53 protein-coding genes, 3 tRNA genes, 1 pseudogene and 1 riboswitch (1 of these 58 running past the window's edge) are annotated in these 57,671 nt (G+C 33.4%); of the genes and pseudogenes, 39 read left to right on the top strand and 18 right to left on the bottom strand.

Annotated elements, in window-relative coordinates; all coding sequences use genetic code 11:
• The 7 genes from D1606_RS09080 to D1606_RS09050 form a co-directional block, all read left to right on the top strand.
• A protein-coding gene (locus tag D1606_RS09080) for an amino acid ABC transporter permease (protein ID WP_119415692.1) crosses the window boundary here: on the top strand, nt 1-233 show its final stretch. 409 nt of this gene lie to the left of the window's left edge; 233 of the gene's 642 nt are visible here — the last part of the coding sequence; the start codon falls outside the window, past its left edge; the stop codon is at nt 231-233.
• Nucleotides 234-245: 12 nt separating this feature from the next.
• The gene (locus D1606_RS09075; protein WP_119415691.1) at nt 246-992 is read left to right on the top strand and encodes an amino acid ABC transporter ATP-binding protein; all 747 of its coding nucleotides are present in this window, start codon (nt 246-248) and stop codon (nt 990-992) included.
• A gap of 12 nt (nt 993-1,004) precedes the next feature.
• Nucleotides 1,005-1,427 carry an OsmC family protein gene (locus D1606_RS09070; RefSeq protein ID WP_119415690.1) on the top strand — a complete coding sequence of 141 codons (423 nt, stop codon included), beginning with the start codon at nt 1,005-1,007 and terminating at the stop codon, nt 1,425-1,427.
• A gap of 300 nt (nt 1,428-1,727) precedes the next feature.
• Entirely contained in the window at nt 1,728-3,197 is a 1,470-nt protein-coding gene (locus D1606_RS09065) for an alanine/glycine:cation symporter family protein (protein ID WP_119415689.1), read from the top strand.
• A 179-nt stretch (nt 3,198-3,376) separates the two neighbouring features.
• Entirely contained in the window at nt 3,377-4,198 is an 822-nt protein-coding gene (locus D1606_RS09060; RefSeq protein ID WP_119415688.1) for a MerR family transcriptional regulator, read from the top strand.
• 298 nt (nt 4,199-4,496) lie between these two features.
• Complete coding sequence (locus D1606_RS09055) at nt 4,497-6,026, top strand: AbgT family transporter (RefSeq protein ID WP_119415687.1); 1,530 nt, start codon at nt 4,497-4,499, stop codon at nt 6,024-6,026.
• Nucleotides 6,027-6,037: 11 nt separating this feature from the next.
• Complete coding sequence (locus D1606_RS09050; RefSeq protein WP_119415686.1) at nt 6,038-7,213, top strand: amidohydrolase; 1,176 nt, start codon at nt 6,038-6,040, stop codon at nt 7,211-7,213.
• A gap of 198 nt (nt 7,214-7,411) precedes the next feature.
• Here the strand turns inward: D1606_RS09050 and D1606_RS09045 are convergent, their stop codons facing one another.
• On the bottom strand, nt 7,412-8,233 hold the full coding sequence (locus tag D1606_RS09045; RefSeq protein WP_119415685.1) for an exonuclease domain-containing protein: 822 nt from the start codon (nt 8,231-8,233) through the stop codon (nt 7,412-7,414).
• A gap of 226 nt (nt 8,234-8,459) precedes the next feature.
• Here D1606_RS09045 and D1606_RS09040 point away from each other — a divergent pair, with 226 nt between their 5' ends.
• The 12 genes from D1606_RS09040 (at nt 8,460) to D1606_RS08985 (ending at nt 16,974) form a co-directional block, all read left to right on the top strand.
• Entirely contained in the window at nt 8,460-8,966 is a 507-nt protein-coding gene (locus tag D1606_RS09040) for a GNAT family N-acetyltransferase (protein WP_119415684.1), read from the top strand.
• A 78-nt stretch (nt 8,967-9,044) separates the two neighbouring features.
• Nucleotides 9,045-10,019, top strand: a complete 975-nt coding sequence (locus D1606_RS09035; RefSeq protein WP_119415697.1) for an NAD(P)H-dependent flavin oxidoreductase — start codon at nt 9,045-9,047, stop codon at nt 10,017-10,019.
• 179 nt (nt 10,020-10,198) lie between these two features.
• Complete coding sequence (locus tag D1606_RS09030) at nt 10,199-10,825, top strand: class I SAM-dependent methyltransferase (protein WP_119415683.1); 627 nt, start codon at nt 10,199-10,201, stop codon at nt 10,823-10,825.
• A 160-nt stretch (nt 10,826-10,985) separates the two neighbouring features.
• Nucleotides 10,986-11,654, top strand: a complete 669-nt coding sequence (locus D1606_RS09025) for a reverse transcriptase-like protein (protein WP_119415682.1) — start codon at nt 10,986-10,988, stop codon at nt 11,652-11,654.
• 140 nt (nt 11,655-11,794) lie between these two features.
• Nucleotides 11,795-12,406: a YdhK family protein gene (locus tag D1606_RS09020; RefSeq protein ID WP_119415681.1), complete on the top strand. Its 612-nt coding sequence runs from the start codon at nt 11,795-11,797 to the stop codon at nt 12,404-12,406.
• 104 nt (nt 12,407-12,510) lie between these two features.
• A riboswitch (cobalamin riboswitch) is annotated at nt 12,511-12,692 on the top strand.
• A 201-nt stretch (nt 12,693-12,893) separates the two neighbouring features.
• Nucleotides 12,894-13,082 carry a hypothetical protein gene (locus tag D1606_RS09015; protein ID WP_119415680.1) on the top strand — a complete coding sequence of 63 codons (189 nt, stop codon included), beginning with the start codon at nt 12,894-12,896 and terminating at the stop codon, nt 13,080-13,082.
• A 320-nt stretch (nt 13,083-13,402) separates the two neighbouring features.
• Nucleotides 13,403-15,010 (top strand): M20/M25/M40 family metallo-hydrolase, encoded by a 1,608-nt coding sequence (locus D1606_RS09010; RefSeq protein ID WP_369973780.1) that lies wholly within the window; start codon nt 13,403-13,405, stop codon nt 15,008-15,010.
• A gap of 105 nt (nt 15,011-15,115) precedes the next feature.
• Nucleotides 15,116-15,496 (top strand): PH domain-containing protein, encoded by a 381-nt coding sequence (locus D1606_RS09005; RefSeq protein WP_119415679.1) that lies wholly within the window; start codon nt 15,116-15,118, stop codon nt 15,494-15,496.
• Between the two features lie 179 nt (nt 15,497-15,675).
• Nucleotides 15,676-15,750 (top strand) — tRNA-Gly (locus D1606_RS09000).
• 4 nt (nt 15,751-15,754) lie between these two features.
• Nucleotides 15,755-15,847 (top strand) — tRNA-Ser (locus D1606_RS08995).
• Nucleotides 15,848-15,851: 4 nt separating this feature from the next.
• Nucleotides 15,852-15,924: transfer RNA gene (locus D1606_RS08990), tRNA-Phe, on the top strand.
• A 111-nt stretch (nt 15,925-16,035) separates the two neighbouring features.
• Nucleotides 16,036-16,974 carry a DMT family transporter gene (locus D1606_RS08985; protein ID WP_119415678.1) on the top strand — a complete coding sequence of 313 codons (939 nt, stop codon included), beginning with the start codon at nt 16,036-16,038 and terminating at the stop codon, nt 16,972-16,974.
• A gap of 347 nt (nt 16,975-17,321) precedes the next feature.
• Here the strand turns inward: D1606_RS08985 and D1606_RS08980 are convergent, their stop codons facing one another.
• The 3 genes from D1606_RS08980 to D1606_RS08970 all read right to left on the bottom strand — a co-directional run bounded on the left by D1606_RS08980 (nt 17,322) and on the right by D1606_RS08970 (nt 19,373).
• Nucleotides 17,322-17,525: a twin-arginine translocase TatA/TatE family subunit gene (locus D1606_RS08980; RefSeq protein ID WP_119415677.1), complete on the bottom strand. Its 204-nt coding sequence runs from the start codon at nt 17,523-17,525 to the stop codon at nt 17,322-17,324.
• A gap of 98 nt (nt 17,526-17,623) precedes the next feature.
• Entirely contained in the window at nt 17,624-18,145 is a 522-nt protein-coding gene (locus D1606_RS08975; RefSeq protein WP_119415676.1) for a hypothetical protein, read from the bottom strand.
• Nucleotides 18,146-18,338: 193 nt separating this feature from the next.
• On the bottom strand, nt 18,339-19,373 hold the full coding sequence (locus tag D1606_RS08970) for a PTS sugar transporter subunit IIC (RefSeq protein ID WP_119415675.1): 1,035 nt from the start codon (nt 19,371-19,373) through the stop codon (nt 18,339-18,341).
• Between the two features lie 143 nt (nt 19,374-19,516).
• Here D1606_RS08970 and D1606_RS08965 point away from each other — a divergent pair, with 143 nt between their 5' ends.
• Together D1606_RS08965 and D1606_RS08960 are read left to right on the top strand one after the other, a co-directional pair.
• Nucleotides 19,517-19,924, top strand: a complete 408-nt coding sequence (locus D1606_RS08965) for a hypothetical protein (RefSeq protein ID WP_119415674.1) — start codon at nt 19,517-19,519, stop codon at nt 19,922-19,924.
• A gap of 277 nt (nt 19,925-20,201) precedes the next feature.
• Nucleotides 20,202-20,630: a hypothetical protein gene (locus D1606_RS08960; protein ID WP_119415673.1), complete on the top strand. Its 429-nt coding sequence runs from the start codon at nt 20,202-20,204 to the stop codon at nt 20,628-20,630.
• A gap of 53 nt (nt 20,631-20,683) precedes the next feature.
• On the opposite strand, the gene D1606_RS08955 is transcribed toward D1606_RS08960, so the two are convergent.
• Nucleotides 20,684-21,592 carry an EamA family transporter gene (locus D1606_RS08955; protein ID WP_119415672.1) on the bottom strand — a complete coding sequence of 303 codons (909 nt, stop codon included), beginning with the start codon at nt 21,590-21,592 and terminating at the stop codon, nt 20,684-20,686.
• A 223-nt stretch (nt 21,593-21,815) separates the two neighbouring features.
• On the opposite strand from D1606_RS08955, the gene recQ reads away from it, so the two are divergent.
• Together recQ and D1606_RS08945 are read left to right on the top strand one after the other, a co-directional pair.
• On the top strand, nt 21,816-23,585 hold the full coding sequence (recQ, locus tag D1606_RS08950; RefSeq protein WP_119415695.1) for a DNA helicase RecQ: 1,770 nt from the start codon (nt 21,816-21,818) through the stop codon (nt 23,583-23,585).
• A gap of 16 nt (nt 23,586-23,601) precedes the next feature.
• A complete protein-coding gene (locus D1606_RS08945) occupies nt 23,602-24,381 on the top strand; it encodes a serine hydrolase (protein ID WP_119415671.1) in 780 nt (259 codons plus the stop codon).
• Nucleotides 24,382-24,501: 120 nt separating this feature from the next.
• Here the strand turns inward: D1606_RS08945 and D1606_RS08940 are convergent, their stop codons facing one another.
• Nucleotides 24,502-24,795, bottom strand: a complete 294-nt coding sequence (locus D1606_RS08940; RefSeq protein WP_119415670.1) for a hypothetical protein — start codon at nt 24,793-24,795, stop codon at nt 24,502-24,504.
• A 635-nt stretch (nt 24,796-25,430) separates the two neighbouring features.
• On the opposite strand from D1606_RS08940, the gene D1606_RS08935 reads away from it, so the two are divergent.
• The 3 genes from D1606_RS08935 (at nt 25,431) to D1606_RS08925 (ending at nt 28,573) form a co-directional block, all read left to right on the top strand.
• A complete protein-coding gene (locus D1606_RS08935; RefSeq protein ID WP_119415669.1) occupies nt 25,431-25,628 on the top strand; it encodes a DUF6501 family protein in 198 nt (65 codons plus the stop codon).
• Between the two features lie 170 nt (nt 25,629-25,798).
• The gene (locus tag D1606_RS08930; RefSeq protein WP_119415668.1) at nt 25,799-26,662 is read left to right on the top strand and encodes an ATP-binding protein; all 864 of its coding nucleotides are present in this window, start codon (nt 25,799-25,801) and stop codon (nt 26,660-26,662) included.
• Nucleotides 26,663-26,671: 9 nt separating this feature from the next.
• Nucleotides 26,672-28,573, top strand: a complete 1,902-nt coding sequence (locus D1606_RS08925; RefSeq protein ID WP_119415667.1) for a vWA domain-containing protein — start codon at nt 26,672-26,674, stop codon at nt 28,571-28,573.
• Nucleotides 28,574-28,635: 62 nt separating this feature from the next.
• Here the strand turns inward: D1606_RS08925 and D1606_RS08920 are convergent, their stop codons facing one another.
• The 3 genes from D1606_RS08920 to D1606_RS08910 form a co-directional block, all read right to left on the bottom strand.
• The gene (locus D1606_RS08920; protein WP_119415666.1) at nt 28,636-29,826 is read right to left on the bottom strand and encodes a toxic anion resistance protein; all 1,191 of its coding nucleotides are present in this window, start codon (nt 29,824-29,826) and stop codon (nt 28,636-28,638) included.
• Nucleotides 29,823-30,473: a 5-bromo-4-chloroindolyl phosphate hydrolysis family protein gene (locus D1606_RS08915; RefSeq protein WP_158582348.1), complete on the bottom strand. Its 651-nt coding sequence runs from the start codon at nt 30,471-30,473 to the stop codon at nt 29,823-29,825. Before D1606_RS08915 ends, D1606_RS08920 begins: the two co-directional genes overlap by 4 nt.
• 270 nt (nt 30,474-30,743) lie before the next feature.
• Complete coding sequence (locus tag D1606_RS08910) at nt 30,744-32,474, bottom strand: globin-coupled sensor protein (protein ID WP_119415664.1); 1,731 nt, start codon at nt 32,472-32,474, stop codon at nt 30,744-30,746.
• A gap of 141 nt (nt 32,475-32,615) precedes the next feature.
• Here D1606_RS08910 and D1606_RS08905 point away from each other — a divergent pair, with 141 nt between their 5' ends.
• The 4 genes from D1606_RS08905 to D1606_RS08890 all read left to right on the top strand — a co-directional run bounded on the left by D1606_RS08905 (nt 32,616) and on the right by D1606_RS08890 (nt 35,264).
• The gene (locus D1606_RS08905; protein ID WP_119415663.1) at nt 32,616-32,894 is read left to right on the top strand and encodes a DUF1033 family protein; all 279 of its coding nucleotides are present in this window, start codon (nt 32,616-32,618) and stop codon (nt 32,892-32,894) included.
• 219 nt (nt 32,895-33,113) lie between these two features.
• Nucleotides 33,114-33,314, top strand: coding sequence for a cold-shock protein (locus D1606_RS08900; RefSeq protein WP_102692015.1), 201 nt, complete (start codon nt 33,114-33,116; stop codon nt 33,312-33,314).
• Nucleotides 33,315-33,498: 184 nt separating this feature from the next.
• A complete protein-coding gene (locus D1606_RS08895; protein WP_119415662.1) occupies nt 33,499-33,699 on the top strand; it encodes a cold-shock protein in 201 nt (66 codons plus the stop codon).
• A 242-nt stretch (nt 33,700-33,941) separates the two neighbouring features.
• Complete coding sequence (locus D1606_RS08890) at nt 33,942-35,264, top strand: short-chain fatty acid transporter (protein ID WP_119415661.1); 1,323 nt, start codon at nt 33,942-33,944, stop codon at nt 35,262-35,264.
• An 83-nt stretch (nt 35,265-35,347) separates the two neighbouring features.
• Here D1606_RS08890 and D1606_RS08885 read toward each other — a convergent pair whose 3' ends face one another.
• The 4 genes and pseudogenes from D1606_RS08885 to D1606_RS08870 all read right to left on the bottom strand — a co-directional run bounded on the left by D1606_RS08885 (nt 35,348) and on the right by D1606_RS08870 (nt 40,841).
• A complete protein-coding gene (locus D1606_RS08885; protein WP_119415660.1) occupies nt 35,348-36,952 on the bottom strand; it encodes an ABC-F family ATP-binding cassette domain-containing protein in 1,605 nt (534 codons plus the stop codon).
• 467 nt (nt 36,953-37,419) lie between these two features.
• The gene (locus D1606_RS08880) at nt 37,420-38,925 is read right to left on the bottom strand and encodes a succinyl-CoA:acetate CoA-transferase ScpC (RefSeq protein WP_119415659.1); all 1,506 of its coding nucleotides are present in this window, start codon (nt 38,923-38,925) and stop codon (nt 37,420-37,422) included.
• Nucleotides 38,926-39,252: 327 nt separating this feature from the next.
• Nucleotides 39,253-39,571 (bottom strand): annotated as a pseudogene (locus D1606_RS19390) (IS30 family transposase); the annotation flags it as partial.
• Nucleotides 39,572-39,779: 208 nt separating this feature from the next.
• Nucleotides 39,780-40,841 carry a DHH family phosphoesterase gene (locus tag D1606_RS08870; RefSeq protein WP_119415657.1) on the bottom strand — a complete coding sequence of 354 codons (1,062 nt, stop codon included), beginning with the start codon at nt 40,839-40,841 and terminating at the stop codon, nt 39,780-39,782.
• 350 nt (nt 40,842-41,191) lie between these two features.
• On the opposite strand from D1606_RS08870, the gene D1606_RS08865 reads away from it, so the two are divergent.
• On the top strand, nt 41,192-42,331 hold the full coding sequence (locus D1606_RS08865) for an IS110 family RNA-guided transposase (protein ID WP_119415656.1): 1,140 nt from the start codon (nt 41,192-41,194) through the stop codon (nt 42,329-42,331).
• A gap of 244 nt (nt 42,332-42,575) precedes the next feature.
• Here the strand turns inward: D1606_RS08865 and D1606_RS08860 are convergent, their stop codons facing one another.
• The 4 genes from D1606_RS08860 to msrA form a co-directional block, all read right to left on the bottom strand.
• Entirely contained in the window at nt 42,576-43,409 is an 834-nt protein-coding gene (locus D1606_RS08860) for an SH3 domain-containing protein (protein ID WP_119415655.1), read from the bottom strand.
• Nucleotides 43,410-44,009: 600 nt separating this feature from the next.
• The gene (locus tag D1606_RS08855) at nt 44,010-44,909 is read right to left on the bottom strand and encodes a DMT family transporter (protein WP_119415654.1); all 900 of its coding nucleotides are present in this window, start codon (nt 44,907-44,909) and stop codon (nt 44,010-44,012) included.
• 95 nt (nt 44,910-45,004) lie between these two features.
• Nucleotides 45,005-45,919 (bottom strand): AEC family transporter, encoded by a 915-nt coding sequence (locus D1606_RS08850; protein ID WP_367269472.1) that lies wholly within the window; start codon nt 45,917-45,919, stop codon nt 45,005-45,007.
• Nucleotides 45,920-46,135: 216 nt separating this feature from the next.
• Nucleotides 46,136-46,666, bottom strand: coding sequence for a peptide-methionine (S)-S-oxide reductase MsrA (msrA, locus tag D1606_RS08845; RefSeq protein WP_119415652.1), 531 nt, complete (start codon nt 46,664-46,666; stop codon nt 46,136-46,138).
• A 119-nt stretch (nt 46,667-46,785) separates the two neighbouring features.
• On the opposite strand from msrA, the gene D1606_RS08840 reads away from it, so the two are divergent.
• The 8 genes from D1606_RS08840 (at nt 46,786) to D1606_RS08800 (ending at nt 56,168) form a co-directional block, all read left to right on the top strand.
• Nucleotides 46,786-47,730, top strand: a complete 945-nt coding sequence (locus tag D1606_RS08840) for an LCP family protein (protein WP_119415651.1) — start codon at nt 46,786-46,788, stop codon at nt 47,728-47,730.
• A gap of 68 nt (nt 47,731-47,798) precedes the next feature.
• Nucleotides 47,799-49,007 (top strand): AI-2E family transporter, encoded by a 1,209-nt coding sequence (locus D1606_RS08835; protein ID WP_199670705.1) that lies wholly within the window; start codon nt 47,799-47,801, stop codon nt 49,005-49,007.
• A 491-nt stretch (nt 49,008-49,498) separates the two neighbouring features.
• On the top strand, nt 49,499-50,533 hold the full coding sequence (gene argC / locus D1606_RS08830) for an N-acetyl-gamma-glutamyl-phosphate reductase (RefSeq protein WP_199670703.1): 1,035 nt from the start codon (nt 49,499-49,501) through the stop codon (nt 50,531-50,533).
• A gap of 14 nt (nt 50,534-50,547) precedes the next feature.
• On the top strand, nt 50,548-51,771 hold the full coding sequence (gene argJ, locus D1606_RS08825; RefSeq protein WP_119415648.1) for a bifunctional glutamate N-acetyltransferase/amino-acid acetyltransferase ArgJ: 1,224 nt from the start codon (nt 50,548-50,550) through the stop codon (nt 51,769-51,771).
• Complete coding sequence (gene argB / locus D1606_RS08820) at nt 51,734-52,513, top strand: acetylglutamate kinase (protein ID WP_119415647.1); 780 nt, start codon at nt 51,734-51,736, stop codon at nt 52,511-52,513. The genes argJ and argB overlap by 38 nt, the downstream gene beginning before the upstream one ends.
• Nucleotides 52,510-53,652, top strand: a complete 1,143-nt coding sequence (locus D1606_RS08815; RefSeq protein ID WP_119415646.1) for an acetylornithine transaminase — start codon at nt 52,510-52,512, stop codon at nt 53,650-53,652. The genes argB and D1606_RS08815 overlap by 4 nt, the downstream gene beginning before the upstream one ends.
• Before the next feature lie 520 nt (nt 53,653-54,172).
• Nucleotides 54,173-54,475, top strand: a complete 303-nt coding sequence (locus D1606_RS08805; RefSeq protein WP_119415644.1) for a DUF4212 domain-containing protein — start codon at nt 54,173-54,175, stop codon at nt 54,473-54,475.
• Nucleotides 54,476-54,491: 16 nt separating this feature from the next.
• A complete protein-coding gene (locus D1606_RS08800) occupies nt 54,492-56,168 on the top strand; it encodes a sodium:solute symporter family protein (RefSeq protein WP_119415643.1) in 1,677 nt (558 codons plus the stop codon).
• Between the two features lie 145 nt (nt 56,169-56,313).
• Here D1606_RS08800 and D1606_RS08795 read toward each other — a convergent pair whose 3' ends face one another.
• Entirely contained in the window at nt 56,314-57,495 is a 1,182-nt protein-coding gene (locus tag D1606_RS08795; protein WP_119415642.1) for an aminotransferase class I/II-fold pyridoxal phosphate-dependent enzyme, read from the bottom strand.
• Between the last annotated feature and the right edge of the window lie 176 nt (nt 57,496-57,671).

Here is a 57,671-nt window from a genome sequence, read left to right as displayed (position 1 = left end):
CGATTCGATATGCAATCCCTCCACTTGGAAATACATTTGTTGGAATGTTAAAAGAAACATCTTTAGTTTCTGTCATTGCAGTAACAGAACTAATGCGTTCTGCTCAATTATTAGTTGCTCAATATTATGTTTACATGCCATTCTATCTTTCAATTGGAATTATGTATTGGGGAATGAGTACATTCTTTACTTTTATATTAAATAAAGTAGAAAAACGCTTATCGGTCTACTAGGAGGTGCAGAAGATGATAGAAATTGAACAATTATACAAAAATTATGATAGTCATGAAGTATTAAAGAATTTAACTTTATCCATTCCTGCACATCAAGTAGTAGCCGTTATCGGTCCAAGTGGATCAGGTAAAAGTACATTCTTAAGATGTATTAATGGGTTGGAGAAAATTACGCAAGGTAAAATATCAGTAAATGGCCATGTAATTGATGCAAAAGCATCGAAAAAGGAATTACAAAAAACTATATATGCCATTAGACAAGAAACGGGTATGGTGTTCCAACAATTTAATTTATACCCACATAAAACTGTTATAGAAAATGTTATGGAAGCGCTAATAGTTGTAAAGAAATTGCCAAAAGCGAAAGCTCACAAGATAGCTTCAGATTTACTAGAAAGAGTTGGATTATCAGATAAAGAAAATAGCTATCCTTCTCAAATTTCAGGAGGACAACAACAACGTGTAGCTATTGCAAGAGCTTTAGCAATGGAACCACAGCTTATGTTATTTGATGAACCTACTTCAGCACTTGATCCTGAACTAGTAGGTGAAGTATTAAAAGTGATGAAAGATCTAGCAGAAGAAGGGATGACAATGATCATTGTCACGCATGAAATGAACTTCGCAAAGAATGTGGCGAATCGTATTTTGTTTATGGCAGATGGTGTAATTGTTGAAGATGCAGAACCAAAAGCATTTTTTGAACACCCACAAACTGCAAGAGCACAACAATTTTTACATCAGGTTAGTGAATTCTAAGGAGGAGAAAATATGCAAATTACAGCAAAATGGCAGGGGGGACGTGCTTTTGAAGCAGTAGGAGCATCTGGATATAAAATGGCTATGGATGCTACCTCAAACTATGGTGGGAATGGGCAGGCTCCAACCCCAACAGAAATGCTTTTAAGTGCATTAGCAGGTTGTATAGGTATTGACGTTACAATGATACTAAAACCTCATTTAGAAAAGATCACAAAATTAGATATTGTAGTAGATGGAACAAGACGTGAAGAAATGCCAACAGCTTTTACAGCTGCACATCTAACTTTTAAAGTCGATGGTGATATCGATGCTCATAAAGTATGGAGAGCCATCAAATTAGGTGAAGAAAAATATTGTGCAGTTTCTGCCTCATTAAAAGCAGATATTACGCATTCATTAATATTAAATGGAAAAAACATACCGTTTGAATAAAGAAATATTAAAAAAGAGTAAAGAGATAAATTGTCTCTTACTCTTTTTTAATCTATAAAAATGATTTTAAGAATAATAAGTGATTTAAGAAGAATTATATATAAAAAAGAATTCTAAAGAAGGAAAGTAAAATTGGATGAAGAATCGAAATAAAAAAAGCAATGGCATTAATTCTAACAATAATAATCTCATTTTGATATAATTTCTGTGAATTATATCATTTTTTTAAAAGAATTATATTGAATATTTAAAATCATCAGAATATAATTATTTTTATAGTAAAAAGAAGGGGTGTAGTTTATGGAGGAAATAGTTTCAAAGATTAATGATTGGTTATGGAGTCCAGTGCTAATTTATGGAATTTTAGTAGCTGGGCTAATTTTTACATTTAGAACAAAGTTTATGCAAGTACGATTCTTTAAGGACATGTTTGTTCAATTAGTAAAAGGTGAGAAATCGTCATCTGGTGTATCTTCATTTGAAGCATTATCAATGGCGCTAGCCGGACGTATTGGTGTGGGGAACATCGCAGGTACGGCAACTGCAATTGGCTATGGTGGGCCAGGCTCGATCTTCTGGATGTGGGTTTTAGGGTTTATAGGTGCTGCAACATCTTATGTCGAATCAACGCTAGCTCAAATTTATAAGGATGAGAAAGATGGAGTCTATCGAGGAGGTCCCGCTTACTATCTTTATAAATTTACGCAAAAAAAATGGATAGGAATGATTTTTGCTGTTGTAGGCGTAATAGCTATGGCTGCATTAATGCCTTCTGTTCAAGCAAACTCAATTGCAGGAGCAATGGATAATGCTTTCCATATCCCAGCATGGGTGACGGGTGCATTTTTAGTCGTATTAATAGGTGTTATTATTATTGGAGGACTTAAACGTATTGCGGCAGCTGCATCAATCATTGTCCCATTCATGGCGGCGGCGTATATTATAATGGCTATTATAATCATTATTTTAAATTTTGATAAAATTCCAGAAGTGTTTGGTTTAATCTTCTCAAGTGCATTTGGTCAAAACGAAATGTATGGAGGTATTATAGGTGCAGCAATTGCCTGGGGAGTTAAACGTGGTATTTATGCCAATGAAGCTGGACAAGGTACAGGTTCACATCATGCAGCTGCAGCAGAAGTATCACATCCGGTTAAGCAAGGATTCGTTCAAGCTTTCTCAATTTACTTTGATACTTTCCTAATATGTACAGCAACCGCATTTATCGTATTATTTACGGGTGCTTATAACGTTCAAGATGAAAAAACAGGGAAATTTTTAGAAGAAAATATTCCGAATATTCAACCAGGCGAAGCGTTTACACAATCAGCAATTGAACAAGCATTCCCACTTGCTGGTTTTGGTTCAGGTTTTATCGCTATAGCATTATTGTTCTTTGCTTTTACTACTATTATGGCATATTACTATATAGCTGAAACAAACTTAGCCTTTATGTTAGAAGGAGCTAAACTAAAAATCTCAATTCGTGTCATGCAAGTAGTGTTCTTAGCTTTATTATTCTACGGATCAGTAAAAACGGCAGCTATAGCTTGGGCGCTTGGTGATGTTGGTCTCGGCTTAATGGTGTATGTAAATGTTATTGGGCTGTTGTTCTTAGTAAAACCAACGCTAATTGCATTGAAAGACTATGAGGAGCAGAAAAAACAAGGTTTAGATCCTGTATTTGACCCTCGTAAATTAGGCATTGAAAATGCAGATTATTGGGAAAAGCGTTTAGAAGAGAAGGAAGAAATGAAAGGCGCTGTGTAAGAGAAATTTTATCAAAAATATGGATCTGCTCCTCTTTTGAGAGGGGCAGATTTTTTGATTCTAATAGTATAAATCTCTTTATTAATGTTACACTTTTATTAAAAAGAAAGAAAATATTGTAAAAATATTGTGTGAGAATTTATAATAGGATTAAGAGAAATGTAGAAAGAGGATAATTCATGAAAAACAAACTATCTATTGGTCAGATGGCGCGGTTGAATAATGTTTCTATAAAAACACTTCATTATTATGATGAGATTGGATTGTTTAAACCGATTGAAAAGGATGTAGGAACTGGATATCGGTATTATTCAGTCGAACAATTCAAGCAACTCGATATAATATTGTGTATGAAAATGATTGGTGTACCTTTAAATGATATAAAAAAGCAATTAGAAAATCGCAGTTTAGATGATTTTATATCGGTGTTAGAAAATGTTCGGAATATTACGCGTGAAAAAGTTAATGTATTAAAACGAATTGAAAAAGGATTGTATTCACGAGTAAGGGAGTTTGAAAGTACTATAAATGAAAAAAACATAGGAAGACCCTACTTTCAGCGTATTAGTTCACATAATATTCTACGCGTAAACAAAAAAATGGACTCATTTAAGGAGATAGAAGTAGAGTTACGTCATCTAAAATCGCATTATGAACATATTGTGCCTATTGTTATAGGGAATGTTGGTTATTTAAAAAATATTGAGGATTGTCATGACAAACTAAAAAATTCCTATGAAGGATTTTTTATAATAGTTGAACAACCATTACATATGAAAATGGATTTGTTAACAGAGATAGAAGAAGGGGATTTTGCGATTATAAGGTGGAGAGATGAATCTGGGGACGATCAAAAGCATATAGAAAAGCTTTTACGATATATAAAAGTTCATAATTATCAACCAGAAGGTCCTTTATACATTCGAAAAAATGTAGATGGTATCATTTCCAACCGAACAAAAGAAATACGAGTAAAAATCACACCATTAACTATATGCTAAAGAAAAGTTTATCCTCTACTCTTCCGATTCTAAAATCTCCATCAGCTTTCTTATACTATAAAAGTAAAAGATTAATAGATTCAATTTAAAACTATAACAACTCTTAACGATGGAGTTTGGTTATAGTTTTTTTATTAGAATAATACTTTTATTTTCGACATAACCTTATAAAATCAATCAAATAATAAAGATATTTTGTTAAATGTTACAAAAAAATCTTATTTTGATGAAATTTAACTATATTAATATTTTTAAATATTCAGTATAATAATAATATCCAGACAAAAGGAGGGACCTTATGCAAGATATTGTTAATGTACGAAAGAAAAAAACGATGATTGAACGATTTTTAGATGGAGTTGAAAAGGCAGGAAACAAATTACCAGATCCAGTCACCCTTTTTGTAATAATGGCATTCATCGTATTAGGGTCGTCTTGGATATTATCAAAGTTTAATGTTTCAGCAGTGAAACCCGGTACAAATGAAAAAATTGCAGTTGTCAATTTACTCGATCAAGAAGGTTTAATAAAGATAATTAATGAAATGCTTACAAATTTTACATCCTTTCCGCCATTAGGAATGGTAATTGTGACGATGTTAGGGATTGGATTAGCCGAACAAACGGGCTTAATCGCTGCATTAATGAAGAAATCAGTTATGAGTGCACCACAAAAATTAATCATACCATTTTTAATCTTAACAGGATTGGTTGGGAATTTAGCAGCAGATGCAGCATTTATTGTTTTACCTCCGATTGCTGCTTTAATATTTATGAGTATTGGGAAAAATCCACTTGTTGGTTTAATCGTTACATATGCAGCTATTGCTGGAGGGTTTAGTGCAAATCTTTTAATAAGTTCACTTGACGTTTTACTTCTTGGGATAACGGAATCTGCTGCTCGACTAGTAGAAACAGGTTATACGGGTAGAGCAACGATGAACTATTATTTTTTAATTGCATCTACATTTGTATTAGTTGCATTGGGTACATTTGTTGCACATAAATTTACAATACCAAGATTTGGTGATTATAAAGGGAATGTTGAAAAACTTGAACCTATTTCTTCTCTAGAAATGAAGGGGCTTAAATGGGCAGGCATTATAACAGCAATTTATGTTCTAATAATTTTAATCGCTGTTGTACCATCAAATGGTATTTTAAGAAATCCAGAAACAGGTGGCTTTTTATCATCACCTTTTATGACAGGAATCGTCCCAATTATGCTATTCCTGTTTTTATTGCCAGCTTTGGCATATGGAATTGTCACCAAAGTGATTAAAAGTGATAAAGATGTAGCAGATAAAATGTTCAAATCAATAGCAGATATGTCTTCCTTTATTGTACTGGCATTTGTAGCTGCGCAGATGATTGCATATTTCGGTTGGAGCAATATAGGTCCAATTATGGCGATAAAAGGTGCAGAAGCATTACAGGCTATGAATTTTACTGGATTGCCAATGATTATTGGTTTCATCATTATCTGTGCAGGTATTAATTTATTAATTGCTAGTGCATCTGCAAAATGGGCTTTATTAGCACCTATTTTTGTTCCAATGTTTATGTATTTAAACTATAGTCCTGCTCTAACACAAGCCGTTTATCGTGTAGGAGATTCTATCACAAATCCAATTACACCGATGTTAGCTTATTTTGCAATCTTATTAGCCTTTGCGAAAAGATATGATAAAAATATTGGAATCGGTACACTTATTTCTGCATTACTTCCTTATTCAGTTATTTTTGCTATTGGATGGATTATATTATTTAGTATTTGGTTTTTACTAGGACTTCCTTTAGGACCTGGGGATTCAATTTATTTAAAGTGAGGCGAGGATGAATGGAAAAGCTATTTAGAATATTAGAAGATGCTTTTGGCGAAATGGTTGAAATACGTAGGTATCTTCATGAAAATCCTGAATTATCTTATCATGAAGTGCATACGCCAAAATACATCGCTGACTATCATCGTGCATTAGGTCATGAAGTTAGAGAAGGTGTTGGGGGCCGCGGAGTAGTTGCAAAATTACAGGGTGCTAAACCAGGAAAAACAGTTGCCCTTAGAGCTGATTTCGATGCGTTAGCTATTCAGGAGCAAAACGATCTACCCTATAAATCAAAAGTGGATGGCGTTATGCATGCTTGTGGTCATGATGGGCATACTGCAACGCTTCTAGTCTTAGCAAAAGCTTTAAATAAGTTACAAAGTGAGATAGAAGGTACAATTGTTTTTATCCATCAGTTTGCAGAGGAAATTGCTCCAGGTGGGGCAATTGCGATGATAGAAGACGGCTGTTTAGAAGGTGTTGACGTCATTTTTGGTACACATCTTTGGGCTACTGAGCCTTTAGGAAGGATTTCGATAAAAGATGGACCAATAATGGCGGCTGCCGATGCTATTGATATAACTGTTAAAGGCAAGGGTGGACATGGTTCAAATCCGAGCGATACTAAAGATTCAATAGTTATTGCGGCACAATTTATAACAAATCTTCAGCAATTGGTTTCAAGACGAGTAAAACCAATAGAACCTGCAGTTGTATCTATTGGGCATATCGAAGCATTAAATCCATTTAACGTAATTGCAGATTCAGTCAAGATGAAGGGGACAGTTCGAACATTTGATGAATATACAAGAACATTACTTGAAGAAGAGATTGAAGAAGTTCTAAAAGCATCTTGCTATTTAACAAAAGCAGAGTATGATTATCGTTATTCCAGGGGTTATCCAGCTGTGATGAATCACGAAGCAGAAACTAATTTTCTAGTTGAAATCGCTCCAAAAGTAAACGGAGTAGAAGAACTAAAAATATGCGAACCGTATATGGGTGGAGAAGATTTTGCATACTATTTGCAACATGTTCCAGGTACTTTCTTTTTTACAGGCGCCCAAAATCCAGAGTGGGATGAAACCTATCCTCATCATCATCCGAGATTTAATATTGACGAAAGAGCATTATTAATCGCTGCTAATGTCTTAGGAGCAGCTACTTTAAACTATTTGAAAGAAAAATAGATTATTTAGGAACCACAAGGTCGATTCAAGCCTTGTGGTTTATTTAAGTTCATGCAATGTATGTATAGGTTTGAAGAGAAAAGGGTGTCTTTTGACAGCCCTTTTATTCGTGTAAAATTATTAATCGTGTAGAAAAGAGGGAGAACATCTATTGTTTTAATATAAAGAGGGAATTTCATAATAATTTAACAGATTTATTTACTTAAAATAGGTGCGAACTTTTTCTTCAGGAATAATTTTAATAGCAAAACCATCTGCTTGCAATTGCTCGGCTTTTTGAAGTTTTGAGCTTTTTTGACCTGATTGTGCTTTTGGCCAGCTACTGTTACTAACAATAAGCATATCAGTTTGTTTTGTAACAGTATTGCTAAATATGCCACCATAAGATCGTATTTTCTTTGCAGCCATTGATCTAGTTAAACCTTCCAATCCACCTGTAAAAACAATTGTTTTTCCTTGGAAGTCGGTAGGAGAACTAAATGAGGAGTTTTGAACGGATAATTGTGATTGGTTATTTGTCAGTTTGCTAAGGGCAAAATCATTAAAATACTGTTCAAAACGTAAAATAAGTTCTGCAATTATTTCAGCTCTTTCTTTGTCTAATGAAATATTAAACTGTGATGCAATACTTTGTAGTGTATAAAATTGAAGATGCTTTAAGTTCTGTTTTGAAAATGAAAGAATATCGCCAAAATGACAGTATGGCATTAGCTTATTTATAGAAGTACACGCTTCTTCAATGACAGATTCATCAAAATCACGGTAATATGCTATCACAATTTGATTCGTTAACCAATGATTTAAAATGGGATAAAAATCCTCAAATGCAGATGAAAATCGCACCATATCTTCTGTAATACCATGATGAGAAGTATGGTATTCATCAAATGGTTGATCGGGATTAATATATGTAAATAGGGTATCTACTACCTGATTATCAACTATTTTTACAAGACCAATCGAGCAAATGCTATCTCTCCATAGATTGGCCGTCTCTATTTCAATTGCGATAAAATCCAATTAACTTCCTCCAGTAAATCTATAATGCAAACATTATACCAATAAGTTAAAAGAATGGGCTAAGAAATGTTCGAATTGGTGGTTACTTTTATTTTCAAAGAAAAAATGTTAAACAGCAAAAGACTAATTTATATTTTCATGTTCCTTTCTATCAAATTTATGTATATAATTCGATTAAATATTGAGAAAATATATATTAATCGAAATTATTTGTGAGGTTGATAGAATGGTAGAAATAAGGTTAGCAGAGGCAAGAGATGCTGAAAAAATGCTTTATATTCAAAAGAAAGTTATATCGGAAGGAAAATATTTAATAACAGAAATAGAAGAGTTTTTTCAAACAGTAGAAGGGCAATCTAAGTGGATTGAAGCTAAACAATTAAATAAAAGAGAAGTTATTTTTGTAGCAGAAATTCAAGATGAGGTGGTTGGATGGATTGTATTCCAATCACCATCACGAATAAGGGTAGCGCATACTGGAAGTTTTGGAATGATGGTTTTGAAAGATTATCGTCAAAGAGGCGTTGGGAAAGCATTACTAAAAGCATTATTAGAATGGGCAAAAGAAAATCCTTTAATCGAGAAGGTTTGTTTAGGTGTGTTCTCAACAAATGAAAATGCTATTAAATTATATAAAAATATGGGATTTAAAGAAGAAGGGAGAAAAGTAAGGGAAATAAAATTAAACAGAAACGAGTATATTGATGACATTTTAATGTACAAGTTTGTATAAAGTATTAATATAGGTTTTTTTATACTATAAACTGGTGGAAATGAATGAAGTTCTAAATGAGAGGGAGGCTGTTTGATGATGAAAACACGTGTAACTGAGATATTAGGTATTAAATATCCAATTATTCAAGGGGGGCTTGCATATTTAGCTTATGGAGAGTTAGCTGCGGCTGTTTCGAATGCAGGTGGATTAGGGCAAATTACTGCTGCAACATTAAAAACAGCGGAAAGACTTCGAGAAGAAATAAAAAAAACACGTTCATTAACAGATGAACCATTTGGTGTGAACTTTGCTATTTCACGCCATGATGGAAAATATGAAGAATTGTTAGAAGTTGCAATTGAAGAAAAAGTAGCTGCTATTTCAATTACAGGAGGAAATCCTAAACCAGTTTTAGAGAGATTAAAAGATGAACCAATTCGTAAACTTGTCCTTGTTTCAGGCGTTAGACAAGCACAAAAAGCTGAAGAGCTAGGAGCGGATATCGTGATGGCAGTTGGACAAGAAGGGGGAGGACATCTTGGTCGAGAAGATATTGGAACCATGGTACTTGTACCAAGAGTTGTTGATTCTGTATCTATACCCGTATTAGCGAGTGGTGGTATTGGAGATGGAAGAGGGTTACTTGCAGCACTTGCATTAGGAGCGGAAGGAATTGAGATGGGAACACGATTTATTGCAACAAAAGAATGTATTCATGCAAGCGATGTATATAAAGAAGCACTAGTTAAAGGAAAAGAAACAGATACTGTTGTCATTAAAAAATCTCTAGGAGCGCCTGCACGTACTATTAAATCACCTTTTACAGAAGAGATTATTCGTAAAGAGCATAACGGAGCTACGTATGAAGATTTAAAAGATTACATTAGCGGAAAAGCAAATTGTAATTATATTTATGATGGTAATTTAGAAACTGGTTTTGGGTGGGCCGGTCAAGTAATGGGGTTAATCAATGATGTACCGACAGTGCAAGAACTGATTGATGGAATGATTCAAACAGCTAATATTAAAAGAAAGAATCTTAAAGAAATATTTGAACAACCTAATATTTGAAAATCATTGCTTCCAGAAAACAGGTCATTATGGTAAAATCCAATTATTACATAAAAGGGGAGATTAATATGGAAAATACACTAATTTGTAACGATATCAATACTTTAGAAGGTAATATTAGCGAATAATCTTTAAAAATAAATACTCGATTATTCGCTTGAATAATTGGAGGAAATTGAATGTTAAACAAATTAGATTTTGATTTATGGGCAAACGAGTATGATCAAACAGTTAAAGTTAGTGAAGAAAATGATCAGTATCCATTTGCCGGATACAAAGAGATTTTAAATACCATCTACAACGAAATCATGCAGAAAGAACAATCCAATGTGTTAGATATAGGTTTTGGTACGGCTGTTATAACATCAAAGCTATATGAAAATGGTCATCAAATAGATGGAATTGATTTCTCAACAAAAATGATTGAAATAGCTAAACAAAAGATGCCACAAGCCAATTTAATGGAATGGGATATCTCGAATGGGGTCCCACATTTCTTAAGAGAAAATACGTATGATTCAATTTTAAGCACATACACATTACATCATTTAACGGATGACGAAAAAGTAATGTTCATCAAGAATTTACTATCGCTATTAAAAGATAAAGGAAAGCTATTCATTGGAGATGTTGCTTTTCAAACAAGAGAACAACTTAATACATGTAGAATTGAAAGTATAGATTATTGGGATGAGGACGAATTTTATTTCGTATTTGAAGAAATAGCTTCTAAGTTAAGAGATTTTTGTACATGTGAATTTCATCCAATTTCCCAGTGCGGTGGAATTTTCGTTATTTCTAACTAAGTAATATCATATTAATCCTTTAAACTGTTGGTTAACTAGATTACTAGCTAATCAACAGTTTTTTATATACGAAAATTTAACTGAAACATTTATAAATTATGTTTACAATGGAGAAAATAAGTTAAAATATATTGAAAATATTTTAGTTGGAGGATATCATATGAACCTCATCATTGAATGGATTTACAAAACATCTAGAGGAGTAGAAACGGTATTTCGCTCAGAAGAAATATCGGCAGAGAAAGCATATAAAATAGCTTTAGATATAGAGAAAACAGGAAGAGTGAAGAACATAACATTTATAGATCAATTTGATAGTTCATGGACTATGAAAGAGCTAAAACGTTATTTAACGGAAGTGGAAGGAGAACCACATAATATTACAGTCTATTTTGACGGTGGTTATGATAGGGAAACGACTATATCAGGTTTAGGTTGTGCCATCTATTTTGAGCAAAATGGCAAGCCGTTTCGGGTTAGAAAAAATGCACAAACAGTAGGGTTGAAATCGAATAACGAATCCGAATATGCAGCACTTCAACTAAGTATTACAGAATTAGAATTATTAAATGTTAAAAACACAAATATTCGATTTATCGGTGATTCTCAAGTCGTGATCAACCAAATGAGTGGTGAATGGGCAGTACTAGAACCAGAGTTAATGAGTTGGGCTGACAAAATTGATAACAAGTTAAAAGAATTAGGCATTCAAGCAGAATATGAACATGTATCTCGAAAATTGAATGTAGAAGCTGATCGACTGGCAACTCAAGCAATACATGGTATAGAAATTATTGCACAAATAGAATTAATATTGGAACATGATTGATAGAAATTAGAATTTTTTCTCTATAAATTTTTTTATTGCGTTCTTCTATTGTTTAAAGAATGGAATATCGGGAATACTTTTCTCAAAGAGTATAAGTCCGATATTGCGTGAACATATAAGTGAAACTTGGAGGAAACAGCATGAAAAACAAAATGAAAATAATCATCTTTGTATTCACAGCGTTAATCACATTATCTGGCTGTGGCAATGTTTTAAAGGGAGAAAATATTGATGTAAACAAAAATGTGGATATAGCTCCTGATGATAATTTAAATTTAGATGACAAACAAACTGTAACAGAAGAAAATAATCATATGAATCATAACAATTCTGGTGTAGTTTTAGGAGATATTAAAAAAGCTAAAAATCCAACGTATCCAGTAGGAAGTCAAGTAATCGTTCAAGCCAATCATATGGTTGGCATGAATGGAGCAAAAGGAACGATTGTTGGTGCATATGAGACTAATGCCTACTCAGTCAGTTATAAACCAACTACTGGTGGAAAAGAAGTCAAAAATCACAAATGGGTGATTCAAGAAGAAATAAAAAAAGCAGCCGGTAAAATTCTACAACCAGGAGCGAAAGTGACCCTTGATGCAGACCATTTGCCAGGTATGAAGGGTGCTATTGCTACAATTGAATCTGGAATTCACACAACAGTTTACATGGTCAACTATAAGCCAACTACTGGTGGGAATGAAGTGAAAAATCATAAATGGTTGATTGAAAGTGAACTAGTAGCAAATATATAAAAAATTAAAAGAAATTTCTATGAGATTTTAAATAGAAGTTTCTTTTTTTGTGATAAAGATAGATTATATAATCTACTAATAACAATATGTTATAATGAGAGAAACGGAATAAGAAGAAAAAGGGTACAAATCATTTTTTGATTTGTTTAAAAGGGAAGATCGGTGAGAATCCGACGCTGTCCCGCAACTGTAATTCAGAGCAAATCGCAAAAACCACTGTCAAAACGGGAAGGTGCGATGAGCAGAGAAGATAAGCCAGGAGACCTGCCTTTTTTCGAGTACAGCCATATAACCTACGAGGATAGGAGGTGTAGAGTGTGACAGAATATCTTCTGCATGCTCATTGTACGACAAAACCGCAAAGTTCTCCCTTTTTTAGAGGGCTTATTTTGCTATGGTCGAAGTCGTATAAGAGAGCAAGTTTTTCATAACACATCCTTCTAAATGTTGACGGATGTGCTTTTTTATGAGAAAAGGAGAGAAAACGATGAATCATGAAATTGTCACCATGTATGAACAAAAGATGAAGCAGCAACTAATGATATCTGTTGGGACTTCTAAATCAATGTCTTTGAAAGAGATTACACGAGAATTGATAGAAGAAAATTGTGAACAGTATTTAAATATTAACTACGCTTATTTAAATGTTAAACATGAAATAATAGGAAGTTATTAATTTGAGTACTTTTTGAAATTTTAAATTTTATAGGCTTTTTTAGAAATAATAATATAGTTAAGCGCATGAAAACATAGAAGATTGTTTCCATGCGCTTTTTAGTTTTATATTCCGATTTATGTTATTTTACCTGACATTTAAATAAAAAATAAATGCGCTTTTTATATTATTTTGTTTGATTGATAATTTTGTTAAAGGAATTTTTTAATATGTTAGGTTTTAATACATTGACTATATATAAAAACTTACGTATATTCAAAATATAAGATTACCTATTTATAGGAGATGCTATTTAATAATGCCAAAGGATGGTGGGAAGAATGATGTGGAATACACCAGAGAAATTACGTTCGCTCCTTTGTGAGCTTGTCAGTTGGGAAAGTCAGACAATGACAAAAGGGGAACAACTATTTTCAAGTAAACTAAAAGCAAAATTACAGCAACTTCAATACTTTAAGGAAAACCCATCTTATCTAAAACTTTGTGATGTTGACCGCGGGAGACAAGTTGTTTCAGCATTATACAAAAATTCACATGTAAATGAAACTGTAGTTTTAATTAGTCATTTTGATACAGTACAAATTGAAGAGTACGGTTCATTTATTCCTATAGCAACTATGCCTGAAGTGTTAACGAATGCTTTTAAGGCAGATCCAAGTATGCTAAACGAATCTGCCAAAAAAGATTTAGTAAGTGGGGATTACTTATTTGGCCGAGGGGTAATGGATATGAAAATCGGCTTAGCACTACATATGCAAATCATTGAAAGAGCTATTGCGGAAAAATGGCCTATTAATCTACTAATTGTTACTGTACCTGATGAAGAAGTCAATTCAGCAGGCATGCGACAAGCAGTGAAACTTATATCAGAATTACAAGAAAAAGAAAATTTGAAGATTAAATTATTTTTAAATAGTGAACCTTCTTTTTCTCAAGGTCCAACTGATTTAAAAGAATATGTTTACTCTGGTTCAATTGGAAAGATTATGCCTGCAGCACTTTTCTATGGGAAAGAGACGCATGTAGGAGAACCTTTAAAAGGGATGACTGCACCTTTTATGAGTGCTTTTCTAACAGCAGAAATGGAATGGAATGAAAAATTTCTAGAAGAAGACTTTGGTGAACAAACCCCTCTTCCAGTTTCGCTGAAGTTAACCGATCTAAAAGAACAATATTCTACACAGACACCCTATCGTGCCATTTCGATGTTCAATGTTTTCCTCATGAAGCGGAGTGCCGGAGAAATCATGAACTTATTCGAAGAAGTAGCGAAAGAGGCTATGAGAAAGTGTCAAACACGTTACGAGGTAATCTGTAAGAAACAAGGCGTTTCAACAATTGGCAAGATTCGTGTAGTTCGATTTGAAGAATTATATACGTATGCAGTTAATAAAATGGGTATAAAGCAGGTAAAAGAATTAAAGGAATCTATATTATCGAATGACACATTTGACGATCGTGAAAAGTCATTACGAATTGCAGATCAATTGATGATACGCTGCCAAGAATTAGCGCCAGCTGTAGTATTACTGTTTGCACCACCATATTATCCACCTGTAAATTCATCAGAAGATTCCCTGATACAAGGCGCGGTTTCCTTACTCCTTGAAGAAGCAAAAAAGTTCAATATTCCTCTTGAACAAATCCATTATTTTAATGGGATTTGTGATTTGAGTTACTGTCAATTTCAAGCTGTTAAGGATTGGAAGACATATGAAAAAAATTCACCAGTTTGGGGAGAAACGTATGATATTCCATTTGAAGAAATGTCGAAGTTTTCAGCTCCAGTCCTTAATGTGGGGCCGTTTGGGAAAGATGCACATCAAATTTCGGAACGTTTACATGTTAAAAGTGCATTTGAGGAAATGCCGGTATTACTCTATGAATTGCTGAAGTATGTAAGTAAAAATTCACAAGTTGTAGAATAATGAAATTTCAGCATATATTATTGTACAGATATCTAATCTGCATATATTTTTTCTCGCATTAACCGATTATAGAAGTTTCATTTTATATGAACAGGAGGAGCTATACTGGGATTATTTGATAATTTGATGGGGAATGCGACAGAAGTAAGCAAAGAAATTATTCATTCTGAGATAAAAGATCTAATTGCGAAAAATGAAAAAGTTGAGCAAGCATATAAGTTAATTAGAGACCTCTTTGTTTTTACAGATAAACGATTAATATTGATTGATAAACAAGGGGTAACAGGAAAGAAAATAGAATATCACTCTATTCCTTATAGAAGCGTAGTACACTTCTCCATTGAGACAGCTGGTACTTTTGATTTTGAAGCAGAACTAAAAATTTGGTTGTCTAATAGTGGTGAACCAATCGAGAAGAGGTTCACTAAACAATCAGATATTTATAAAATTCAAAGTGTATTAGCAGCTTATGTTTTAAAAGAATAAGTCAAATTAATATATTTTTCTATAATAGAGGAAGCTTTCTGCTGTGAATGGTAAGCTTCCTTGCTATTACTACAAGCTCTTACTATTGTGGTTTAAACATTACTTAGAAAGAGAGTGAGATAGAAAATTAGCATGAATTTAATAATAGTGTTACAATAACTATTGTAAAAAAATTTTTTGCGGAAGTAGTTTAGTGGTAGAACATCACCTTCCCAAGGTGAGGGTCGCGGGTTCGATCCCCGTCTTCCGCTCCAAAATGGAGGAATACCCAAGTCTGGCTGAAGGGATCGGTCTTGAAAACCGACAGGCGGGTCAAACCGCGCGGGGGTTCGAATCCCTCTTCCTCCTCCATACTGGGTCGGTAGCTCAGTTGGTAGAGCATTAGATTGAAGCTCTAAGTGTCGGCAGTTCGATTCTGTCCCGACCCATAAAGAGATATTCAGAAAGTAAACTGGATATCTCTTTTTCTATTGTCAAAAGAATTATAGATGATACAATAATCATTAATGATTTTGATAATGGTTTTCGGGGGTAATTAGATGACTGAAAAAGACAGTCAGTTTAAAGGCATTGTTTTGGTTCTGTTGGCAGCGATCTTTTGGGCTGGAGCTGGAACTTTAGCTCAATTTTTAGTTCAGGAGAATGGATTTAGTATAGAGTGGTTAGTTGATCAAAGATTGCTATTAGCTGGTCTATTATTGTTAGTTCTTAATTATCGTAAAGAACATAAACGTATCTGGTCTATATGGAAAAGTAAACATGATGTGATTAGTATCCTTTTATTTAGTATAGCGGGCATGGTCGCAGTACAATATACATATTTTGCAGCAATTAAATACGGCAATGCTGCAACTGCAACAGTTTTACAATACTTATCGCCAGTAATAATTGTTGTTTATATCGTTGGTAGAAATCGCAAGCTCCCAAATAAATATGAAGCTATAGCTGTATTGATGGCTGTATTAGGAACAATCCTATTAGTGACTCACGGTAAACTTACAGGTTTGTCTATATCAGGTAAAGCGTTGTTTTGGGGAATTACATCAGCATTTGCATTGGCTTTTTATACTTTGCACCCTGTAAAATTATTAGCGAGATACGGTTCTACTGTTGTAGTAGGGTGGGGGATGCTAATTGGTGGAATAGCCTTTAGTTTTGTTCATCCACCATGGAAGTTCGAGGGAACATGGTCTGTTTTGTCATTCTCCAGTTTTGTGTATATTATCATATTTGGCACACTTTTAGCTTTCTTTTTCTTTCTTGAAAGTTTTCGATATGTAAAACCGACAGTAGCGAGTGTACTTGCATGTGTGGAACCTCTTACTGCATCTATCTTATCAGTGCTATTTCTTCATGTATCTTTTGGAATTCCTGAATGGATTGGCACTTTTTGCATATTGAGTACTATATTCATATCAGCAAAAAAGCCGAAGAAATTAAAAGGGATTTCTGTAACAGAAGAAAATAATCACATATAAAACTTTAAAAGAGAGAATTCATTTCGAATTCTCTCTTTTAATATGATATAAAATGTAAATGAATAACTATGTGGCTTAATATTATCAGAAGTAAATGTATAAAGCAATAAAGAAAAGATATAATCTTTCAGGGGAAAGCATGAAACCAATTTATTCATCAAAAATTCATAAGCTAATTTATTATTTTTATTGCTTTCTAAATTTCTCTCCATCAATTATAACTTGAACTCTAATGTTAATACCCTTAGGTCCATGACTTACTTCATAAGTAATGGTAGAATTCATCAGGAAATTTATAAGAAGAGGCTGTCCGTAAGTATTTTACTTACAAGACAGCCTCTTAAAAGTTATTTATCTGAATCGGATTTATTTTCGTCAGATTTTTTTGTTATTGATACATCGTCTCTAAGCTCTTGAGTAGAGTTTTTGAATTCACGAATAGTATCACCAGCAGCTTTACCTATTTGTGGTAGTTTGGAAGGTCCGAATACAATCAATGCAATTACAAGAATAACGATTAATCCGGGCACACCGATGCTTGCAAGTCCCATAAGAAACCCTCCTTAATTTAAAAATAAATGATATTCTTCCGTAAATATTGTATATTACTAAACGGAAAAAGTGAAACAAACAGTATTTTCAGAATTTACTAGTTTAGTTGCGATTTGTCTAATTCTGATTGGAGAATATTTTTTTCTTTCACTAATTCTTCACCAGATTGCATTAAATCATAACGTAAATCAACAAATTTTTGTTGAATAGCCATATATTCAGCTTGAATTTCTTCAATTGCTTTATGAACATCACCGATTAAAGGCTTAATCTTTGATTTATCTTCGTCTAAAACAATATATTCATCATTATTGATAAATACTTCTATTTTAAAATGATTGTTTTCGATTGATAGATTGAAAAACATCTCAGCAAGAAAATGTTTGAAATGCTTGTGATAGGCTTTTTTAATGGGGCTACTTTCGGGTAGGTCTTGAAAGAGTTTTCCTATAGTTGCTTTCTTTTCAAAAATATCATCATAATCGATTAAACCAATTTTTTTTAAGAAACGTGTATATTCAATATCAAATTTTGCTTGCAGTACACGTAAATCTGCATCTAGGTATTTCATTTTGTCTTCATTGCGAAGCATGCGTTTACGAAGTTCACTCTGTTTCATATGTAAAAAATCCTCCAATTATTTCATTCCATCATTATATCAAATATTATTATTATATGATAGATATTTGATTGGAAATAATTTGAGTTTTAAAGAACAAAAGATAAACAATAATGGAACTAGTGAACTAATATCAATAACTGAGTATTCGTAAAACTAGCTCCATATGAAATCACATTATATTATAAAAAGATTATTCGATTGATATTTTATAGTCATTTGCCTCAATCATCTTAAATTTATGTTCAAACAATCTTAGTAAAACAACATTTAAGAGTATCGGAAGTATAAAGAACATAGTCACCATAATTGTAATATTCGTTGTTGACCAACCATCTGCTGTCAAATTAATGTAGTTTAATGGACCGATTAAACCTGATAGACCGAAGCCTGCACTCATTGGTGTACCTTGAATGTTGAAAATTCCAGCTAACCCTCCTAATATGGCAGCTGTAATTAGCATAGGAAAAGCCATTTTAGGTTTCATGAAAAAATTACGCATTTGAATTTTAGGTGAGCCGAGTACATGAGCAAGAGCTGTTCCAAGAGAATTTACTTTATAGCTAGCTATGCACAAACCGACACCTGCAGAAACAATCCCTAAGTTTGCAGCACCAGACCCTATTCCTGAAAGCATGATCACAGTTGCTACACCTACAGTAGAAAGAGGGGACAGTATTAGTAAGCAGAAGATAACAGCAATGATTGCTCCCATTGCAACGGGTTGTAATGTAGTTACATGTTGAATGCCAGTGCCGATTACACCAGTACCAGCTTTTACGTAAGGCAATAATACATAACCAATTAAACCAGGGATAAAAATAGAAAGTGTTGGCATCAATAAAATTGTATAGTCCTTTAATTTTACCCCTATAAATTGAACAAATAATACCGCTAAAGCTGCAGTAATCCCAGTATTTAATACAACACCAATCCCAGAAAGTGTCATAATTCCATCTTTCATGGTAATAACACCACTTCCTACAACAGCTGCTAAACCGATACTAGCAGTTTGAATAGGAGTTAATTTAAAAGTCATCCCTACTGTAACGCCAATCATTGCTGGTAACATACTCATAGTAATGATTGTTAAATTTAAAATGTGCTGTAAAAATGGTGCATCTGGAATGAGGAGTTTAAAAATTTCCCCTACCAACGCATTTGGAATTAAAGAAACAACTATACCAATACTCATACCGGTTAATAGTTTATTGAAAAAATCTTTCATAAAATTTCCTCCTCGAAATTCATTATCTATTAGTACAACAGTTTAACGCTTTAAAGCAGCAAAGTAAATAGGTAAATGAATAATTATCATAATTATTTGGGTAATAATAAGATTAATCATTTACTCGCAGGAGGATAAAAGCGATGAAAAGATTGATGTGGTTATGCTTTTGCCTACTCACTTTAATTCTCAATGGTTGTATTAAACCAAATTATTCAACACAAATCGGTATAGTAAAAGAAGATAGAAATATTCAGATACTAGAAACAATTAGAGATGAAAAATTTTATCAAAAAAGCATGGATGCTTTTAATAATGGTAGAAATATTAAGTTAGATGAAAATGATATAAAAGGACTACCAACTTACTGTATTCAATTTAAAGATGAAACCCAAAACATTGTAGTAAGTAATTATGATTTATGGGTTGTCAAAGAAAATCAGGAAGTTATTTTTACAAATCATATGAATCCCTATTCATATTATAAAATTGAAAAAGAAGACGAAGATTTTATCCGTAATATTATTCTGAAACATCATGAAGAGAAGTGAATGGTGTATACTAAAGAAAAAATATTTGGAGTGTGCATATAAACATGTGGTTTTGGTACATAGTTAGTTTTTTTATAAGCCTGTTGGCGATGTTTATTATTTATAAAATTACAAATGTTTTTTTATTTGTATTTCCTCCGTTAGCCGTAATTTTGGTGCATCTATATTTTAAACGTAAACCAAAGTAGAAATAGAATCTTACTAATTTGTGAACACACTAACGTTCTAATAACTTTTGCTCTACAATAGTATTGAATAACGTAGAGGGAGATTCATAATGGATACATTAAAACAGATCATAGCTATAGAAGATACAATTCAAAGACGAACATTAATGATTCAATATATTGTCGATCATCCTACGGAAAAAGATGAAATTGTAAAAGTTATAAATGAAAAAAATATAAACTTCTGGGAAACAAATATGGGTGAACCTTTTGAGATGAATCCATATAAATGGGATGATATTTATTATCAAAATTTACAAATTAGATTGAACAATAATTTTTCTAAAGAAAAGTTTGGACATATGCTAGAAGTGGCGGAATATTTAGCGAATCATCAAAGTACTTTACTAAGCGAAAATAGCAATGAAAAGATTAAACTATATGGAAATACAATGGGCTTTATTATGATTTGGGGTGTCGTTGTATTTATTGTTTTAATTGTTTTAGTTGTATTTTATTTTAAAAATAAATATGCCTAATAAAAATCCTACTCGCATAAATTTGCAAGTAGGATTTTATCTTGAAATCTAGATTATAATTCGTCTGCAATACCAAGTAAAATGATGCCGATCATTACGATTGTAATAACAACATAATGTTTAGAAGATAGTTTTTCTTTTAAGAAAATTCTAGATAGAATGACAGAGAAAATACTATATGATGCTATTAATGGTGCAGCGATTATAGCATATGCACTCATTGCATAGACATAGAAAAATTGCCCAGTTGTTTCTAAGATTGCTGCAAATGCTTTATCACGTTCTTTGAAAACGTTAAATTGTACTTTTTTAATAGCCTTCAAATAGATAAATGCAATTGCTGCACAAATGAAGAACGTATATTCATAAGCCAATAAAGCTGCATCTTCGCTCATAAGTTTGAGTTCATCAAGATAAATACCATCAGCAAATGTACCAGCTCCATCTAATAATGCATAGATGATTGGAAAAATGACGGCCATAAAACCAAGTTGGTATTTTTTATCGATTACTGTATTTTGCAAACGCATCAATTTGTTCTCTTCTTGTTTTTCTACTATAGCAATACCAATGACCCCAGCGGTAATAATTATTACCCCTAAGATATGAATCCAATCAATGTCTTGTTTAAAGAAGATAAAAAGTAGAATTGCTGTAATAGCACCAGATGAGTTTTGTACTGGTGAAGAAATCGACAGTTCCAAATAACGCAAACCAATATAGCCCACTGTCATTGAAGAAATGTAAAAGAATGATACAGGCAAATATTTCACCATGTCGAATAGTCTAAAGTCTATGCCTTTATACAGCATATAGCCCGTAGCATGAATCCCCATTACTAATCCAACAATTACAACAATCTTCAGATGACTGTATTTATCATTACTATCTGAGCCCCTTTTATAGAATAAATCTGCACCGCCCCATGCAAGAGCAGTCAGTATTGAAAATAAAAACCACATAATTTGAAAGACTCCTTATTTATTTTTACAACTAGTACATTATACGTTTTTTTTAAATTGCTGAAAAGATTGAATTTATGAAGTGAAAAAACTTTTTAAAATAGTAATATAATTTATAGGAAAAACACACTAAAAATACAATGTCATATTTATTCCATAAAGGTAAAAATAGTACGAAGATGATACAATAATAGGAAAGCAAATGAAAGGTGATTTACATCGAATGATCGAAAAAGCAAACCAATATTTACAACAATTTTTTGGTTACAAACAATTTCGTTTAGGCCAGGAAAAAATTATAGAACATGTTTTAGCGGGGGATTCCTCTTTATGTGTCATGCCAACTGGTGGAGGAAAATCAGTATGTTATCAAATTCCAGCACTTATGCTTGAAGGTACTACGATCGTAGTGTCTCCTTTAATCTCATTAATGCAAGATCAGGTCGATACTCTACTTGATATGGGAATTGAAGCAGCCTACATTAATAGTTCTTTAAATCAGCAAGAATTTCAACAAACAATACAAAATGCTCAAAAAGGACACTATAAACTTTTATATATTGCGCCTGAACGATTGGAATCAGAGTCTTTTAGAAATCTATTAGCCTCACTACCCGTACCATTAATAGCAGTAGATGAAGCGCATTGTATTTCACAATGGGGGCATGATTTTCGCCCAAGTTATCGTTCAATTGGACGATTGATGAATCTATTTGAAAAACAGCCCACAGTAGTTGCTTTAACCGCAACAGCAACGCCTGATGTTCGTGAAGATATTTGTCAACAGCTCAATATTTCAGAGGAAAATACCGTTATTACAGGTTTTGCACGAGATAATTTAAATTTTTCAGTACTAATTGGACAAAACAAAGAACTTTACGTCAAGGATTTTGTAAAGAAAAATTTAAAAGAAGTAGGAATTATCTATGCTGCTACAAGGAAAACGGTCGATCATTTATATGAAGTACTAAAAAAAGCAGGGCATTCTGTAGCAAAATATCATGCAGGATTATCAGAGTCTTTAAGGCAAAGTGAACAAAACCGCTTTTTACATGATGAAGCTTCTGTTATTGTTGCGACGAATGCATTTGGAATGGGAATTGATAAATCTAATGTTAGATATGTTATACATTATCAATTACCTAAGAATATGGAAAGCTATTATCAAGAAGCGGGTAGAGCAGGTCGTGATGGATTACCAAGCCAATGTATTTTGCTATATTCTCCGCAAGACGTACAAACACAACGCTTTTTAATAGACCAAACCGATGATCGAGAACGTATTCCTTCAGAATTAAAAAAACTACAAAGTATGGTTGACTATTGTCATACAGAAAATTGCTTGCAACAATATATCGTTCAATATTTTGGTGAGAATTCTGAAGAAACATGTGGAAAATGCAGTAACTGTTTGGATGACAGAGAAGTATTCGATGTTACAGTAGATTGTCAAAAAGTTTTATCATGCGTTATTAGAATGGGCCAAAAATTTGGAAAAACAATGGTAGCACAAGTACTTGTCGGGTCAAAAAATCAAAAGATAAAAAGTTTTGGCTTTGAAAGTTTATCGACTTACGGTTTATTGAAAGAAATGACCATAAAAGATGTAACCAATTTTATCGAATATATGATTGCTGAGGAATTATTGGCAGTAAACCAAGGTTCAATGCCCACTGTATACGTATCGGCGAAGGGAAAAGAAGTCCTCCTAGGAAAACGTAAGGTAGAAAGACGTGGTGTTGTCGTCACAAAACAAATTGTAGAAACAGACCCATTATTTGAAGAACTAAGAATCATTCGCAAGCAACTAGCAGATCAATCAAATGTTCCACCTTTTGTTATTTTTTCAGATAAGTCTTTAAAAGATATGTGTGCCAAAAAGCCAACAAATTCTCAAGAGTTCTTAGAAGTAAATGGTGTAGGGGAAAATAAACTAGAAAAATATGGGGAAGTGTTTATAAAGGCCATCTTAGAATATCAAACAAATCAATAATCGAAGGGGGAAGGGAATGTTATTTTCACAATTAGCTGTAGAATGTCAAAAAATCATCAATAGTTATCAGGATTATCAAGTAAGTGTCGCTATTATAGATGGTGAGCAATCGTTTCTCTATAAAGAAGATCAATTGTTCCGTGCAGCTAGTACTATCAAAATACCTATTCTATTAGCTTCTTATTTAAATTTAAATGATCGATTAGATACCGTAGCTACTATTCCTGAAGAATTAATCGTAGAAGGTGCTGGGGTAATACCATTTATAACTGGGAAATTACCTTTTACATATCGCAACTTAATGGAATTAATGATTATTGTATCTGACAATACGGCTTCGAATGCCTTATTGCATAGTAACTCCATGCATCATGTCAACCACTTAATGCAAAAGATAGGTTGTAAGGGTAGTAAGATTGAACGCTATTTTATGGATGAAAGTGCTGTACAAAATGGATTCGATAATTATACAACAGCAAAAGATATGATTTTAATGTTGCAACAAATAGGTGAGCCAGGTGGAGTGTTAAATGATAGTCAACGTTCAGATGCTCTAAGAATATTGGGAAATCAACAGTTTGAGGACATGTTACCAGCTTATACATTTGATGAAGAAATACGCTATTATCATAAAACAGGTGGATTAACGGGTGTAGATCATGATGTCGCCATTATAAACTATCGACAAAAAAAGCTATATGTAGCTGTTCTAACGCAAGGATGGAATGACGGATTTACTGGTAAGAAATGTATTGCTGAAATAGGGAAGGTAATTGTAGATTATTTAAAAGAATAATAAGATGTAGGAAAGATAATAACCTATTATCACTAGCTGTGAAGTATTGCTCCTGTGTGGTCAAATCAAACTTTCTCGACGAAAAGGGCGTGTCTCAAAAAATTTAAGACACGCCCTTTATTAATTTGAACGAATTAAATGTGTATGCTTTTCATCTAAAACAACGATACCAGTCACTCCATTAACTGTTTCTGAGTGAATAATCTTATCTTTTAATACAGGTAGTAATTTAGGGGATAATGCAACATGTATACCTTCTATTTCCATAATAATATCAGTATGAATCGGGGTATCAATATCTGCGGCAAACTTCATCCCGTTACGATCTGCAACTGCATAAAAGCGGAGCAGATGGTACTTATTATCAGCTGTTAAATTTTTGATAAATTTCTTTCCCTGATTAGTGAGTCTCATCGTAAAATCATCCATCCCTTACACAAATTTCGAAAGTTTTTTCACACTATTAATAGAGAGCCGTAATAACACCATCAAGAATTGTTACAAAAAAATTGAAGAGGGTGTTAGTTCGATGAAAAGCAAGGCTTGCAATAAATTTTTAATTAGAGGTAACCCTATTAAATAAATTTCACATTAACGGTCAGTAGAATGCAATCGCCCCCGCTGATGTTGCGCTTGATGGGGTAAGTATTCCACGACTATTTAAAATTTAAACAATAAGTAATTTGAATATAAGAAAATTATTATTTTCTCGTAATCCATTCTGCAACGATAAAAAATACGATAAAAAAAGCAAAAGCGATAATAAAAAACCAAGCTGGAACGCCACCAAAAGATAACAAGCAAGACACCCCCTTAAAATTCTTATTCTAATAGTAACATATCCTTCTTCTACTTCCATTTCATAGTGGATGACCAATCTTGTTTAAACTTTTTCGATAAAATCAGCATATTTATAGGACAAATTTATGGAAATCGTTTAAAATAAGAAATATATGTAATATACCCGAATGAATGGGGAGTAAGCTTATGCAATTATTTTTTGTAATTGGATCAAGCTTGACTTTAGTTAAGAGAGGTTGTTTAAAAGAATGATTCATTTAGATTGGAAAAATGCACCGACTATTAAGAAAGTAACATGTAAGCATACGAATGCAAAAAAATATTTAGTTTCAAATGTATTAACAGTTGGAAAAGAATATGAAGTGAAAAACGAAACAGAAGAATTCTATTTCGTCATCGATAATACCGGACATGTGGGTGGCTATTACAAAAACTACTTTGAATAAGTAGAAGTAATAAAAACAGCTTTTCGCTTACCAATGTGAGCGGAAAGCTGTTTTTATTTTTACAGATCCAATACATAATATTTGGAGTAACAAGTATCAAACGCAATATACCTATTAATGATTATAGTAGTTATAGATGCTTTATATTAAAGAAAAAGGAAGTGATTCATATGAAAGAGATCATCTTGCAAGAACAATCAATTCGCAAAAATAGAAAACATACAGAAGATGATCAGTTACTGATTGGTAAAGGCGGTTACATTTCACCAAATGATTATTTATGGGACGATATTCTACTTAGTGTAACATTAAAAAAAGCTATATTATTGAAAGGTCCTGCGGGTTCAGGTAAAACAAAACTAGCAGAATCTATTTCAAACTTCTTTTATCAACCAATGCATAGTATTAACTGTTCTGTTGATCTGGATGCTGAAAGTTTATTAGGTTTTAAAACGATGGTTCAAAAAGAAGGGAAAACATTAATAGAATTTGTAGAAGGCCCTGTTGTAAAAGCGATGAAACAAGGTCATTTACTTTATATTGATGAGATAAATATGGCAAAAGCAGAAACCTTGCCGATTTTACATAGTGTTTTAGACTATCGTCGAATGTTAACAAATCCATTTACAGGGGAAGTTATTCAAGCTCATCCCGACTTTAGTGTAGTTGCTGCTATAAATGAAGGGTATATTGGTACTACACCCATGAATGAAGCCTTGAAAAATCGTTTTGTTTCTTTTAGTATTCCATACTTAAATGGTCAACAATTAAAAGAATTATGGCAAAAAAGATTCCCTAACGTTTCAACTGATTTACTCACACTTATGTTAAATTTAGCGGAAGATTTAAAACAACAAGTGATGAATGGACTTTTGAGTGAAGAAGCAGCTTCTATTCGTAGTTTACTTGATGCTACAGAATTAGCTCAGCATATCGAACCTATACGAGCTATTCGATACGCGGTAGCAGAAAAGCTAGATGACCAAAGTGAAAAAGATTTAGTCATTGAATTAGCAAAAACATGGATAAAGTGAGGTTTTTAGATGGCCGAACTTAGTCGATTTATACAATTTAACAACGAACAAATAGATCCTAGACAAATGTTACATTATGAACAGTTAGCTAGAGCTCTTTCGAATGCACCATTTTTGTCTATGTCCGAAAGACAGTTAATCGAAATGAGACCTCAAGAACAACAAATTGCAATGAGCGTTTTTTGGCGTCATCGTGATAAAGAAACGATGCACTTAGGCAGATTATCAGATATCTATATACTGACATTAGGCTTTTGGTGTCATTTTGATGTAAATGCGTATTTAGAATTTGAAGAAGAAATTCGAATCCATCCATTAAAAAATTTTTTAAAGCAACTTGTCCTCCTAATTGAAGAATTTAGGTTAATGGACCTTGTCGTACAAAAAAGGCCAGGTATTGCTAAAGCGATTCAAATTAGAAAGAAAACATATATTGAATCATATAAACATCGATTTGAAGCAAATGCTCAAAAAGGTTTACTAGCAGATGCTTGCATCAATTATTTATACCTGGCTGCAAATGAAGGAATGATTAACCTTCCAGAAAATGATGTGTCCAACAAATTTGAACCTTTGCTTTACCCTTTTCAACAAATTTATGATGTTAAGAAAACGCAACAAAGTATCGATTTGGTGTATAGAATAATACCCATTATCGAAGAGCAAATAAGTAGAGATTTAGTTCTGGATTATTATGCATTAATGGATTCAATTCCAGAGGCAGTAAAATCTCATGAACATAGAGGTGTAAAAGGGCAAGAATGTGGCAACCAAAACGATGCAAAAGAAACGATTGAACAATTATTCCGAACATGGCATAGAGAAACAAAAGAAGAAACAGGTGTTCATCTACGTTTTGAGTTGCAACGCGGAAATGCAGGTAAAGCATTTAGTGTAGAATCGGAGGAAGGGCAAGAAGGAAACCAAATTTCTGAAGAGGGCACAGGTGGAGTCTCAAATGCAAATGCGACACCACAAAAAGCTAATCATAATGTAAATAAAAAAATCCCCAGAAAAAAGCAGCAAGCGGGACAGCAATATGGCAAAGAAAACGTAAATGTAGTGTTTGAGGAAAAAAGAATAGAAACTACAAAAACTCTTCAAACGCTAACTAACCTTGCCACTTGGCGTGCAGAACAAGCACCAAGTGTGAAAGCTCTAACGTCAGAGTTTAGAAAAAGATTGACTCAAAAAGAAATTGCCAAACGAGATCATTTAACAAAGGGAAGATTAGACTCATCTAAATTAATAAATCTACTTTTGGAAGAACGATGTAAACCTTTTTATAAGAAAACTGCACCTGCTAAACCGTTAGATGCTGTTTTTGGATTACTAATAGATTGTTCAGCCTCAATGATTGATAAAATGGATGAAACAAAAAAAGCTGTTTTGTTATTTCACGATGTTTTGAGACAAATGGATATTCCTCATGAAATTGTTGGCTTTTATGAGGACGCATATGAAGCAACGCCAGAAATTCAACCGAATACGTTTGAATGGCTACACAAATTTGAGGACAACCAAAAGGATAATGGGGCATCCATAATGTCCCTTACAGCCCACGAAGATAATAGAGATGGTTTTGCCATTCGCTGGATGACTAAACGGTTAAAACAAAGAAATGAAAAACATCGTTTTCTACTTCTTTTTTCAGATGGAGAGCCTTCAGCATTTGAATATGCACAAAATGGTGTAAAAGACACTCTTGATGCAGTGTTAGAAGCAGAAAAACAGAATATTGAAGTACTTCACTTGTTTCTAAACAATGAAATTCCAGGAGAGGAACAATTGCAGTTATTCCATATGATTTATGGTTCACATACAGTAACTGCCGATAGTGTAGAAAAGTTTACTGATATAACGATTAGGCTTTTACGTAAAATGATTTCACTTGTTATTCAAAGTCAATAAAATATAGAAAATAAAAAAGGCTATCTTAAAGGTCGCAGAACTCTTTAAGATAGTCTTTTTGTTTAAAATGATGATCGTTCTTGTTGATGTTTTGTATGAATGGATAGGAGTCTTTGTTTTAAATCTTCTTCCATTCTTGCGATTTCAATCTCAGCAGCTTTTCGTTTTTGACGTCCATCGGCTTGTATTTGAAGAGTTTCTTCGATAGTAGAAATTAAATTCTCTTGTGTTTTTTTCAACGTTTCGATTTCTACAAGGCCTCTTTCATTTTCCTTAGCTGTTTCAATTGTGTTTACTTTTAACATTTCAGAGTTCTTCAGTAACAAGTCATTCGTTGTTTTTGTCACTTGTTTTTGTGCTTCAACAGCTTTACGTTGATTGTTTAATGTTAATGCAATGGCAATTTGGTTTTTCCATAAAGGAATGGCTGTCATAATAGATGACTGGATTTTCTCAGCTAACGTTTGATTGGTTTGCTGAATCATACGAATTTGTGGTGCTGTTTGAATTGTTATCTGACGTGACAACTGTAAATCGTAAATTCTTTTTTCAAGACGATCAACGAATTGTGTTAAGTCATTAAATTCTTGTACATCCATTTGGTCTTGTGAGGCTTCTGCTTTGTGTTTTAATTTGGGAAGCATTTCACTAATAATTTCCTCTTTTTTAAGCTCTGCTGCAGCAATATATACATTTAATGCTTGAAAGTAAATTTTGTTTTGTTCATATAGTTGATCGAGCATATGAACATCATCAACAAGTCCTTGTTTTGAATGTTCTAGTTGAATACCAATACGATCAATCTGTGTACTTAATTTCTGGTATTTAGTCATAAGTTCTTGAAGGGAACGAGAGACTCTTTTGAAAAATTTTCGAATACCAGACTTTTTTTCTTGTTGTAATTCTTCAGGGTCCAATTCATTTAATTTTTCCATTAAGTCTTTTAAAATATCTCCAACTGGACCAATATCTTTTCGTTGAACATGGTCGAGCATTTGATGTGAAAATCGAGAAAGTTCATTTTGAGCATTTGCACCATAAGTTAGAATAGACTCATAGTTACCAACTGGAATTTGCTCGGCTAATTGATGTGCTTTTTTTTGGTCTTCATCGGATAATCGTTCAAGAACAGAAGGTGCTTTTTGTTCAGTCGGTGATGGCTCATTTGAAAGCTTAGGTTCCGGTTGTAATTCAAACGGATTACTTAATAAATCATCCATCGATGGCGTAGGATTGGAAGATGAATTTGTCATTTAGATTCTCCTCTCATAGTTGCAGAAGTTTGATTTTGAGCTGTTGAAAGTTGCGCAAAGTCTAACTCCATTTTAAGTTCTTCAATATCTGTAGCAAGTACTGATTGTAAATCTTTCTGCATAACATTGTTTAAGTCCTCTAATGTTTCACGCGTTTCTTGTAAAGCTAGATGAATTTCTTTGTTCTTAATAGGTTGTGTAGATAAAAGAACATACTTCTCAGTTAATTCACTAGCTGAATGTAAATGAGCATAGAAAAACTGTTCTGCTTGATAGAACTTTTTTGGACTTTTTTTAACTATATGATAAATTCGTTTAGCTAAACGATTCATCTCTAAAAGTTGTTTGAACATAGAGATAGAACGAACTTTAGTATAGTTTCTGTTTAAGTTTTTAAGTAGCGAATAAGCTTCTGCTAACTGTTCTTGAATATGTTTATATTCAGAACGATTGAGACCATTTCTCTTCAAATAGCGTAAGTATTGAATATTCTTAATGATTATATTTGATAGCAAATAACTTACAATTGCTAAAAGAGAGCTTATCCAAAAATTAATATCAAAACTCCAATTACATATCATTAAAGTGGTCATTGCAATGAGTAGGTTAAGAAAATTTCTTAATAAAAATTGTCCGAATTTGAGCATGAATTTTCCTCCTTCTATCGCTCTTATTTTATGTACGAATGAAGCGAAAGAAAGTTTCATTTTAACAAACATATAAGAGTTTTTTCTAAAATTATTATAGCGGACTTTTTAGTCTTTAAGTAATTTTTAGTACTTATTATGATTGTTGCGTGTTAAATATTTAAAATGGATAAATATGATGAAGATTATTGACTATTTTTTGAAATAATAAAAAAGCTGATAAATCAACGTTTATCAGCTTTTTAACTTATAAATAGAGTAAACCGAATATTAAAGTGCCATTAATCGTTGCTGCTCAATTTTTTCGATTAAATAATTAATCTTATTGAGCACTTCATTAGAAGATAATTCTAATTTAGATAGAGCTTGTTCAGCTTCTTCAATCTTGCCTTTTTTATATAATTGAACAGCTATCAAAGCTTGGTTATGTACTTCTTGATGATAATAATCAAGTTCTTTAAATACATTCTCATGACCAAAAGTTTGTTGTGCTTTTTCTGATGTATACCATTTACCAAGTCGGCAATCTTTATGAGAAGATACTTCACCTTCTTGAATATTTTCAATTCCTAGGAACATATTATAAATTCGCCATTTCCACAAAATATGATCTGCCTTTGAAAGTTGCAGTAGGGCAAGACTAGAAAGTTTGGCGTTACTATTGTCGATTAAACTTAATCTAAAGTGATTTATTTCATCTCCTAATTGATGTATTCCTAATGAAGTAGAATGCGCCAATTCTCTAATATCTTCTTGTAAATTGGTAATCTGAATCATACGATTTGAAATTTCGTCAGCCGCAGATGCCTGTTCTTCGGAAATTGCGGCTGTTTGTGTTACATCACTATTGATTTCTTCAATAATTTGAACAATCTGAGTAAGAAGGGGAAGTGAGTTTTTAGCATCGTTTGTAGCAACTTTAATAATAGTTGTAGTCTCAGATATAGAGTCTGCCACATTTTTTGAGTAATCTTTTAAATGATGTACATTAGTAGTCACTTCACTTAATGCCGAAACAGTATTCTCGGCAAGTTTCCGAACCTCTTGTGCAACAACTGCAAATCCTTTTCCATGTTCGCCAGCTCTTGCAGCTTCAATTGACGCATTTAAAGCAAGCAAATTAGTTTGATCTGCAATGTTCGTTATTAATGTGACTACTTTTTCGATATCATTTACGCGTTTTTGTAATTCATCAAAAGAAAGAACGATATTAGAAAATGTTTCACCAGTCTTAACTATGTCATTTAAAGAAGAACTGATTTTATTTTTAGAAGTTGTAGCATACTTAACAGATTCTGCAGTTTTTTCGGAAATTTTACTTGAATTTTTAGCCACTTCATTGATAGATGCAGATATTTCTTCTGTTGCTGCTGATGATGATTGTATTTCGTTTGATTGTTGGTCTAAATTGATGACTAAATCTTTCATAAACATTATTTGAGATGTTGTATCCATGAGTGAAGAAACTCCAGTCACAGAGTGTTCAAGTGTACTTTCAGTTATAACCTCTATCAATAGTTCATGTTCAATATTAATCGCTGCTTGAAAAGAACGTAGTAAGTTAAAAGCTTTGGCAGGTTTGAACCCAAAGTTATACAATATATGAGATGTTACATAAAAGGAAAACTGATTAAGTAAAACAATAGTTTTTCCAGCTTCACATTTATAGCGTTTAAGCATATGATAAAAACTGATTACTTTATGAATGTAGTTTTCATCTCTTTGTGTGTTAAAGAATGTATGTAAGTATTGTTCTATAAACTTTTCATCTATATGGTTACGCTTATTTGGTGAAATCTCTTCAATATAAGAAACGAAAAAGTCTTTAATTGATGGGCTTGTGTTAAGAAACATTTTATACAATTCTTTTAACGTAGCTTCGTCTTTATGTGTAAAATGATTAAATGATAAAGTATTTTTAAATCGGCCGTCGATGGAAATATCTGTGCCTCTTTCTAAAAGTTGATCTATTTCTATTTTAGGTCTTATTGATGAAAACATAACGATAATCCTCCGATTATTTGTGATTATTTTATAATAATGTGTATAGTAATTTTATCACATTTTAATTTTGTTATATAGATATATCTAAGCGGATATTATGAACATTTTATCAAATTTATTAGAAGAAGGATGGAATTGATGTATAGAATTATTTATATGAAAGCCGATTATGAGCCATGGTGGCAATTTGATGGTTGGCAAGAATATATAGTAGAAGAAAAAACTTTTGAAGATTATGAGAAGGCTAAAAGTTATTTAAATAAAATGATTGAACGTTTTAAACAAAGATACACGCATTATGAGTTAAAAAAAGATAGGTTCTGGGCATTTTGGTCAGATGATGAAATTCAATTTTGTGAAGCTTGTGATGACGATATTCAAACTTATCATGGCATTATATGGGAAGAACTTAAATAACTGAAAGTAATAAACTTTTTGGAAATTCTTCAATTTTGTTGACAATCATTTTGAAAGTGGTATACTTAATACAACAAATGAAATTGATTTACCGCAAACTTCCATTCACATATTACAAAAAGTGATCGGCTTGTCTCGGTACTTTATGTAATATGTGAATTTTTGTTTGTGGTTAAAATTTTATTTGTTCACTTTTATTTTTTTTGGAGGTTTTCTCACATGAAACAAGGTACAGTAAAATGGTTTAACTCAGAAAAAGGCTTCGGTTTTATCGAAGTAGAAGGCGAAAATGATGTATTCGTACACTTCAGCGCTATCCAAGGCGAAGGCTTCAAAACTCTTGACGAAGGTCAAAAAGTTGAATTTGAAGTTGTTGAAGGTAACCGTGGACCACAAGCAGCTAATGTAACAAAACTTTAATTTACTGCTTATAGGGGTAACTCGTTTACCCCTTTCTATCAATTACATAATTTTCAATATGTCATATTTATGTATTACAAAGCGTAGCTGGCGAATAGTTACTTTTTGTAATATGTAAATCTTTGATCTAGGTTAAGAATTGCGTATTGATTTAAAATTTTTAAAATTTTTGGAGGTATCTCACATGAAACAAGGTACAGTAAAATGGTTTAATGCAGAAAAAGGCTTCGGTTTTATCGAAGTAGAAGGCGAAGATGATGTATTCGTACACTTCTCAGCTATCCAAGGCGAAGGTTTCAAAACTCTTGAAGAAGGTCAAAAAGTTGAATTCGAAGTAGTCGAAGGTAACCGTGGACCACAAGCAGCTAACGTTACTAAATTCTAATAACGTTTTTTGAAAAGGAACATCCTTAGGGGTGTTCCTTTTTTATATGCAATTTTTTAAATTCAATGTTATACCAAATCTGTAAAGCGTATAAAACTATTTACTTAATATAAAATCTGGTCTTTTTTGGAAAGTAGATTCAAATATATCAAGTAAAAAATTTAAGATACTTCAATATTATCAAAATATCAAATGATATATTAGCATTCTTCGTCATATAGTTATTTTGAGGAGGAGATATATTGAAGGTTCTTACAAAATGGTCTAACACTTTAATGGAAAAATATTTACCTGATCCTTATGTCTTTGTAATAATTTTAACAGCTCTTGTTCTTGTTTGCGGTCTTATATTTACAGATTCTACTCCAATGAATATGGTAACCTATTGGGGCGATGGTTTTTGGGGACTATTAGCATTCACAATGCAAATGGTTGTAGTTTTAGCAGCAGGACATGTATTAGCGAATAGCCCAATTTTTAAAAAAATATTGAGTAAACTTGCAAGCAAAGTAAAAACACCGGGACGAGCAATTATTATTGTTAGTTTTGTTTCTATCATAGCTTGTTGGATTAACTGGGGCTTTGGCCTTGTAATAGGTGCATTATTTGCAAAAGAAATTGCTAGACATGTATCAAAAGTAGATTATCGCTTATTAATCGCAAGTGCATATTCTGGTTTTGTTGTATGGCATGGTGGTCTAGCAGGTTCAGTTCCTTTATCAATCGCAACAGAAGGTCATCCATTTGCTGAGAAAATAGGAGTTATACCAACGACAGAAACACTTTTTTCCTCATATAATTTGTTCATAGTAATTGTAATCTTTTTAACGTTGCCATTTTTCAATCGTTGGATGATGCCGAAAGAGGAAGAGACAGTTTCAGTTAATCCTGAATTATTAGAAGATGATATAGAAGAAAAGGAAAGTAACATTCAATTTCCTAATAGCTTTGCCAATCGCTCAGAAAATAGCATAATCATAACCGTGCTAATAGGAGCTTTAGGATTAGCTTATCTTATTTGGCATTTCATTACAAAAGGATTTGACTTAAATTTAAATATTATCAATACGATCCTTATTATTCTAGGTATTATCTTCCATGGAACACCCCGTAAGTTTTTAGCGGCAGTAAATCAGGCGATTAAAACAACTGGCGGAATTGTATTCCAATTTCCTTTTTACGCGGGTATCATGGGAATGATGACAGCATCAGGTCTCGCTGCAGTTATTTCAGAATGGTTTATTAGCATTTCGAACGAAACGACATTCCCTTTATTTGCGTTTTGGTCGGCTGGTATCGTAAACATATTTGTTCCTTCTGGTGGGGGACAATGGGCAGTTCAAGCGCCTATTATGCTTGATGCAGCTGCAACACTAGGTATTGATTATGCAAAAACGGCAATGGCTATTGCGTGGGGGGATGCATGGACAAATATGATTCAGCCATTTTGGGCACTTCCAGCACTTGCAATAGCAGGATTAAAAGCGAAAGATATTATGGGATTCTGTGTATTCGTCCTTATTTTCACAGGGATTATTATCAGTTTAGGATTTTTGATATTCTAGAAAAGATAAGTAGGATAGTATTGAATCTAAAAATATAGATTAAAAAAGCTGCAATTTTAATTGCAGCTTTTTTAATATGGATACTAGTCCAAATTATTAGCTTCTTTCCACTCTAAGTACTCATCATAAGAAAGTTGTTTGTCTAATAGAGTTCCATCATCGCGAATTTCGATAACACGATTTGCAATTGTTTGGATAAATTGATGGTCATGTGAAGTAAAGATCATAGCGCCTTTAAAATTCATCAATCCTTCGTTTAAAGCTTGAATAGATTCAAGATCTAGATGGTTAGTTGGTTCATCTAATAAAAGAACATTTGAATGAGATAGCATCATTTTAGATAACATACAACGAACCTTTTCGCCACCAGAAAGAACGGATGGAGATTTTTTCACTTCTTCACCTGAGAAGAGCATACGTCCTAAGAAACCACGTAAGAATGTTTCTGTTTCATCTTCTGGTGAAAATTGACGTAACCAATCAACAAGCGTTTTTTCTCCACCTTTGAAGAATTCTTCATTATCAAGAGGGAAGTAACTTTGAGAAGTTGTAACGCCCCATTTATAAGTTCCTTCGAATTCTTCATCTTCACCTGCAAGAATTTGAAGAAGAGCTGTTTTGGCAATGGAATTACCAAGTAAGATAATTTTATCTTCTTTGTTCATCGTAAAACGAATATCTTTGAATTGGACTTCTCCATCAATCGATTTTGAAAGACCATCAACAGTTAATACATCATTTCCAATTTCACGTTCTATTTGGAAGTTAATATAAGGATATTTACGGCTAGATGGTTTAATATCATCTAATTCGATTTTCTCCAACATTTTTTTACGAGAAGTTGCTTGTTTCGATTTTGATGCATTCGCAGAGAAACGGGCAACAAAATCTTGTAATTCTTTAATTTTTTCTTCTTTTTTCTTATTTTGATCCGCAAGCATTTTTTGCGCTAATTGACTAGATTCATACCAGAAATCATAGTTACCTACGTAAATTTGAATTTTAGAATAGTCTAGGTCAGCGATATGCGTACATACTTTGTTCAAGAAGTGACGGTCATGGGACACTACTATTACTGTGTTTTCAAAGTTAATAAGGAATTCTTCTAACCATTGAATTGCTTTAAGATCCAAGTGGTTGGTAGGTTCGTCAAGTAGTAAAACATCAGGTTGACCAAATAGAGCTTGAGCAAGTAAAACTTTTACTTTTTCAGAACCAGTAAGTTCAGCCATTTTCATATGATGCATAGAATCAGGGATTCCAAGGCCTTGAAGTAGGATTGCAGCATCTGATTCAGCTTCCCAACCATTCATTTCTGCAAACTCGCCTTCGAGTTCTGCAGCTCTTATTCCATCCTCATCAGAGAAATCTTCTTTCATATAGATCGCATCTTTCTCTTTCATCACGTCATATAATCGTTTGTGTCCCATCATCACTGTTTCTAAAACATCAAAATCTTCATATTCGAAGTGGTTTTGTTTTAAAACAGCAAGACGTTCTCCAGGATTCATACTAACGTGACCATCTTGTGGTTCGATTTCTCCAGATAAAATTTTTAAAAATGTAGATTTACCAGCACCATTAGCCCCAATTAAACCGTAACAGTTACCAGGTGTAAATTTAATATTAACATCTTCAAATAGCTTACGGTCGCCATAGCGAAGACCTACGTTACTTACTTGAATCATGCAAGTACCTCCTTATTCACAATGCTACTATTATATCATGTATAAAGTGAAAGCTCTATAAGATTATCTTTAAAGGAAAAAGTGAATAAAAGCGATGGGGAAGGGGTGTAAATGAAAAAATAGGAAACAATTTTATTCCGCATTAACGGGCAGCAAGGCCCCCGCCTCAAGTTTGAGAAAGATATGAAAAGATAGGTGGGGGATTAACTGCCCTTAAAAGACTGATTGGTTCGGGCCAACAAGATGTTGGTCACTCAGGTGTTGCCACAGGACGTGGCGTTTTTAACCTGAGTTCCTATATTTCAGTGGGGGATGAAGCCAACTAAAAACGGTACGTCCTGTACGTCGGAAAACACTCACTGATGGAAGTTTCACTTTATATAAAAATACGAACCTTAATTGACATGTGAAAAGGGTGACCTAGATTAATTCTTAGTTCTAGGTCACCCTCAAAATATAGATTTAAATTATTTTTTCATTGAGCCTGTTTTTGAAAGAAGATCATACATTTCATAAGCACGATTTAAAATATGTGGTGTTTGTGCATTGCCTGTTGCTTCAACAGCAGCGTTGTAGTAATCCCAAAGTTGTTCTTTATAGTCAGGGTGTGCACAGTTATTAATTATTAAAGGTACACGTTCTTTAGGAGCTAATCCTCGTAGGTCAGCTACACCTTGTTCAGTTACAATCACATCTACATCGTGTTCTGTTTGGTCAACGTGAGATACCATCGGTACGATCGATGAAATGACCCCACCTTTAGCATATGATTTTGTAACGAAAATACCTAAACGTGCATTACGTGCAAAATCTCCAGATCCACCGATACCATTCATCATTTTGCTACCAGACACATGAGTAGAGTTTACATTTCCATAAATATCTACTTCAAGAGCTGTATTAATAGAAATCAAACCTAAACGACGAATTACTTCTGGATGATTTGAAATTTCTTGTGGACGTAATAACAATTTATCAGCATATTTCTCAAAATTTCCATAAACTCGTTTACCCAATTCTTCAGAAAGAGTAATAGAAGTTGCAGAAGCAAAATCAACTTTTCCTGCATCAATTAGGTTAAATGCTGCATCTTGTAGCACTTCTGAATATATTGCTAAGTGTTCAAATTCAGAGTCAGCAAATCCATCTAATACAGCATTTGCTACGGATCCAACACCAGATTGAATAGGAGGTAAAGAAGTTGTTAATCGCCCAGCTTTAATTTCAGAACGGAAGAAATCTAATAGGTAATTTGCCATTATTTGTGTTTCTTCATCCGGAGGAACAATTAGTGAAGGCGCATCAGGTTCTTGTGATATAACAATAGCTTTAACTTTAGAAGGATCTAATTTTATCCCTTTTTCACCAATACGGTCAGATGCTTTTGTTAAAGGAATTGGTTCACGTTCACCTTGGTTTTTTGGAACATAGATATCATGAATACCAATAAGAGATTCTGGATGTGAAATATTTAATTCAATAATAATATTTTCAGCTACCTCAGCAATAATAGGACTGTTACCAACAGAATTTGTAGGGATTAAATAACCATCTGGAGTAATTGCAGTAGCTTCTATAATTGCATAATGAACAGGTCCGAAAATCCCTTGGCGGAATTGTTCTGCACCATGAGATAAATGCATATCAGCAAACAGAATTTCACCTTTATTAATCATCGTGCGCATCGCTTTATCTGCTTGGAAAGGACCACGTTTACGAATAACACCTGACTCAGCTAAATATTTGTCAACTTCAGGGCCTAGTGAAGCACCTGTATATACATCAATTTTGAATTTTTCATTTTTTGCGCGTTCAACAAGTGCCATCGGAACCACTTTAGCATCACCTGCTCGTGTAAAACCACTCATTCCTACAACATCACCATCAGAAATAAGTGCAGCAGCTTCTTGTGCTGTTACCACTTTGTCTTCTAATTCTTTTAATCCAATACGTTTTTCAATTGTTGATTCCATCAAAATAAACCCCCTAAGAAAGTGAAATAATATTTCAACTCAACTGTTACATAACAGTTACTACTTAATCTACTATGTTCTTTCGTAAATTGCAATATTAAATGCAAAAAAAAATTAAACGTTGATAAATTGCTATTTTCTATAGCATATTGCTAGATGGTGAAGACAAAAGATTACAATCACTAATATATTCCATCGCAAGTTTCTATGGAGAGGTGAGTATGATAGACTTTGCAGGCAAAGTCAGTATTGTTCAACTGGCTTCGTAGCTTAGGACTTATGCGCACAGAGGCTCCATGTCAAGTAGTTGAAGATAGATTCGGACTGTCAATGAAGTAATTGGGATAACTCCTCTTTAAAGCATTCTTCGGCTGTTCTATAGCACAATATTTTACAAGATAAATAATTACACCAGCTTTCAATATGTGAGATGGGTTCATTCGCAACGTTGAAAATAGACTTGCCTTTAGGAATGTAGCGTCTAATTAATCCGTTATGACATTCGTTTGTACCACGTTCACAGGATGTATAGGGATGTATGAAGTAGACATCTGTCTTTTCATTATTCAGAGTGGAGCCTAAGTCTGTGAATTCAGAGTCTATTGTCAGCTGTAATGGTCTTAAATATTTTAGAAAAGCTCTTGCCACACTTTTTTCAATGGACTGGATAGCAATGGTTACAGCATCACTCGCTTTATCAAACCGTCATTGAAGTAGTTTCTAATTAAACCTGTAACTAAACTATATTAAAATAGAAAAAAGACTATAGACAAACTCAAAATTTTGAATTTGTCTATAGTCTGAAACAGTTTTAAAAAGCCTTTTTTGTTAAAGGTTACATAAAGTGTAATGAATTATCTATTCTTGCTAGCTTCAAGTACAGCCAGCAAAAATTCGGCACCTAATTCAGATAAATCACATCCAGATGCATTTGGATGTCCGCCGCCATTGTATGCCTTTGCAATTTCTGATAAATTGACTTTATCTCCAATCGAACGGAGTGAAACACGGTTTTTAACTAAGCTGATGATAAATACCGCATCAATCTCTTCTTCAAATTTTTCAGCTAAATGATTTCCTAGTTCGCTATAGTATGAGTCTGTTTCTACTACACCAATATTAATAGGGGTGTCATGACCTTTAAGTTGATATTGTGGAACAATTATCATTTGTTTTGATTTTTTCTTTAGAATCTTTCGTAATTCTTCTTTAGAAAATTGGAGATATGCAAGATCTTCTGCTGTAAAAAGTTGACCGTTCAAAAGGTAGTCCATTCGTGCATGTATAAAATCATGTCTTCTTCTAGCATAAAAAATAGTATTTAAATCTGTCGCTTCCTGAATAGAAAGGACATTCCAATCCCAAGTATCGTATAGTCGAATGTCTTCTACTAAATGTGCTAAACGATCGAAGAAAGTTTCTTTTTCCATCGTTGTATACTCAGTATTTTTTTCTATTTCCTCTAGTTCTTCCTCTGTTGAGTGGAAAATAGGCGATATTTCATACTCTGCATCTTTTAACGCTTTGAAGATTAAAGTTGTTGCAGACATTTTAATATCATTTACTATCGGTAGAACAGTAGCCCATTCATAGCTATTTAATGAAACTGCTGATGCATGGTGATCCAGTAATACTACAAATCGACCATCTGGCTTTTTATTTACTTTATCAATCATTTCCGCAGTTTCTTCGTTTACGCTTAAGTCAGTAATGATTAATAATTCGTGATCATTTAACTCATTTAAACGAGTTTGTACTGCTTCATCTACTTTCCGTGTTTCTACATAGTAGGGGGAATGTGTAATCCCGAATGCACGTAATACGATAGATGGCCCAACACCGTCTAAATCAGTATGAGTGATTAAGTGAATATTTTCGTAGTTTTGTAATTTTTTTGGCAATTTTTTGAAATCCAAGTAAGTCAACGCCTTTCATTGAAACGTAGGTATTCATTATAACATTATTTTTTAGAAAATAATCGCAGTGGTATCGAACTAATTTGTTGTAAATAAAAAACATTCATGAGTTTTTTACACCCAACCCTGGCATGAAAATAGTTACCTTCGGTTCATAATGGTAATGACACAAACAGGATGTTAAACGTGGGCTTTTTTGGTGGCTTTGACCCTGTAATAAAAACTGTTTGAGTGAATTTGGTGTTCAACCCTTTGTTAGCTCCACTTGTTAGTAGGATGACTACGTACAGAAAAATGCTTATTTTCAAATTCACTCACTGTTTGTGATCTTTTACTAAGGAGTGATTTCATTGGAGGTATTTATTGAGAAGTGCGCTGGACTAGATGTACATTCTGAAACAATTGTTGCTTGTGTGATAAAAGGAAAACGAGAAAACGATGTGTACACAGAAACTGAAACATTTCCTACGCTGACAAAAGATTTATTTCGACTATTAAAATGGTTGGAGAGTCATGAGATTACACACATTGCCATGGAGAGTACAGGCGTGTATTGGAAACCTGTTTTTAACATTTTAGAAGACTTCTTTGATATAACGTTAGCGAATGCTCAACGAATTAAAAATGTACCTGGAAGAAAAACAGATGTTTCGGATGCCGAATGGATCGCTAAATTATTACGTCATGGTTTAATTGAAAAAAGTTTTGTTCCACCACAAGACATTCGTGAACTTAGAGATTTAACAAGACTTCGGAAGAAATGGATTGGGCATTTAACTTCGGAAAAGAATCGAATTCAAAAAGTATTAGAAAGTTCCAATATCAAACTAAGTACCGTGATTTCAGATGTATTTGGGGTATCCGGTAGAAGACTTTTAAATCGATTAATCGAACAAGGTTATGTAGATGAAGCCGATGTTGAAAAAGATATTCACGGTAAATTAGTTTCCAAAAAACAACGTATTACGGATTCGTTATTTGGAACAATTAATGAACATCAAATTTTTCTCATTCGTCAATCTTGGCATCACATAGAATACTTAGAAAAGTTGATTTCAGAAATCGAAGAACGTGTCGATCAACTTCTCCGAAAATATGAAGAAGAGGTACAGTTATTAATAACTATACCAGGAATTAAAAAAGACACAGCAGCAGTAATTATCGCAGAAATCGGCGTAGATATGGGGCAATTTCCAACTTCACAACACCTTGCATCGTGGGCAGGCGTTTCACCTGGCAATCATGAAAGTGCAGGAAAAAGGAAAAGTACAAGGACAGTGAAAGGAAATCCTCATATTAAATCTGCCATGTGTGAGGCTGCATGGGCTGTTTCAAGAAGTCGTAATCGTTGGTTAGCAACCAAATATTGGTCACTCGCTGCACGAAGAGGCAAGAAAAAAGCACTCGTTGCGATCTCGCATCGAATGCTTCGGGTTATTTACTCCATGTTATTAAACAAGGAGCCTTATAAAGAACCCCTAATTGCCTAGTGTAACCAAAACCAAAAAGATTTATACAAAGTTACCTCACAACAGGTAGCTCTGCTTTCTTATTGGCTTTTTTAGGTCAATTAAAGGATTACCATAACTAATCAAGAATATTCACATACCGCAGGGATTATATATTTTCACAGAAAAAGACCAATAATTTATTGGTCAATTTCTTTCTAAACAGCAGTAGCATTAATAACGGTTATATTTTTAAAGATGAGTTTTGGAAGCTTTTGATGTTTAGTTATTGATCGATAGAAGCTAGTTCAGAAAACGTTCTACCATTTAATTCTTGTTTAATCAATCCTATATGTGGAGCATAGTAAGAATAGTTTTTGCCTTTACCTTCTTTCACAATAACTACATTCTTATAAATACCTGATTTGGTTTTTACTGTTTTTTTAGTAGATATAATTTTTAGGGTTTGCCCATTTAGTCCTTTCCAAGTTTTATTGAGTTTTACAGGATATTTTACAGCTAATGTTGCAATTCCAATATCCTTATATCCCGTGTATAGACCTTTGGAAGTTTCGTATTCCATTTTTCCGTAAGGATCTGGTTCAGAGTTTAAAAACCAAAAATGAGTTAAAGTTTTATTTGGTTTATATACAGTTTGATATTTTGCTTTATAATACGTTTTAAAATCAGAGCCCGTATTTCCAGGAATATAGTAAGAATAGGTCTTATTTATATTCATAGCATAAGGGGTATTTATATTAGCTTTTACACTTGTTAAGTAATTTGTTTGAATATAACCTGATGAAAATTGTAAAGATACTTTTGACCAACCATTTGAATAGTTTCTTAATACAACTACACCCTGATTGTTTTTGATCGAATCTAGCACGGTACTTTTGGTTGAAGCTTTGCTAAATATTTTAACTGCGTGTTGAGCGCGAACTAATTTAAATGAATGAAGTGAAGCTGTTTTATATGTAGAATTAGGATTATTAGTACTTTTTGTAATATTTGTAACATTTAAATTTGTTACAGCTTTACTTGGCATAGGAACAGTTAAAAAAGTTCCAAAAGCTAAAGCTGTAAGTATTGATAACGAGATAACGGGTTTGAGTTTCATGGATAATTCCTCCTTAGTAACAATATATATTACGAATGTTTCAGAGTAAAGTAATATTTGTAACAAATTAGACTGCATTTTTTAATATTAAATTATGCATTGTAACTATATGCAGAAGTTACCAAGAAATATACCTATTTAATAGATATTAGAATTTTATCCATAGAAAAAGAGGCTGGGACAGAACGAAATTAGTGCTTTCCAAATCCGAACAATTGAATTTATAGAATCAATTTCATCAATCGTCTTTCTTTGAGAAAATACGATTCTTTGTTGATGACCATCATATAGAATGGTGTGTGGAGTGTAGGATGGCGACTCCTGCGGGAATAGCTTGAGCTGAAAGCCCCGCAGGAACGTAGTGACGAGGAGATTGAAGCCAAGCCCGCGGAAAGCGCCGTCCGGAACGGAACACAAAACTAAATATACTGAAGAAATATATATTCAAAGTTCGTACCTTTGTACAAAATCCTGATTAAGGGCTTTAATAGATATGAATTAAAAGAAAATCCGAACAAATGTGAAATTTTAAATAGAATTCCACATTATTGTTCGGATTTTTCATTGGCTAAAACTCTTTTGTCCCAGCCCCTTAAAGGATTAATTATTTTCAGTAGTTATTTTACGACCTGTCCAGAAAACTCCAGTAACGACTAGAAGACCACCAATAACCTGAGAAAGAATAAGTTTTTCACCTATAAAGATGACAGCGAAAATGGAAGCAAAAACAGGGATAAAATTAAGATATATGCCAGCACGATTGGCTCCTAATTTAACAACCCCTGTATTCCAGGCAATAAAAGCTACAATAGATGCTAATATACCTGTATATAAAATCGCAAAGATAGAGGTAGCAGACCAATGAATCACCATTGAAGTCGTAAAAGTTTCAAAAATATAAAAGGGTAGTAGCATAATAATGCCGACTGCAATTGAGACAAAAAATGTAGTGTGACCAGGTAACTCCTTAGCATATTGTTTCACTAATAGTGAATATACGCTCCATAAAATAACAGCGATAATAACGATCAAATCGCCTTTATTAAACGAAAAGTGTTGTAGAGCTTTTATAGACCCATTTGAGATAATTGTTATTACACCAATAAAAGATATAACAGTACCAATTATTTGGTTGCGATTTAATTTTTCCTTGAGAAAGAAAAAGGACAGTATATAAATAATTACAGGTGTAAGCATGTTCATAAGAGATGCATTGATCGATGTTGTATAGTGTAATGCAATATATACAAGTGTATTGAAACTCGCAACTCCGGTAAACCCTAGAACTAAAACAATTGCCCAATGCTTTTTGATTTGTGGCCATTCTCGTTTTAGTGCAGTATAAATAATGGGTAGAAAGACGATTAAAGCTACACACCATCTAAAAAAGGCTAATATAAATGGAGGTAAATCATTAGCAACCGCTCTCCCAATTACGAAATTACCACCCCATAATATCGTTGCTATTATAAGTAACACAACTGGAGGAATTCTATTCATATGTAAGACCTCAATTCTAAAATATTATTTATAACGAAAAGTTCATAAATTATAGCTTGCTTTAAAAGCAGAATTTACAATTGATAAAATATTGGCTATATACCAAGAAAATGTAGCACAATAGGGATACTAAAAATACTAATAATAGTTGTTACAAATGTAGTGAACGATACTAAATCTGGCTCTGTATCAAATTGTAAAGCCAACATCGTCGTATTTGCGGCTGCAGGCATAGCAGCTTGAATAATTAGGACAGATTTTATCAAATCACTAAGCGGCATGAACCATAGGATTGCGGTAGCAACTAGCGGCGAAATAATAATTCGAATAAAACTAACAGATGTTACAAAACGATATTGAACTCGAGTTTTAGAAATTGCTGCAAGTTGCATTCCTAATACAAGCATGACAAGTGGGATTGAGGCATCTGCGACCAAATCAACGCCATTCATAATTGCTTCAGGAACATGTACTTGAATAAGTTGGAGTACTATACCGAAAATAGATGCATATAAAACGGGCATTTGAAAAACGTTTTTAAGTGCTTGTCTGACAGTGGCTTTTCCTTTCCCACCGATAGCAGCAAAGAAAATACCAAGCGAATTCATGAACAATGAATGCAATACCATGATGATAACCGCTACATGAAAGCCTGGTGAACCAAGAGCAAATAATACAACGGGAGCCCCATAATTTCCACTATTCATAAAGACTGCACCTAGCATCATAGCTGATACTTCAGAACGTTCTGCTTTTAAAAAACGAGCCCAAATCCATGTAATGATAAATAAAAATAAAATCAAAAGGGAAGCAAACAAACATATGTATAAATAATCCATTGTCAGTGCAGTTGTATAAAATGTTCGAAATGCTAAAAATGGAGACATTAAATACAAAGATACTTTTGAAATCGTTCTAATATCAAAATTGATGAGCTTTTGTCCGATATAACCGATTAAAAAAACGATTAATACAGGTAAAATGATTAAAAATAAGTCCAATAATTTCACCTCTTTCAGTTTTCTTCTCTTATTATTTCATGTTAAGAAAGAATAACAAGTAGTTTTATAAGAAAAATGAATAATTAATAGATTTTATGAGGAAAAATACAAAAAGAGGCTGCCTCATAAGTATAAAGCTTACGATACAGCCTTTTTCAATGTATATGCATCCTTTGAATGCGAAAAACGTCAATAAATTTGTGCTATGCAATTGGATAGGAGATTTTACTTCCAATTTTCTTGGATGAACTTATCTCTACCAGATGCAGCTCGATCCTGTTTATAATGTTCTGGATTCTTTTTATAAAAATCTTGATGGTAATCTTCTGCTGGGTAAAAAGTTGTTGCAGCTTTTATCTCTGTAACAATCGGTTTTTTAAAACGACCGCTATTGGCTAAGTCTTGTTTAGATTTTTCTGCAACCATCTTTTGTTTATCTGAATGGTAGAAAATTGCAGTTCGATAGTTGCTTCCGCGATCTTGGAATTGCCCAGCATCGTCAGTAGGGTCAATTTGTTGCCAAAATAATTCTAGTAATTTTTCATATGGAAATATGGCTTCATCGAAAATTATTTGGACAACCTCTACATGACCAGTAGTGCCTTTTTTTACATCTTCATATGTAGGGTTTTCTAAATGTCCCCCCATATAACCTGAAGTGACACTGTGTATACCATCCCATTCAACAAATGGTTTTACCATACACCAAAAGCATCCGCCAGCAAAAGTAGCAGTTGAAAGAGTTGTTTCTGTCATATTTTGACCTCCTAAGTATTTTTTGGTCATTTTACTTGCGTAGAATAGTTTCTACTACTAATATGTAGTGTACACGATAACTTCTTTTAAAAAAAGAAGTAGTGAAAGGAGAAAGTCATATGGACGAAAAACGTCATACACATGTCCGTAAGAAAAAAAGAAAGTTAAGAAAAGGTCGTGCTTTTTTAACTATATTTATACTGCTGGCTATTATAGCTGGAGTTTATTCATATAACCAATATAAAGAAGGACAAAAACTTGCATCAAATGCTACAAAAAAGGTAGAACAATTTAAAGGAGATGCACAAACAAAGTCGAATATTGAAAATATACTTCTATTAGGTGTAGATTCCCGAGGTGAAGTAAGATCACGCACAGACTCTATGATATTAGTTTCTTGGAACAAAGATACAAACGATGTCAAGATGGTGTCCTTCATGCGAGATATTTATGCAAATATACCTGGTTACCAATCGTATAAGTTAAATACAGCCTATTATTTAGGTGGAGTTCAACTATTAAAGGATACATTAAAAAATACATTTGATGTTGAAATCAATCACTATGCTTTGATTGACTTTAAAAGTTTTGAAAAGTTAGTGGATATCGTTGCTCCAAACGGAGTTAAAGTATACGTAGATCATGATATGTCCGAAAATATAGGGGTTAGCCTTAAAAAAGGTGAACAAAGACTTAACGGGAAAGAATTGTTAGGATTTGCACGTTTCCGTCATGACAATCTAGGGGACTTTGGACGAGTTGATCGTCAACAAAAAGCATTAGAAGCCCTAAAAAAAGAAGCTCTTTCTCCAAAGAATTATAAAAATTACCCGAAACTGTTAGGTGCAGTTCAAGGATATGTACAATCAGATATGACAGACAGTCAAGAATTAGGCTATATGTTTTCAATTATCAAAGGAGGAAGTCCTAACATACAAAGATTAACGATTCCTGTTGAGCATAGCTATGATTATGGATTTTACCCACAAGCAGGGTCTGTACTTGATATTAATGTTGAAAAAAATCAACAAGCATTAGATAAATTTCTTGGTTCCAATCAGTAACAAAAGAGTATAATGGAAATAGTTAGATAGACAGAGAAGATTTTGTGTGTATAAGAGGGGGAAATTCATTGCAACCAGAAAAAAGTTCGTTTTTTAAAACAAGGTTTATCCAGTTTCTGGGTGGCAAAAATTTGTTGTTTGGGTTAGTTACATTATTGTTAGTCGGATGTATTATTTTTATCTATGAAAAAATTTCCTTTATCTTTTATCCTATTGTTGTTTTTTTAAGAACAGTTGTTTTACCAGTTATACTAGCTTTAATTTTGTATTACTTATTAAGACCTGTATTAAATCTATTGATGAAATGGAAAATTCCAAAAATATGGTCGATACTAATAATCTATGTTGCGGGGATTAGTATTATTTCATTGTTTGTGACACTAATATTTCCCTTTTTAAAAGAGCAATTTATGAATTTAATTCAGGAATTTCCGATTTACTTTATGCAAGTAGTTCACTCTATTCAAGATTTTTTAGAGAGTTCTAAACTGAATGATACTTTGGCAAAGTATAATTTTAATCTAAATGAAGTATTAAATAATATTTCAAATCAGTTAAATGATACGGTTAAAGATGGCGCGAAAGAATTAGGAACAGGTATTGCAACCGGAATAACTGGATTTATATCTACTTTAACAGGTATCGTAATTGCTTTAGTTACTGTACCGTTTATATTATTTTATCTTTTAAAAGATGGAGAAAAATTGCCGAATTTTGCAATGAAACTTCTACCACCTCGTATGAGAGAAGGAACTGCATTTGTTTTAAAACAAGCAGACCATCAAATTAGTAGTTACATTCAAGGTCAAATTTTAGTTGCTTTTTGTATTGGCATTATGGTAACGATAGGTTTTTTAATCATTGGATTGGATTACGCTGTTGTTTTAGGTTTCCTTGCTATGGTTACAAGCGTTGTACCATATTTAGGACCAATTATAGCAATTACACCTGCAGCAATTATAGCAATCGTAAATGCACCGTTAATGCTTTTAAAACTTGCAGTAGTTTGGACAATCGTACAATTTGTAGAAGGTAAATTTATTTCTCCACAAATAATGGGGAAATCACTTCATGTTCATCCGATTACTATAATTTTCGTACTATTAACAGCTGGATCTATCTTTGGTGTCCCTGGGGTAATCTTAGGTATTCCGGGTTATGCAGTCTTAAAAGTATTTATAACGCATTTCTTTTACTTATTTAAAAAGCGTTATAACAAGTATACAGATGATGTATCGCTAGAGTACGAGATAGAAGAATGGAAAAAAGAAAAATAGTCTAATAAATACAAAGAGGCAAATTGCCGTCTTCGGACGTCAGTTTGCCTTTTTTTAATTAGAAAATTTAAGTGGTTGCTAATATAGAATGAAAATATCGTTGTAGCTTTCAAGGAAAATAGCCCTGACGATGCTAACTGTGTATCTTACTATTATCTATGTTTGATTCATTATTCTTAGATTTACGTTCTAGTCAGTGACTTCTTGAATATGTATTCAATTTTCTTTATGAAATTTCAATTTTAGGGAACTAATTCAATATCCAGGAGTTGAAACACCCAAAAATTGGAAGATTAATATTTACATTTAAGATACACGATTAATATGAAATTAATTTTTGCATATTAAATTGAAATCGATTTGTTTTGTAACGATAAGAAAATACGCTTAAGTCCGTTAATTTAAAATTATTTGATAAATAATAAAAATACAGTTGACTTTATAAATATCCAACAATATAATAATAACATCATATACAAGAGGTGAGCGCAATGCAGGTTGGAATAATAGGAGCAACAGGATATGGTGGTCTTGAATTACTAAGGCTTTTGTATAATCATTCGAAGGTAGAAACAATTCATCTTTTCTCGTCATCAGAAGATGGTATTCCTTTTTCGAATAAATATACACATCTCCGAAAAATAATTGATCAGCCCTTACAAAAAATTGAACCTGAAGCATTGCGAAAATTGGATGTTATTTTTACTAGTACGCCATCTGGAGTTTCTAGTAAGTTAATTCCAGAAATACTTAATGAAAAAGTAAAAGTAATCGATTTATCAGGGGATTTTCGAATCAAGAACACTGAAGATTATGAAAAATGGTATAAGCTACCTTCAGCTCCTTTGCATATTATTGAAAAAAGTGTTTATGGTCTTACTGAATGGAATGAAAAACAAATTGAAAATGCTAATTTAATTGCTAATCCAGGATGTTATCCATCGGCAGTCTTATTATCATTATTACCACTACTGAAAGATAACTTAATAGATTCTAAAAGTTTAATAATAGATGCGAAAAGTGGAATAAGTGGTGCTGGAAATAAACCAAATGCCAACAACCACTTTTGTGAAACAAACGATAATACATCAATATACAAGATCAATCAGCATCAACATATTCCAGAGATTGAACAGGCTATGGCAATGTTTGCTGAAAAAAATAATCCAATCACTTTTTCTACACATTTAGTACCTATGAATCGTGGAATTATGGCAACTAGCTATGCAAATTTACAAGTTGGTGTTACAAAAGAAGATTTATATAACAGTCTTTATAATAAATATGAAAAGCATCCATTTGTACGAGTAATCGAAAACACTACAAAAATAAATACTAGCCAAGTTCGCGGAACAAACTATTGCGATATACATATAAATGTAGACGAACGTACAGGTAGGGCAACTATTATCTCAGTAATTGATAATTTAGTAAAAGGTGCAGCAGGTCAAGCAATTCAGAATATGAATGTAATGTTTGGTTATGAGATTACAACAGGATTAACACAAATTCCAATTTGGATATAAAGGGAGAGAGTATGTTGACAGTTACAGATATATTAAAAAGAAGTGCAAGTCATAATATTATTTCACCAAAAGGATTTAAAGCAGCAGGGATTCATTGTGGCCTTAAACACAAAAAGAAAGATATGGCATTGTTAGTCAGTGAAGTTCCAGCAAATGTGGCAGGTGTTTTCACAACGAATGTCATCAAGGCTGCTCCGTTATTACTTTCAAAAGACATTGTTCACAGCACTGGTAAAATGCAAGCAATCATCGTTAACTCTGGAAACGCAAATGCATGTACTGGTACTCAAGGTGCAGAAGACGCTTATACAATGCAGAAATTGACAGCTGAAAAGTTAAATATACCACAGAGTTTGGTAGGTGTATGTTCAACAGGTGTTATTGGTGAATTAATGCCAATGGATACTGTGAAAAAGGGAATTGAAACAATTAACCCCGGTACAGAATTGGAAGATGCACTTGATTTTTCACAAGCAATTTTAACAACGGATACTGTCACAAAACATACTGCTTACAGCATTAAAATTGATGATAAAGAGGTAATTATTGCAGGAGTTGCTAAAGGATCAGGTATGATTAAACCAAATATGGCAACAATGCTAGCGTATATCACAACTGATGCCAATATTAGTCATGAAACTCTCCAAGCACTATTAGCAGATACTACAGAAAAAACATTTAATGCGATTACAGTTGATGGAGATACATCTACAAACGATACAGTACTTGTCCTAGCAAATGGATTGGCAGAAAATAATGAATTAACACCAGATCATCCGGATTGGAATGTCTTTACGGAAGCTTTTAAATCTGCCTGCGAAGACCTATCTAAAATGATTGCAAAAGACGGAGAAGGTGCAACTAAACTAATTGAAGTAAATGTATCAGGCGCAAAAGATGATAAAGAGGCATTACAGATTGCAAAAACTGTAGTTGGTTCTTCACTAGTTAAAACAGCAGTCTTTGGTTGTGATGCAAACTGGGGAAGAGTTATTTGCGCAGTTGGATATAGTGGAATGACCGTTAAACCGGAAAATATTAAAATTCAAATTGGTTCAACACTTGTTGTGGAATCCGGAGAACCAATTGTATTTTCTGAAGAAGAAATAACGGAATATTTAAAACAAAATGAAGTGAAAATTTTAGTCGATATGGGAATTGGAGAAGGTAAAGGAACTGCATGGGGGTGTGATTTAACGTATGACTATGTCCAAATCAATGCCACATATAGATCATAAAACTATAGTGATAAAACTTGGTGGAAGTATACTAGGCGACTTAAACAGCTCATTTTTTGAGAAAGTCCAAAAGTATATAAAAAGTGGCTATCAAGTTGTTATAGTACATGGTGGTGGACCTGCTATTAATGCTAGCTTAGAGAAAAACAATATAGCATATAAGAAGGTTAATGGAATTCGTTTTACATCTAAAGAGGCAGTCAAAATCGTACAACATGCCCTTATCGAAGAAGTAAATCCTTACCTTACAAAGCAGCTAAATTCTGCAGGTATCTCATCCATTGGGTTAAATGGCATAGATAGTTCTATTTTTGAGAGCGATTTTCTTGATCAATCAGTTTATGGCTATGTTGGTGAAATTCAAAAAGTACATTTGTCTACGATTCAACAATATTTTGATGCAGGTAAAGTACCAGTCATTGCTTGTTTTGGTGCCACAAAAGATGGGATTCCACTAAATATAAATGGAGATACAGTAGCTAGCGATATAGCATTGGCGATTAAAGCAGATGCATTATTGTTAGTAACAGATACACCTGGCATTAGGATTAATAATGAGGTTCAACAAGAAGTAAACCCAGAGATTATTAGAAATTGGATTGAAACAAAGGATATATATGGTGGTATGATTCCGAAAGTTCAAGCAGCGATTGCATGTTTAGAAGAAGGAATTCCAGCTATACATATCGTCGATCAAAAGTTTCAAGGCACTAAAATTACAAAAGAAGGGGTGTTATTATGAGCGCACTATTCGGCAATTATAAAACTAGACCAATTCAAATTGTAAAGGGTAAAGGTACAACAGTTTGGGATGAAAATGGTAAATCCTATTTAGACTTTACAAGCGGAATCGCAGTATTAAGCTTAGGACACGCAAATCCAATATTGGTAGATACGATTAAGCATCAAAGTGAATTACTTTGGCACACTTCTAACCTCTTTGAAAATAAGTATCAAGAGAAATTAGCAGAGAAATTAGTCAAAGATACACATTTATCACATGCTTTCTTCTGTAATAGTGGTACGGAGGCAAATGAAGCAGCCATAAAATTAGCTAGAAAACATACTGGAAAGCATAAAATTATTACTTGCTTACATTCATTTCATGGTAGAACTTTTGGTTCCATGTCTGCAACTGGTCAAGAAAAAGTGCACAAAGGTTTTGGACCTATTGTCGAAAAATTTGAGTACATACCATTTAATGATGTAGATAGCTTACTGGCAAAAGTTGACGATGAGACAGCAGCTATTATGTTAGAAGTCGTACAAGGCGAAGGTGGCGTTCATGTAATTACACCTGAATTCGCACAAGCAATTCAAAAAATCTGTGATGAAAAAGGAATTTTATGTATCGTCGATGAAGTTCAAACGGGAATTGGTCGTACGGGTACAGCTTATGCTTATGAACAGACTGCATTAAAGCCTGATATTGTAACATTAGCAAAAGGTTTAGCTGGTGGTTTTCCAATTGGTGCTATGTTAGGAACCGCCGAATTATATGAAAGCTTTGGTCCGGGTACTCATGGTACTACGTTTGGTGGTAATCCATTAGCAATGGCAGTTGCGACAGCAGTTATTGAGGAAATTTTCACAAAAGCGTTTTTAAAAACTGTAACAGATAAATCGCAATATTTTAAAGAAAAATTGCAAGCGGCGTTACCTGCTTCTGTTGAAATAAGAGGGATGGGCCTCTTACTCGGAATAACTTGTGATAGCTCTTCAAAATTGGTTGAAATAACTGACAAAAATGGTTTACTACTTGTACCTGCAGGAGAAGATGTTGTCCGCTTACTTCCACCATTAACAGTAAGTTATGATGAAATAGATCAGGCTGTTGAAATATTACAAGCAGCAATTCCTGTAACTACAACAGTGAAATAACATCTGTGAATTAAAGCGCTCAGAGAATCGCCATTCACATGCAAATAACCTCTTTTAATTGTACTTCTTATAAAGAAATGGAACGGGTACCATTTCTATTATAGGAAGTACTTTTTTATGTTAAAAGTTGAATGGATAAAGATTGGAATTTAAGAGAAACTTTGTTTGTATTTTGCAGGTTCTTATAAAAATATTTGTATGATTTAGTATGTGCATCAAATTTTGTAGAATCAATCGATTAGGATTTTTTACTTTATTATCGTTTTATCTTGATCATTTCCAACATATATTAGAAGACGTTGAGATTATAGGAGGTGTTTTGTTGCTTCTGTTTCTTATCTTATTCACTAGTATTTGTCTTACCTATGCACTAATAAAAAAACGGTTCATTTTTCTTACCTTTCCTGTGGTTGCACTAATTATTTTAATGATAGTCAAGATAATTCTGGTACCGCTTCCTTTAAAGGAAACGTTTCAATTTATTTTTGATTTGAGATAGATTAATAGAAAGGTGGTCCGTATGAAAAAGATTGATAAAGAAGTTGCTGATGCTTATTTCCGTGAGAAAAATAGGTACATGTTTGTTTATTTTGCTCTTTGGTTTCTTGTGTCTTATGTTATGGTAGCGTTTGCAGACTCACTAACTGAAATTCAGTTTTTGGGATTCCCATTCCACTATTTTATGGGGGCATTTGGAGCGTTATTTACTTTCATTGTTTTACTGTTTGTAAATGCGATTGTCGGGGACAAAATTGATAAAAAATATGGGATTGATGATGAACGAAATAAAGAAATAGGTTCAAAAAACATGATAGATCACTAATGGAAGGAGGCTGAATATGGATAGTCAATTTTTAGTATCACTGGTGATTATACTATGTACATTTGCTTTATATATTGGAATAGCGGTATTTAATACTGCTAAGCAAACATCTGATTTTTATGTTGCTGGTCGTGGAGTACCTCCTATTTTTAATGGGATGGCGATTGGGGCAGACTGGATGAGTGCAGCATCCTTTATCGGAATGGCTGGTACTATCATGTTACTTGGCTATGATGGATTAGCCTATATTATGGGATGGACTGGCGGTTATTTATTTTTAACAATATTACTTGCACCTCAGCTTCGTAAATTTGGTCGCTTTACTGTACCTGAATTTATCGGAGACCGTTTTAATAGTAAGGCAGCGCTAAAAATTGCTGCTATATGTACAATTATTATAAGCTTCACGTATTCAATTGGGCAGCTATCAGGTTCTGGTGTAGTAATCGGACGTCTCTTTGAAATTGATGCTAAAATAGGAACACTGATCGGCGTTGTGTTAATTGCATTTTATGCTGCATTCGGTGGGATGAAAGGCATTACTTGGACACAAGTTGCACAATACGTTATTTTAATAATCGCATATTTAGTACCTGTTATTTTTATGTCATTACAATTAACTAGTAATCCTATACCGTGGATATCCTATGGTGAAATTGTAACAAAAATGGGGGAACTAGACCGAGAACTTGGAATCTCTGAATATTTTGCACCATTCACAAATGGAACTAAATGGCAGTTTTTAGCACTCATGTTTACATTAATGTGTGGTACAGCTGGACTTCCACATGTTATTGTACGTTTTTATACTGTAGGTACTATGAAGGCGGCTCGTTGGTCAGGCGCTTGGGCATTAGTTTTTATCGGACTTTTATATTTTAGTGCACCAGCTTATGCAGCCTTTGCTCGTTTTATTTTATTAACGGAAGTTGCTGGTAAAAAGATTGCTGAATTACCTTCGTGGACCCAATCATGGATTGATACAGGAAAATTAGGGATAGCCGATACGAATGGTGATGGCATACTTCAATGGGCTGAACTTACAATTGCTAACGATATTGTCGTAATGGCTACACCTGAAATTGCAAATCTAGGTATCTTTGTTATTGGACTAGTGGCTGCAGGTGCAATGGCAGCTGCACTATCTACAGCTGGTGGCTTAATGATTTCTATTTCTTCGTCGTTTGCACATGATATTTATTACCGCATTATCAATCCACAAGCATCTGAACGAAAACGTCTACTTATAGGTCGTATTTCAATTGTTGTTGCAACACTACTAGCTGGTCTTATTGCATTAAACCCACCTGGTGCCATTACCCAAATTGTTGCATGGGCATTTGCAATTGCTACCGGTACTTTCTTCCCTGCACTCGTATTAGGCGTCTGGTGGAAGCGGGCTAATGCAAAAGGAACTATGGCTGGCATGCTTGTCGGTTTAGCTGTGACACTTCTTTACATTTTTAGTGCAAAGTATGGTGGCTTTACGATATTAGGCATTATCGATACAGGCGCTGGTATTTTCGGGGCGATAGCTGCCTTCGCTACTAATATAATTGTGTCACTCTCAACACGTGCACCTTCACAAGAACTTCAGGACGCGGTTATAAACCTACGCTATCCAGAACAGATGATTTATAAAGACGGTGAAGTTTATTTAAATGAAGGCTCATCGAAGGATATAAAGAATTAAGAGGGGGAGCAGTTTACCCCCTTTTTTTATGGAATCAAAGTATTGGGGTTTTAGTTAATGAAAAGCTCCACTGGTTAAGCTTAAACAACAAAAAAGTTCAAACTTGTCAAGAAACAAATTTGAACTTTGAAATATAACTCAAAATTTATACGCCAACTTCAACTTTTGAAAGCTTTCCCAGACGTTCTACAGCCTCTTTAAGTAAAGATTCTTCTTGAACTAATGCTAGACGGACATAATTTTTACCGGCATCTCCAAATATTGAACCTGGAACCATTACAACGCCTGTTTTTTCAATTGCATGATATACAAAATCGATGTCGTTCATCTCTTGATTAGGATATTTTGCAAAAACAAACATTCCACCTTCTGATGGTGTAACATTCCAACCAATACTCTCTAAACCTTCGACTAAAATATGGTGACGTTTTGTAAACACAGAACGTAAACGGTCAGTGATTTCTTCAGCATGATCTAAAGCTACACATGCAGCATCTTGAATCGGTTGGTAAGTACCATAGTCAAGGTTCGATTTTAGTTCTTGTATAATCGAAATCATTTCAGCATTACCAGCAATATAAGCAATACGTGCTCCTGCTAAACTAAAACTTTTAGAAAGAGAATTGATTTCCATGCCAACTTCTTTTGCGCCAGGTGTAGATAAGAAACTCATAGGCTTGCCACCATCAAAATAGAATTCTGAGTATGCAGCGTCGTGAAGTACTATTATATTGTATTTTCTTGCAAATGCTACAACTTTAGCGAAAAATACTTCAGATGGCATTGCAGGTACAGGGTTACCAGGTAAATTTAAAATCATCATTTTTGCTTTTTCAGCAATTTCAACTGGAATCGCATCAAAGTCTGGTAAAAAAGAATTTTCTTCTAACAAAGGCATATAATAAGGAATTGCTTCTGCTAGGTGAATACCGGCATCATAGGCTACATAGGCGGGATTTGTTGTTAAAACATAATCTCCCGGGTTACAAAAGGCCATTGGTACATGAACTAAACCTTCTTGAGAACCCATAGTTTGAATAATTTCTGATTCGGGATCTAAATCTACATTACTACGACGTTTATAATAATTTGCAACAGCTTGGTAGAATTTTTTCGTTCCGCCCAAAGTATAACCGTAAGAACTTGCTAATGCTGCTTGATTAGAAAGTTCCATACGTACTTTTTCATCGGGGGGGAGGTCTGGGCTACCGAGACTTAAATCGATTAACTTAGTACCAGAAGCTGCTTTACGATTGGCGGCCGCTTTTAAATCTCCGAATATTGCTTTTGGAAACATAGCCATTTTTTTTGATCTTTCGATTTTCACTAGTAAGCACTCCTTAGTTAAAACTTAAATTTAACAATTATTTTATCATAGTTATCTATTATATAACAGTAAAAATTAGAAAAATTAAAAAACATAATCCGCATACAAAAACATATCCAGGAAGAATAGTCAAACTTAGTAGGTAATATAATAGATTTAATCTAAATATGTATAAA

Origin of the sequence: Rummeliibacillus sp. POC4 (assembly GCF_003576525.1) — a bacterium.
Taxonomy (GTDB): Bacteria; Bacillota; Bacilli; order Bacillales_A; family Planococcaceae; genus Rummeliibacillus.
The sequence above is the reverse complement of the archived record's forward strand: the minus strand, read 5'-3'. Positions and strand labels throughout refer to the sequence as shown.

What these genes read in the sequence shown, in the direction of transcription:
- D1606_RS08905 (WP_119415663.1), top strand. Translation starts at nt 32,616, where the DNA reads ATGTATAGAATTATTTATATGAAAGCCGATTATGAGCCATGGTGGCAA.
- msrA (WP_119415652.1), bottom strand. Translation starts at nt 46,666, where the DNA reads ATGACAGAAACAACTCTTTCAACTGCTACTTTTGCTGGCGGATGCTTT.
- D1606_RS09060 (WP_119415688.1), top strand. Translation starts at nt 3,377, where the DNA reads ATGAAAAACAAACTATCTATTGGTCAGATGGCGCGGTTGAATAATGTT.
- D1606_RS08955 (WP_119415672.1), bottom strand. Translation starts at nt 21,592, where the DNA reads ATGTGGTTTTTATTTTCAATACTGACTGCTCTTGCATGGGGCGGTGCA.
- D1606_RS09065 (WP_119415689.1), top strand. Translation starts at nt 1,728, where the DNA reads ATGGAGGAAATAGTTTCAAAGATTAATGATTGGTTATGGAGTCCAGTG.
- D1606_RS09040 (WP_119415684.1), top strand. Translation starts at nt 8,460, where the DNA reads ATGGTAGAAATAAGGTTAGCAGAGGCAAGAGATGCTGAAAAAATGCTT.
- D1606_RS08840 (WP_119415651.1), top strand. Translation starts at nt 46,786, where the DNA reads ATGGACGAAAAACGTCATACACATGTCCGTAAGAAAAAAAGAAAGTTA.
- D1606_RS08815 (WP_119415646.1), top strand. Translation starts at nt 52,510, where the DNA reads ATGAGCGCACTATTCGGCAATTATAAAACTAGACCAATTCAAATTGTA.
- D1606_RS08980 (WP_119415677.1), bottom strand. Translation starts at nt 17,525, where the DNA reads ATGGGACTTGCAAGCATCGGTGTGCCCGGATTAATCGTTATTCTTGTA.
- D1606_RS08885 (WP_119415660.1), bottom strand. Translation starts at nt 36,952, where the DNA reads ATGATTCAAGTAAGTAACGTAGGTCTTCGCTATGGCGACCGTAAGCTA.
- argC (WP_199670703.1), top strand. Translation starts at nt 49,499, where the DNA reads ATGCAGGTTGGAATAATAGGAGCAACAGGATATGGTGGTCTTGAATTA.
- D1606_RS09025 (WP_119415682.1), top strand. Translation starts at nt 10,986, where the DNA reads ATGAACCTCATCATTGAATGGATTTACAAAACATCTAGAGGAGTAGAA.
- D1606_RS09070 (WP_119415690.1), top strand. Translation starts at nt 1,005, where the DNA reads ATGCAAATTACAGCAAAATGGCAGGGGGGACGTGCTTTTGAAGCAGTA.
- recQ (WP_119415695.1), top strand. Translation starts at nt 21,816, where the DNA reads ATGATCGAAAAAGCAAACCAATATTTACAACAATTTTTTGGTTACAAA.
- D1606_RS09050 (WP_119415686.1), top strand. Translation starts at nt 6,038, where the DNA reads ATGGAAAAGCTATTTAGAATATTAGAAGATGCTTTTGGCGAAATGGTT.
- D1606_RS08880 (WP_119415659.1), bottom strand. Translation starts at nt 38,925, where the DNA reads ATGGAATCAACAATTGAAAAACGTATTGGATTAAAAGAATTAGAAGAC.
- D1606_RS08805 (WP_119415644.1), top strand. Translation starts at nt 54,173, where the DNA reads ATGAAAAAGATTGATAAAGAAGTTGCTGATGCTTATTTCCGTGAGAAA.
- D1606_RS08970 (WP_119415675.1), bottom strand. Translation starts at nt 19,373, where the DNA reads ATGAAAGATTTTTTCAATAAACTATTAACCGGTATGAGTATTGGTATA.
- D1606_RS08960 (WP_119415673.1), top strand. Translation starts at nt 20,202, where the DNA reads ATGGATACATTAAAACAGATCATAGCTATAGAAGATACAATTCAAAGA.
- D1606_RS09030 (WP_119415683.1), top strand. Translation starts at nt 10,199, where the DNA reads ATGTTAAACAAATTAGATTTTGATTTATGGGCAAACGAGTATGATCAA.
- D1606_RS09075 (WP_119415691.1), top strand. Translation starts at nt 246, where the DNA reads ATGATAGAAATTGAACAATTATACAAAAATTATGATAGTCATGAAGTA.
- D1606_RS09020 (WP_119415681.1), top strand. Translation starts at nt 11,795, where the DNA reads ATGAAAAACAAAATGAAAATAATCATCTTTGTATTCACAGCGTTAATC.
- D1606_RS08925 (WP_119415667.1), top strand. Translation starts at nt 26,672, where the DNA reads ATGGCCGAACTTAGTCGATTTATACAATTTAACAACGAACAAATAGAT.
- D1606_RS09015 (WP_119415680.1), top strand. Translation starts at nt 12,894, where the DNA reads ATGAATCATGAAATTGTCACCATGTATGAACAAAAGATGAAGCAGCAA.
- D1606_RS08940 (WP_119415670.1), bottom strand. Translation starts at nt 24,795, where the DNA reads ATGAGACTCACTAATCAGGGAAAGAAATTTATCAAAAATTTAACAGCT.
- argB (WP_119415647.1), top strand. Translation starts at nt 51,734, where the DNA reads ATGACTATGTCCAAATCAATGCCACATATAGATCATAAAACTATAGTG.
- D1606_RS08930 (WP_119415668.1), top strand. Translation starts at nt 25,799, where the DNA reads ATGAAAGAGATCATCTTGCAAGAACAATCAATTCGCAAAAATAGAAAA.
- D1606_RS08910 (WP_119415664.1), bottom strand. Translation starts at nt 32,474, where the DNA reads ATGTTTTCATCAATAAGACCTAAAATAGAAATAGATCAACTTTTAGAA.
- D1606_RS09010 (WP_369973780.1), top strand. Translation starts at nt 13,403, where the DNA reads ATGATGTGGAATACACCAGAGAAATTACGTTCGCTCCTTTGTGAGCTT.
- D1606_RS08965 (WP_119415674.1), top strand. Translation starts at nt 19,517, where the DNA reads ATGAAAAGATTGATGTGGTTATGCTTTTGCCTACTCACTTTAATTCTC.
- D1606_RS09055 (WP_119415687.1), top strand. Translation starts at nt 4,497, where the DNA reads ATGCAAGATATTGTTAATGTACGAAAGAAAAAAACGATGATTGAACGA.
- D1606_RS08985 (WP_119415678.1), top strand. Translation starts at nt 16,036, where the DNA reads ATGACTGAAAAAGACAGTCAGTTTAAAGGCATTGTTTTGGTTCTGTTG.
- D1606_RS08855 (WP_119415654.1), bottom strand. Translation starts at nt 44,909, where the DNA reads ATGAATAGAATTCCTCCAGTTGTGTTACTTATAATAGCAACGATATTA.
- D1606_RS08860 (WP_119415655.1), bottom strand. Translation starts at nt 43,409, where the DNA reads ATGAAACTCAAACCCGTTATCTCGTTATCAATACTTACAGCTTTAGCT.
- D1606_RS08900 (WP_102692015.1), top strand. Translation starts at nt 33,114, where the DNA reads ATGAAACAAGGTACAGTAAAATGGTTTAACTCAGAAAAAGGCTTCGGT.
- D1606_RS08915 (WP_158582348.1), bottom strand. Translation starts at nt 30,473, where the DNA reads ATGCTCAAATTCGGACAATTTTTATTAAGAAATTTTCTTAACCTACTC.
- D1606_RS08895 (WP_119415662.1), top strand. Translation starts at nt 33,499, where the DNA reads ATGAAACAAGGTACAGTAAAATGGTTTAATGCAGAAAAAGGCTTCGGT.
- D1606_RS08920 (WP_119415666.1), bottom strand. Translation starts at nt 29,826, where the DNA reads ATGACAAATTCATCTTCCAATCCTACGCCATCGATGGATGATTTATTA.
- D1606_RS08945 (WP_119415671.1), top strand. Translation starts at nt 23,602, where the DNA reads ATGTTATTTTCACAATTAGCTGTAGAATGTCAAAAAATCATCAATAGT.
- D1606_RS08975 (WP_119415676.1), bottom strand. Translation starts at nt 18,145, where the DNA reads ATGAAACAGAGTGAACTTCGTAAACGCATGCTTCGCAATGAAGACAAA.
- D1606_RS08800 (WP_119415643.1), top strand. Translation starts at nt 54,492, where the DNA reads ATGGATAGTCAATTTTTAGTATCACTGGTGATTATACTATGTACATTT.
- D1606_RS08935 (WP_119415669.1), top strand. Translation starts at nt 25,431, where the DNA reads ATGATTCATTTAGATTGGAAAAATGCACCGACTATTAAGAAAGTAACA.
- D1606_RS09035 (WP_119415697.1), top strand. Translation starts at nt 9,045, where the DNA reads ATGAAAACACGTGTAACTGAGATATTAGGTATTAAATATCCAATTATT.